Source organism: Klebsiella sp. KTE92 (assembly GCF_000398905.1).
Taxonomy (GTDB): Bacteria; Pseudomonadota; Gammaproteobacteria; order Enterobacterales; family Enterobacteriaceae; genus Klebsiella; species Klebsiella variicola.
Map to the genome: position 1 here is coordinate 1 of NZ_KB976101.1, position 55,798 is coordinate 55,798.

A 55,798-nucleotide genomic window follows, 5' to 3' on the forward strand; every position below is an offset into this window, starting at 1 on the left:
CGGCCATGGATCAGTACCGCAATAATCGCCGACCGTATGACGCCAAGACCAAACGCAGGGAACCGCTGCTGACCTTCAAGCGTGGGGCGGTGGTGCATTTCGCCATGTCCGACTCTGAAATCATGATGGCGACCAAGCTGGATGGAGAAAACACCTTTTTCCTGCCGTTCAATAAGGGGCGCAAGGACGAAAGCGGCACGGTACATGCGGGTAACCCGCCAGGTGAGATTAAGGCCGATGGTACTCAGGAATACCCTGTAGCCTACTTCTGGGAGGAGGTCTGCGAACCGGATGCCTGGCTGCGGATTTTCCATAGCTTTGTCTACGTCGAGAAAAAGGACGTGGTGGATATTCAGGGCAACTGGTCGAAGAAAGAAACCCTGATTTTCCCGCGCTTCCACCAATGGACGGCAGTGAACCAGATGCTGGCCGATGCCCGCGAAAACGGCGCAGGCATGACCTACCTGTGTGACCACAGCGCCGGTTCCGGCAAGACCAGCACCATTTCCTGGACGGCTCATGACTTGGTGAAACTGCGCGAAGATAACGGCGACGCGGTATTTAACAGCGTGATCATTGTCACCGACCGTAATGTGCTGGACGGCCAGCTTCAGGACGCGGTGAAGCAGATTGACCATCAGTTTGGGGTAATCGCCGCCATTGACCGGCAGAAGTCATCCAAGTCCAAGAGCAAGCAGCTCTCGGAGGCCTTGTTGTCTGGCACGCCGATTGTTGTGGTCACGATCCAGACCTTCCCTTACGCGATGGAAGCCATCATCACTGACAAGGCCCTGAAAGGGAAAAACTTTGCTGTGATCATTGATGAGGCGCATAACTCGCAGACAGGCTCTACCGCCGCTAAGCTGCAAGCCGCGCTGGGAATGAGCGGACAAGGCAAGATGTCCACCATGACGGTGGATGAACTGCTGGAGCAACTGCAAAAGTCCCGCGCCCGCCCGGAGAATATCAGCTACTTCGCCTTTACCGGCACGCCCAAGCACTCCACTTTGATGCTGTTCGGTCGCCCGGCAGATACAAGCCAACCGGCCTCGGACGATAACCCGCCACAAGCCTTCCACCTGTACACCATGCGCCAGGCCATTGAGGAGAAATTCATTCTCGATGTGTTGAACGGCTATGTACCCTACAAAACGGCCTTCAATCTTTCCAAGCAGCTTGAAGACAGCAAGCGGGTGAGCGGCAAGGCCGCCAAACGCGCCCTGGCACAGTGGATGTCATTGCACCCTACCAATGTGACCCAGAAGGTGCAGTTTATCGTTGAGCACTTTACCAAGAACGTCGCCCACCGGCTGGATGGCAAGGCAAAGGCGATGGTCGTGACCAGCTCCCGCGCCGCTGCCATTCGCTACAAGAAGGCGTTTGACCGCTATATCGAGCAGCACAGCGAGTACGGCTTTATTCATTCACTGGTGGCCTTCTCCGGCAAGATGACCGGTAAGCAGGTGATGCACCAGGATGACGGCGAGTTCAAGGACGATGTGTTTATCGTCGATGAGAACGAGGAGTTCACCGAGCAGAGCATGAACCCGGATGTCCACGGGCAGGATTTGCGCTTTGCCTTTGACCGCCCGGAATACCGGGTGATGTTGGTGGCCGACAAGTTCCAGACCGGCTTTGACCAGCCGAAACTGGTCGCCATGTATGTGGACAAGAAAATCGCCAACCATGTGGAGATTGTGCAGACCTTCGCCCGCCTGAACCGGACGGCACCAGGGAAGGATGAGGTCTTTATCATCGACTTCGTGAACGACCCGGAGAACGTGCGCAAGGCCTTTGCCACCTATGACAAGGGCGCTCACATCGGCGAAGTGCAAGACCTCAATGTGGTCTACGAGATCAAGGAGCGACTGGACGAGCACGGCCTTTACGACGAGAAGGATTTGGCCGCGTTCAAGGAAGCCCGCTTCAAGACCATCCGCGACATCACTCATACTAAATCGCCGCAGCACAAGGCGCTGTATGCCGCTACGGCTGGAGCGACGGCCTTGTATAACGACAAGATGAAAATGCTGCGCGATGGCATGGCAACCTGGGAAGCAGCGTTTGAGAAGGCCCGCGCCAAGGGTGACGAGGCGGGCATGAAGTCTGCCGATCACCACCAGGATGAGTATGCCGAGCAAATCAAGGCGTTGATGGGCTTCAAGTCGGACCTGGGGCGCTTCTGCCGTACCTATTCCTATATCGCCCAACTGATTGATTTTGGCGATCCGGAGTTGGAAAACTTTGCCGCTTTCGCCAAGCTGCTGCAAAAGCGCCTTCAGCACGAAGCACCGGAAACCGTGGACTTGACAGGCCTGGTGCTTACTGGCTTTGACATCAATGCTCGACCCGATGACGTAGAAGACGAAGGCAAAACCCCGGTATTGCAACCAGCAGGTGCAGGCGGTGGTGGCGCGGTAGGCGACAAGCCTAAATTCGTCAAAGAAATTATCGAGAGGCTCAACAGCCTGTTTGGTGAGGCGACGCCGATCCAGGATCAGGTGGCTTTCGTTAATCAGATTTCAGCGATTACCGGTGAAAGCGATGTCGTCATGGCTCAGGTGGAAAGCAACACCCGTGAGCAGGCTATGAAAGGCAACCTCCCCGGTGCTGTTCAGCAAGCGGTTGTTCGTGCTTTGTCCAGTCATCAGAAGCTGGCAACCCAGGTGCTCAAGTCTGACCGTCAGGGCATGACCGCATTGGTTGATATGGTGTATGACCTGCTGCGCGAAGGCAAAGACATCGACCTGGATATGGATTAAGCCTATGCTTGACCTGCTGAATCTGCCAGGCATCAAGCCGGTCGATATGCGCCACGAAAGCAAGTGCCTTGTGATAGTTGCTGAGCCGGTAACGGTCGAGGTGCCGTTATGTGGGGACTGCAACACCCCTATGCACAGACACGGTACGCGCAAAAACAAGTTCATGGACACGCCGTTGTACATGGAGCCGGTCCGCCTTGAAGTTCAGCGCCCGCGCTTTCGCTGTGAGTCGTGCGGAAAAATGTCCATGCCGGAGTTGAGTTTTCTGGATAATAAACGCCGAGCCACCAAACGGCTGATCGATGTTATTCGGCAACAGTGCCTGGGAACCACCTTCCATGCTTTAGCCGAGCAAACCGGTGTGGCGGTGAACACCGTCAAGAACATCGCTCACGATCTCATTGAGGAACTCTCCCAAACCGTTCGTTACGAAACCCCGGTCATCATGGGTATCGACGAAGTGAACCTTGCCGGCGGGTATCGCTGTGTAATCACCAATCTGGCAACCAACAACGTCTTTGATATGTTGGAGCATCGTACTCAAGAGCACCTGAAGCCCTTCTTCAAGGATTTGCCGGATGCTGACAAAGTGGAATGGGTCTGTACGGATATGTGGCGACCCTTCAAGCGTTCCTTTGCTCAGTATCTGCCCAACGCCAAACTGGTGATCGACAAGTTCCATGTCGTCAAGATGGCCTCTGAAGCCCTGGAAGAGGAGCGCAAGAACTATCAGGCACAGTTAAGCAAAGAAGATCGGATTTATGTCAAAAAGTCCATTCGCTGGCTCACCCTGAAGCGGCCCGGCAACCTGACGCCCGCGGAGCAAAAGGCGCTGGAGGTTGTAAAGCAGGCGATCCCAGAACTTGCCGTGGCCTATGACTTCAAGGAAGCCTTCTTCTGCATCTACGACGAACCCGACAAACAGAGCGCTCAGAACGCCTTTGAGGCTTGGGAGAACAGCCTGCCGCCTTATGGCATGGAGCCTTTCAAAAAACTGGTGAAAACGGTACACAACCATTACGACGACATCTTTGCCTACTGGGATGCGCCGTTCTCAATCACCAATGGCTATACCGAAGGGCTCAACGGCTTGATCAAGATGTCCAACCGGTTAGGTCGGGGTTACAGCTATGACATCATCCGTGCAAAGACGTTGTACTCCAAAGAAGCCCGCAAGGTTGGCAGTGGTATTCGAGCAGGACGAGGCAAGGTCGAGTATGGGCCGCACATTCCGACATTGTTGAAGCAGGCAGAAGGTGGAGAGTTGGATTAACGCGAGAGAGGGCGCGTCTGAGAATCCAACCAATGTTAGATTCTCGCAGGGTGGTGAAAAACAGAAAAATCCAACCAGAAGCAGCTTTTTGTCCGACTAAGAGTCTAGGGTTAGAATGGATGAATTCCAACCCTAGAATGCAAATAGCCAAAACGACTTTGTCGACGCCGAAGCTATTTGTGAAGCTGCATCGCGTCCGTCTATGCGTTTTGTGCAGCCCAGAACGGAATCTCAGCAGGCAATGCGGGCTCTGCATCGTGTCCGTGAATCCCTGGTTCAGGATAAGGTAAAAACAACCAATCAAATGCATGCTTTTCTGCTGGAATTGGGGTTCGAGGTCCAATGATGTAAAAAACCACGCTAAGAGGTTAATTCATTGTTTGTATTCAAATTTAATGGTCTTAACTCGCCCTTCAGAATATCTTCCGGTAACGAAAACGTATAATGTCCCAGCATATTTATATGGCCATGTATCAGCGGCGATAATCTTGCCAGATGCTCCTCTTCAGGTGTTTCCCCCGATTTGCGAAGATGTGACAACGCCTCCTGCATGTAAAGTGTATTCCACAGCACAACCGCATTGGTCACCAGACCCAGAGCACCGAGTTGATCTTCCTGCCCTTCACGGTAGCGTTTTCTAATCTCACCACGTTGTCCGTAGCAAATGGCTCGAGCCACTGCATGGCGTCCTTCTCCCCGGTTGAGCTGAGTGAGGATCCGACGCCGGTAATCCTCATCATCGATATAGTTGAGAAGATACAACGTCTTGTTGACCCGGCCCACTTCCATAATCGCCTGAGCCAGACCAGATGGTCGGCTACTTCTCAACAGTGAACGAATAAGCTCTGATGCATGGATGGTCCCAAGCTTCAGTGAGCCCGCCATTCGCATCATTTCATCCCATTGGGATTCTATTTTTGACAGTTCAACACATCCCCGGGCCAGCTCATTCAGGGCACCATAATGTGCCGTTTTATCTGCCCGCCAGAATATCGCCCCGCCTGCATCGGCCAGACGAGGGGAAAACTGGTAGCCCAGTAACCAGAACAGGCCAAAAATGATATCGCTGGATCCTGCCGTGTCCGTCATAATTTCTACCGGATTCAGCCCGGTCTGCTGCTCCAGAAGCCCTTCCAGTACAAAGATGGAATCACGAAGCGTCCCGGGAACTACAATGCCATGGAAACCGGAGTATTGATCGGAGACGAAGTTGTACCAGGTGATACCGCGTCCTGAACCAAAGTATTTACGATTTGGTCCGGAATTAACCGTTTTAACCGGTGTGACAAAACGCATACCATCTGCGGAGGCAACCTCACCACCTCCCCAGTACCCCGCGAGCGGCAGCGTGGACTGAAAATCAACCAGCCGTGCATTAGCGGTGACCAGCGTTTCTGCCCTGAGATAATTTTGTTTAACCCAGCTCAGACGATGGCGAGTAAGCGCGGGAATATTATGCTTTATCAGGGGTTCATGCCCTATATTGCAGGCTTCTGCCAGCAGTGTTGCGCACAGACTGACCTGGAGATCCTGCGCCCGAGCACCTGATTCACTGACGTGGCTGAATTCGCGGGTAAAACCGGTTCGGGCATCTATTTCAAGCAACAGCTCCGTCAGATCAACCGGAGGGATCAATTCTCTTACCCGACGATTCAATTGTATCAGTGCCGGTGGCTCATCCAGTTTATCCAGACTGCTAATCGTCAGTGAGGGATGCTTACCTTCATTGCTTATGCTGACCGCTGCGTTGCAGGCAAAACGTGAAGCCACTGATTTCCATGTGTCATCAAGCCGCGTAGCCAGTTGTTCTGCTGCTTTAGTTCCGTCTGATGGATGACCCAGCGCCCGACATACCGGGATGCGTTGTGCCTGCCATTCAGCTCCCTGAAGCAATTTTTGACGCGGGTCCCCCCACCGATCACTGTTCTCCAGCCAGAGATCACGACGGCGCAAAGAATCTTGAAGGCGCTCGAGAAGACACAGCGAGTAACCCGCTCGTAGAATCCTACCATCTCTGTCGTAGACCAGACGTTTCCATGGGCCGGAAATGATTTGCTCTGGTGCATCGTCGAGAATTCGCTTTTTTGAGCCACTCAGTTCGGCCAGATAATGGATTGCTGACAACGTGAGCTCCCCGGCCGGGGCGGCCTGAAAGTGTAAGTCACGCAACATCGCGGACAGGAAACGCTTCACCCGTCCATATTGTTCCACCATTTCATCCTGAAACTGAGTATCTTGCGGGCGCGCCAGCTCATTTACCTTGCCGACGGATTCAGCCAGTTTGTCCTTTGGTATGCGGCGAAAAATAGCCTGCCGCAGAGCTGCTTCATCGGTGTTCTCATCAAGTAATAACGTGCATGCCCGTGCCAGTAATAGCGCGGCACGATCAAGATCTTTCAGGGTCCTGAGCCGCTTTTTCTGCCCGATATTTTTTGCAGAACGCGTGATATCCAGAATAAGCATATCCAGCACATCCACGGCCTCGTCAAGCGCCGAAATTTCCTGTGCTTTCACAAACGCAGTAAGCACGGCCAGTCGCCGTTCGTCAGGCATTCTTGAAATGTATTTCACCGAAGCCATTCCGGCATAACGGGCCAAATTCCGCAGCTGGATGGCAGGCAGACCGGAGAAATTCAACCGGGAAAACTCCATGCTACGCAGTCGGGTATATCGCTCCAGGGCGTCTGTAAATGACGGCCCACTGATAGTGACAGGACCTTTTCGCATCTCCTCCAGCACCGATATACGCTGCCCTTCAGGTATTTCAAGTAAACCGTCCAGTTGTGTTTTCTGCCAGCTGTCAGGCAACAAAGCCAGCCTTCGCCATAATCGTCGACTTGCCCGTTCGCGTACTTCGCCAATCAGCCTTGTCAGAGTCGAGGCTGCGGGTAGCAGGATCGGCACTGTTGCAAATAGTCGGTGGTGATAAACTTATCATCCCCTTTTGCTGATGGAGCTGCACATGAACCCATTCAAAGGCCGGCATTTTCAGCGTGACATCATTCTGTGGGCCGTACGCTGGTACTGCAAATACGGCATCAGTTACCGTGAGCTGCAGGAGATGCTGGCTGAACGCGGAGTGAATGTCGATCACTCCACGATTTACCGCTGGGTTCAGCGTTATGCGCCTGAAATGGAAAAACGGCTGCGCTGGTACTGGCGTAACCCTTCCGATCTTTGCCCGTGGCACATGGATGAAACCTACGTGAAGGTCAATGGCCGCTGGGCGTATCTGTACCGGGCCGTCGACAGCCGGGGCCGCACTGTCGATTTTTATCTCTCCTCCCGTCGTAACAGCAAAGCTGCATACCGGTTTCTGGGTAAAATCCTCAACAACGTGAAGAAGTGGCAGATCCCGCGATTCATCAACACGGATAAAGCGCCCGCCTATGGTCCCGCGCTTGCTCTGCTCAAACGCGAAGGCCGGTGCCCGTCTGACGTTGAACACCGACAGATTAAGTACCGGAACAACGTGATTGAATGCGATCATGGCAAACTGAAACGGATAATCGGCGCCACGCTGGGATTTAAATCCATGAAGACGGCTTACGCCACCATCAAAGGTATTGAGGTGATGCGTGCACTACGCAAAGGCCAGGCCTCAGCATTTTATTATGGTGATCCCCTGGGCGAAATGCGCCTGGTAAGCAGAGTTTTTGAAATGTAAGGCCTTTGAATAAGACAAAAGGCTGCCTCATCGCTAACTTTGCAACAGTGCCCCATATAGGCTTCAATCAAATCCAGGCGTAGCGCTTCGTGAAGTGTCAGGAGCACTGGTTTGTTGTCGTCCATTTTTCTCTCATCTGTCGGCCATATCAGATCCGCAGGTGAGGGAAGGGCTCATCGCTTCAGGCTGGGGATATAATCCTGCGGACTGGCCAGCACCGGGTTGATCGCCCTGAGTTCTTCCAGTGCACGCTCCTGAGCGCGCCTGCGGGGCATTTTTGTACTGCGCATTCGCTTTCCTTCAGCCTCCAGCTCGTCCTGTTTCTGCTGTGCCAGCCTCAGAACGGCACCCAGTCGTTTGTTATCAACAACCGCCCCCTGATCAGTAAGCGTACAGCGAGAGCCGTATTGACGGGGAGGTGTTATTCAGTTGGCAGTGTGATGCGCCAGGGTAGCAGTTCACTGACCCGGTTGACCGGCCAGTCAGCTATGACGTCAAGCACATGGCGAAGGTAGCTTTCTGGATCCACGCCGTTCAGTTTGCACGTCCCGATCAGGCTGTACAGCAGCGCTCCCCGCTCACCACCATGGTCAGAGCCGAAGAACAGGAAGTTTTTACGACCCAGACTGACCGTCCGCAGGGCATTTTCAGCGATATTATTGTCTGCTTCTGCCCAGCCATCGTCCACATAGTACGTCAGTGCCAGCCACTGGTTAAGTGCGTACGCGAACGCTTTTGCCAGCTCTGAGTGTCGCGACAGCGTTTTCATCTTTTCACGCAGCCAGCTTTCCAGGCATTTCAACAGCGGTTTCGTTTTTCGCTGACGTTCAGCAAGCCGCTGCTCCGCCGGCATTCCCCTTATATCCGCCTCTATGGCGTACAGCTCGCCGATACGCTTCAGGGCGTCTTCCGTCAGCGCTGACGGGGTGCGGACGTGCACATCGTGGATCTTTCGGCGGGCATGAGCCCAGCAGGCTGCTTCAGTTATCCGGCCATTGCGGTACAGCTCGTTGAACCCGGCGTACGCATCCGCCTGCAGCACACCGCTGAAGCCGGCAAGATGGGTCTGCGGATGGATGCCTTTTCTGTCCGGGCTGTAGGCGAACCAGACCGCCGGTGCCAGCGCTGAACCGGCGTTGCGGTCGTCACGAACATACGTCCACAACCGTCCGGTTTTCGTCTTCTTATTGCCCGGCAACAGCACCTGGACCGGGGTGTCATCGGCATGGAGTTTGCCGTCGGTCAGGACATAGCCCTGAAGCGCCTCTTCCAGCGGGGACAGCAGCCGGCAACATGCATCCACCCAGCCCGACAGCAGTGAGCGGCTCAGCTCCACACCCTGCCGGCCGTATATCTCTGACTGCCGATATAGCGGCGTGTGCTCTGCATACTTCGAGGTCAGCACGCGGGCCAGCAGCCCCGGTCCGGCGATCCCCCGCTCGATGGGCCGCGAAGGCGCCGGGGCCTGCACGATGGCATCGCACTGAGTGCAGGCATGCTTTTCACGTACTGTCCGGATAACCCGGAAGGCGCTGCGCACCAGCTCCAGCTGTTCGGCGGTATTTTCGCCCAGATAGCTCAGTGAACCGCCGCAGTCAGGGCAGCACGACTCCGCAGGCAGCAGTCGCTTTTCGTCACGAGGAAGTGACTCCGGGAACGGTTTGCGGGTGCGGGTCTGACGCAGCGGGCGCTGCACTGCCGGGTCATCCACCCGACCGGTCAGCGTATCGCTTTCTTTCTGAAGCGCCTTCAGGTCAGCTTCCATCTGTGCGGTACGACGGGATACTTTTTCGGAACGGCTGCCGAAGTTCATCCGGCGGAGTTTATCCAGCTGCGCCTGCAGGTGGTCTATTTCGCGTTCACGACCGGCCAGTTTCTCCAGCAAGGCACGGTTCAGCGCTTCCTGTTCGGCCAGGCGCTGTTTCAGCAGAAGGATTTCGTCAGAAGAGGTGTCGTTCATAAGCCCGTATTTTACCAGGCTTATTCAGCAACAACCAGGATAAAGAGATTTACAGCATGGTCAGGGATGTCAGCAGCCGTTTAGGTTGTCGCCAGTCGATACCTTCCATCAGCATCGCCAGCTGTGCCGGGGTCAGGAACACTTTGCCATCGCGGGCCGACGGCCAGGCGAAGCGGCCGCGCTCCAGCCGTTTGGTCAGTAGACACAGTCCATCGCCGGTAGACCAGAGGAGCTTTACCTGACTGCCATTACGCCCACGGAAGATAAAAACGTGACCTGACATCGGATCGTCTTTCAGCGTCGTCTGCACCTTTGCCGCCAGGCCGTTGAAGCCGTTTCTCATATCGGTGATGCCAGCGACGAGCCAGATCTTTGTCCCTGATGGTAATGGGATCAACGTTTGAGCTCCCGTATCAGCAGGTTCAGGATATTTTCGCTGATGGCACCATTCAGACGGAGTGAGCCATGCCGGAACGTCACTTCACAGCTGATATTGAGTGATTCAGATGTCGCAGCAGCTACAGGTTGTGACCGGGAGGAGGTTGTAGGAACAAGATCTTCGGCATCAAGTGTTATGGGGAGCAGCTCAGGCACGCTGTTTTCTGTTGTTGAAGGAGGGCGTAGTTTTCCTTCGCGCCAGTACTGGCGCCACTTGAACAGCAGATTATCGTTGATCCCATGCTCACGAGCGAGTTGCGCTACGGAGATATCTGGTCGATGCGAGAGTTCAACCATTTTGATTTTGAACTCAACGGGATAATTAGGGCTTTTTTTACGCACTGTGGTTAATGATTTCATGGATAGTGTCCACCATATTTGGTGTCCACTATCCTCTCAGGAATTTCAGGATCTGCCAGACGGTGCTGAGACGACGCTTACCCTGATCAACGCAGGTCAGTTTATCGAAAATCTTATAACCCAGTGGCCGGTGCTGATGCCGGAAAGTAATGCTTCCGTCAGGGTAATCATAAACGGTAATTTTTTCACCTGCTATGCGCGTATTTTGTTCGGTGGGTTCAATGATATACATGACTTTATCATACTGAAAAGTCAGTGCTTTCGATAAGGTCCGTAGCTCCTGCCAGGCGAAGATATCATTCAGCTCCAGTGGACTCTGTGTGACCGCACGGTGCAGATCTTTAGGGTATTTTGCCGGCCGGGAGAAACGACGGTTAAAATCAGACATGAAATGTTCAATCCACTGATTGGCTTCAGCAACCGAGCTGATGTTCTGCAGGCGCATCTCTTTAATCAGGCGATCCTGGAGCGTTTTATTTACCCGTTCCACGCGACCTTTTGCCTGGCTGCTGTTGGCACAAATCAATTCGATCGCCAGTTCCCGGAGAGCCCGTCCGAACTGGGTTGTGCCAGTACGTCGACTTTCGGCTCCGCTGACCCTGAACACCGCATGCTTGTCGCTGTAAAATGCGACAGGTTTACCATGTTTATCAATGTATTGCCGGGTAGCCATCATGTAGTCAAACGCGTTTTCTGAATCACAGAATCGCAGGTGCATCAGGCGACCTGTGGCGTCATCCATGAAGACCAGAAGACAGCATTTTGGGGCTCTTCCTTCGAACCAGTCATGGTGAGAGCCATCGATCTGAACCAGTTCGCCGAGACAGTCGCGACGATAGCGCGGCTGGTAAACCCGGGTTCGCCGGCGGGAATGAGGACGCCAGAGACCGTCGGCTGTCATCCAGTTACGGATGGTTTCAACGGAGAGATATATATGATGGCGTTCAGCCAGTTTTTCGGTTGCGAGCGTTGGGCCAAAATCTGAATAGTGGCACCGGATCAAATCCAGGGCTTTACAGCGTGTTTCTTCATCGATCCGGTTGTTTGCAGGACGTCCACGGCGGGAAGATGCAAATGCGGTTGCGCCATCTGTCCGGTACAGACGCACAAGACGCTGCACCTGACGAACACTGAGCTTAAGTATGTCTGCTGCGTCGCGCTGAAGCAAAGCCCGGTCAAATACTCGCTGAATGATGCCAAGCCGGTAAAGTTCTTTGTCTGTCATAGTCACCAACATAAGATCGCGGTCCTGTGCTGAGCAAAATGAAGGCTTAGCGTACACGACGCGTGTGAATTGTGCTGAGACGACAATAACGCTTTGTGCTGACAGTATTTGTCAAGGCTCAATTGAAATGTCCGTTATCCAGCTCAATTAAAATGACCACTTTGATCTCTCATTCTCTTTACTGATAGACTTTCCTCCGACTGAAACAACAGGATGATTGAGCCCATGCTTCGATACGAGTTAACGCCGAACAATGCAGGTTTTATACTGTGGGGAGATTCAGAAGCCCTGAATGAATTACATGAACTCATTCATTACATCGTGGATGAAAGCCCACTGATTAAAGTTAAAGACGGATTTATGTTATCCCTTGCCTATGATATTCGTAAAGCACGGGAAGGTAATCGTCGTGTTGAGCAACATCAGTATGATCAACATGATACATATAAGCTTTATGGTGTTGAGCTTTTATGGCCTCTGGTCCTGGTACAGTCCTCAATACTCAGAAACTCAATGGGTTATATTCAGACAGACAAAAACCAGCTGTCTGTCATGTATGCCTTTGAATACCTGATAGAATCAGCATTAACAGAGTCTGAGAGAACAACGTCGAATGATATTATGCTAACAGTAAAATATGCATCAGACTCTGATTTTAATTTCATTGAGGATAATATTGACAGCAGGTGCTGCTATTTTATCAGCCTATCTCCGGAGCAAAGAAAAAAGCAGTTAATCAGTATTGTTCGTTCTTTTCATTCATTATGGGGTAAGTATGCCCGTGAAAAGCAGGACATAAAGATGCTGAACGAAATGAATAATACATCATGGGTCTGGCCGGACAATATCAACTGGTGAGCAACCACTGTCCGGCCAGTGAGTACCATCAGCGGGCTCTTTTACCAAAAATGTCCTCTGAACGTGACTGAAGCTGTTTGAGTGCTTCGAGCATGTCATCATTATCCAGTGAGCGCTGGGATTTCTTCCCTTCCTGCTTTGGCCGTCGTCGGGAAGGGCCATCTCCAGCGGGAATTGACTGAGAGCGCGTGTTATCCCGCTTGCTCTGCACCAGACTGATAAACTCCAGGGTTCGGCCAAGACGCTTGTTATCGACAATCGCGCCCTGGTCGATTTCTGACAGTCGGTCGTAGGTAGAGTAGGGAAGTAGCGTACCGTTCAGGCGCAGCTCTTTTCTGCCATCAGGATAGTGATACACATCGATATATTTACCTATTGCACGGCGACTCAGTTCGCTGTCTTCAATCAGGTACAACATTTTATCATATTGTATCGTCAACGATTTTGAGACTTTACGTTTTTCACGAACAGTGAAAATAAGCCCCAGGTCCTCATCATGTTCTACAGCACGGTGTACGTCAAAATCATGTCGCGGTACTTTGCCAAAACGGCGGTTATAGTCAGCCATATAGGCCTCAGCGAAGTCATTTGCAGCCTCCATTGAACAAATGCCCTGTAACCGCAGCTCTTTGACCAGACGATCCTGTAAAGTGAGGTGAGCTCGTTCTACACGCCCTTTGGCGGGACTGGTTTCTGCACAGATAGTCTGGATGTTCAGTTCATGCATGGCTCGCCCAAACTGAGTATGCCCGTCTCCGCCTGTGGCGTGTTTATTGTTAACACGAAAAACACCGGCTTTATCGCTGTACAGTGCCAGCGGTTTACCATGCTTATCGATATAGCGCCGCGTGGCTTCGAAGTAAGAAAACGTGGACTCCGATTTAACAAACAACAGTTCCATCAGTTTGCTGGTTGCATCATCAACATAGACCAGCGCGGTGCAGGCCGGGCCACGGCCTTCAAACCAGTCGTGATCACAGCCATCTATTTGTATCAGCTCACCAGTACACGGACGCCGGTACCGTGGTTGAGGGATCCTTGCGGCACGTTGTTTACGGGGAACCCATAAGCCAGCCCGCACCATGATGCGCCGGACAGTTTCTTTGCCAAGAAACAGTCCGTGGAGTTCTTCGAGCTTTTCACGCGCCAGAGTCGGACCGAAATCAGCATAACGCGTCTTGATCAGTTCCAGAGCCTGATCTGCGAGCCCGGGTGGCAACTGGCGGTTACCACGCATGCCACATCGTCTGCTGGCCATACCAAGCGGTCCGCCTTCACGGTAACGGGCAAGAAGTCTGCGGCATTGCCTGTCGCTGATACCGAGGTGCTCGGCCGCACGGCGCGTTGTGATGCGACGTTCAATGACGTCCTGTATAATCTTGATCCGGTTGATCTCTTTCAAAGTAAACACTCCTGAGCTTTCTGCGCTCATGATATGCCTCCCGGTAGTTTAAACGGACCAGTGAAGCTTACCATAGCGCGGACATCTGAATTGAGCCACAGGCGGACATTACTATTGAGCCATTACAGTATTAGTGCGCTTAATGCGTTTTATGTTAAATATCAGTCAATTACATTGAGATCGCAAAGCTTGCAGCGACATATCAGTGTCGCTGCAACAACCCGACCTTTGCGATGAAAAAACGGATTACGGATAGATCACAATAGGGCATTTCCTCAATAACCACCTCAAACTTCATTTCTATAGTCTGAAATCAAGAGCGGCATTTTTGACCCTCTGATATGTTTCGTTATCTGGTGCGGCGGGTATTTTCGCTCGTGTAATCGCTGAAATGGCTGCTTTACACAATTTTGCATCACCCTCTTTTGCTGTCGCACTGTTCACTGAACCATCAGGCTGAAGATAGATACGAATAGAGCAGGTTTTTCCTTTATACGCATCGGGTTCGTACATTTCGGCAACAATGGCATTCCGTATTTGTGCTGCATATACGACTATTTTTGAATGCTCCGGGGGAAATGTTGGAGACCCTAGGTTACCTAAAAGATCATCAACTTCCGCTGATTTATCGTTGCCGGGCATTACCCTGACGTTTGTTTTTTGAGTATGGTTTGAACAGGCTGTTATAAGTAGCACCAGGGTGAGTATGGGGGCTGAGAACGCTCTTAAATTCATGTGAAACTCCAGTTTTTATCTCCAGGTAACCATTCGCTTAGTCCTTTTACTGGAGTTCAGAGAGAATTTTATCTGGAGAAACACTACCCAGGAAAGTATGCACAGACGGCTCCAGCACTACCATAGCAGGAGTTACTGTAACGCCCAGTCTATCAGCAAGTTCAGATTGTTTAATCACCAGATTTTTACATTTTTCTGAGCTATCATTGTCTGGCAAAAAACCGGCCATCGCATTTTGAAAACTTTTCTGACGATCTGATGCACACCATACTCGTCCCATATCTTCAATGACTGAGTCTTTGATGGATGATGGAACCACCGTCAGAAATGACATAGTCAGCCCTGCATCAGTGTATTTCTTGATGTTTTTTACAACATAGCTGCAATAAACACATTGATTATCTACAAAAACTAATATTTTATATTTTTCCACTCCAGACTGAAACGTAATCGGCTGCAATTCAGTTAAGGAGCGAGAGATATCCTCATAGGCCATCTGTGGCGTTGTGTCTAAAACAGGAGCAGTTGTAGCCCCAACACTGAAGCTGGCTATCGTAAAAACACCTGCGGCTAATGATTTAAGAAAAAAACTCATAATCCCTGTTCCCTATTCAGTATTAATTTCAGGTTGTTGATGCCTGGTTCATGCCAGATTTGAATATTTTTATCATCTGTAAAAAACAATAGTTCCTGTTTATGCGACTCCATCATTGATCCGCGAGGGTGCTATAGTGTGTCCAGATACCATACGCGCTCTTTTTTCCACTGCCTATAGAGCGTAACGGTAATGAAGCGGAAAAATTTTCGGATGAATGCTGGGAGAAGGGTTTGCGGCTGGATAAAAGCCCGTCTGTGCACTATCAACTTCTGATGGAAACCATCCGCTGGACGCTTATCCCGCAGCAAAAGTAAAGTCCTCCGTCGCTCTCCCTTACGGTACTGATCTTTCCACTCATTTGGCATGTCCTGGAGAGCAGCTATCTTGCATGTCACACTATAGGGGGTTAGTTTGGATATCGAAAATTATTGTACGTCAAGGTCAATAATTGACCATCATTAACAATTTCCTTTGTGCTAATGGCAAGATTATGAAAAAGACTTTACTGATAGCCGCCATAGTGGCGGCAGGTATTACGTTCGCAATGGCCGACGATGGCCAGCCCGCTGGTCGACTGTACAAAATTGGCGAGCACACCGTAGAAATAGATGCGGATTGCATGATCCTCTCGGTTGACGGCTCCCCCGCTACGCTAAACGCGTCCGTATCCGGGCATATGGATTTTAATTTAGCCAACGGCGGCATTGCAGAATCGGAACCACGGCCAAACCGTCATACCTGCAAAGTGTATGCGGGGAGTGATGTGCGAACAATTCACATAAAAGAACAAACTCAATGAAAAAGACTTTCCTGATCGCAGTCGCTGGTAGCGGCAAATATTGCACCAGTACATGCGATTAGCGAAAGCTATCGCGACGCTTGAGTGGGCAACTGAGTCGTGCAGCGTCATGAGATGGCGGTAGCCGCCGAACAGATGTCTCAGCAACAACAGCACGAAATACACCACTACCCATACCGCTGTTTTCATCACTGCCCTCTGTTATATAATTTGTCTGTAACGAAAATGGCATTCAGGCGTTCAGGTCCGTGCCGTTCTGCTTCAGATAATCACTGATGCTCAGACCGGACAAGCGAATGTTATCCGAAATCTCCCTGAACTGCTCCTCCCAGCCGTCCTGCAGCTCCTTGATTGCCGCGATCTGGAAAGCAACACTGAAAGGCGTTCTGCCCAGTTTCTCGGAAAGCCAGAAAAGATGACTGCCAATTTCTTCGTCCGGTACCGAATCGAGCGCATCACTCAGTAAGGTTTTTTCGTCTTCCTGCCAGGGATGACCGGCTCGCGGAAAACGCGGATCAGACTGGCGGTCTTTTTTCTCCCTTTTTTCCCGTCTGGCACGGTCGGCGCATCGCCTTTTTTCAAGCCGACGCGCGCTTTCATGGCGCCGATGGCGGCGACGGCCAGTACCAGCGTTTCACGCTCCTGGCGCGTGAGCAGGCTGTCCTCGCAAATCAGGGTGTTCAGGTTATCGATCAGCTTATTCAGCCCGGGTTCAGTGACTTTCATTTTATGCTCATATTCCTTGTGTGGTGGCGATCAGTCCCGGCTCTCATTCACCTGGACGGTGACCGGCAGGCCTGCATCAAAACAGGCCTGATACCAGCTGGCCACCTGCAGGGGATCGCCCTCTTTTATCCGGCGTATGCCACCGGCATCCGTCAGCTGCAGGCAGGTGGTACCGTCCAGACGGATCACGTAGGCCGCTTCCCTGATGGTGTAATGGCCGTCATCCAGCTGCAGCTCCACCGCGTCACCGGCAGTCGTCTGGCGTAACGGCAGACGCCGGACGTCGGTCAGTCGTTGTCGTGCCTTTTCAGCCTCGCGTGCTTCCTGGTAGAGCGGTTCTGCAATGCCGCGACCGGCCTGCGTCAGCTCGACGGCCAGCTGCAGGTTCGGGGCGCGCAGGGTGCGCAGCCAGCCCGCGGCTTCCATGCGCCGGCAGGAGGCGCGCAGGTTCGGCCCGTACACCGGGGCGTCCCCGCCCTGCTCCAGCACCCGCTCAATATCCCGCGTCGCCACCGGCCCCGGACGTTTCGCACCGAGGGCGGCCAGCACAATCAGCACCCGCCGCTGCAGCGGCGACGGACGTCGGGATTTTTCCCGCATCATTGTCCCTCGTTCCTCTGAGAAATGAGCGTTTTTAACCGTTTATAGTCTGCTTCGACCCGAGTGGTGGCCAGGCCCGTGTGTCCGCGCAGCGCCAGGAGATACCAGAAGCGGAGGATGTCATGAGCCTTGTTCACTTCCCAGACATAATGGGTGCCATCCCTGCGAAAATCGCATTGCTTTATTTCCTCTTCTGCCATCTGCGTCATTTGCTCATAGCTGAGCGAAAACATCATTTCTTCATCCATCCTGCACGCTCCGTCTGATAATGTCCGGTTAAGTAGAAAATCATATCATGTATGATTTCTTGCTAATAATTCAAATATCATATCAGATATTATTATGTGTTTAATGCTAACTATCACATTCAGTATGATTTTATGTATGTGGTTTGATTATCATATCCTTTGCGCGTTTCCCTCCGCGCAGATCCGAAAAGATGCTGAGTCGGATCTTTGCCCGTGAATCTCTCAAGAGAGCAGTATGGATAACTTCAAGATTGGACTTTTAGAAGGGTTTTAGTGCAGGTTGACAGGCAGCTATGAGCGAACAGCGGACCTTTGTTTGATTGAAGTGTTTCCTCTCAGCTGAGTCAACGTGTATACCCGCAATATCACAATTAAATAAGAAAGGGTGTGTCATAATTCCTGCCATTACGGCGCAAATACAACATTCGTGGATTAGGAAGGAAACATGGCTGTTATCCGCCACATAAGCATTCAGAATTTTCGCTCAATACGGCAGGCAGAATGGTTTCCAGGTTCAGGGCTGAATTGTCTGATAGGGCCTGGAGATTCAGGGAAATCGACCTTTATTGATGCTATTGACCTAGTACTCGGAGCGCGAAGATCGTACACATTCAGTGATGCGGATTTTTATCTCATGAATTCCGCTACTCCAGTCTGCATCAGTGTAACTCTCGGACAGCTTGATGACGGGCTTCGGAACCTTGAGAACTATGGGCGTTATCTTCGTGGTTTCAATAGCGAAACAAAGGAAATCCATGATGAACCTCTGGCAGGAGATGAAACCGTACTCACACTGAGAATGGTCGTTGGTGCAGATCTCGAACCAGACTGGTGCTTATTTTCAGAACGAGCAACAGTGGAAGGGTTAGAGAAAAGGTTACTGTGGAAGCACCGGGAGCAGTTAAGCCCTACTCGCCTTGGGGCAACCTCGCATCATCATCTGGCATGGGGCAACCGCTCAGTGCTGAATAAATTATCTGCAGAAGATTTTGATATCAGTTCAACGTTGGCCGAACTGTCCCGACAGACACGACACAACTTTGCTGCCCGGCAACTACCGCAGTTGGATAACATTCTTACCGAGGTTAGAACCATTGCAAATGAGTTAGGCGTTCAGGTTGGAGAACTTAAAGCGCTTCTGGACGTGAATGGTGTCTCCCTGTCTAACAGTGCGATCAGCCTGCATAACAGTGATAACACACCACTGAGAATGCTTGGTACAGGATCAACCCGATTGCTGGTGAGCGGGTTACAAAAAGCTGTCGGGGGGCCGGGGATCATACTGGTTGATGAAGCAGAGTACGGACTGGAGCCTTACAGGATCAGTCGACTCTTGAATCAACTGGGTTCTCGTGATGATGAACCTACTTCGCAGGTATTCATCACCACCCATTCCCCATATGTTCTCAGGGAACTCAAGGCAACCCAGCTCTGTGTGTTGCGGAAACTAGAACAACCGCCCCCAGAGCCTTCACACAATTTCCTGACACTAAGTGGGGACGATAAGGAACAAGCTACCTTAAGGGCCTGCGCTGAAGCCTTTTTCAGCAAAGCCGTAATTGTGGGCGAAGGTGGAACTGAGGTTGGTTTTATCAGAGGGCTGGACTTGTCCAGACAACGCAGGGGAAGAACAGGCTTTCAGGATCAGGGGGCCTTTGCTACAGATGGCGGCGGCGGGGACAATTATTTCAAACGCGCCGAGGTTTTTGCACAACTGGGATATCGTACTGCCTTATTAAAAGATTCAGATATCACGACACCTGCACACAGGCAACAGACAGAACATTGCCGGGCAAGCGGCGTTACCATTTTTGAATGGGGGAATGGTTTTTCAACAGAGGCTGCCCTGCTAGCTTGGTGTCCTACTGAGACTATCCGTGACATCGTTCTTCTTGCTGCGGGTCTGAACAGCCAACAACAAGTGGATCAGCACATTCATAACTGCTCCCAAGGGGCTTATAACTTTGACACATGCACAGGTGAACCGACAGAAGAAATGAGAACGCCAGTGGCTCACGCTGCTGGCAAATATGGCTGGTTTAAAACGATCGGGAAGGCTGAGGATCTAGCGGAGAATATCGTGGGTCCGGTCATCAATCAGTTTTCAAGACCATTCAAAGCAATTATAAGAGATCTGCTGGCGTGGGCAGCAGAAAACGGTGACCCACGATGAGTGTGGATGCCGTTTTAAACGCCAGTAAAGGCCTGATTGTAGCGCCAGCGGGATGTGGCAAAACCCACCTGATTACTGAAGCACTTGGTTTTGCGCAAAGTAAGCCGTATCTCGTGCTGACGCACACAACCGCAGGTGTAACGGCACTCAAAAAGCGACTGAGCCGTTTTGCAATTCCTCCGCGGAACTATGTTGTGACAACAATCGATGGATGGGCTCTGAAAATAGCTGGCTGCTTTCCGGGATTGTGTCCGCTCGGTGTGGGTCCTGAAAATCCAACCGTTTTTTACCCTTCTCTTCGCCGTGCCGTACGGGATTTGGTTGTTAACGGTAATATTAGCGAAATCATCACAGCTACTTATTCGCGTTTGCTGGTCGATGAATACCAGGACTGCAATAGCGAGCAACATGAACTGACTTGTGCGCTTTCATGTTTGCTACCAACGGTAGTCTTTGGTGACCCGATGCAGTGTATTTTCAACTTTAGCGGCCCTATGCCCCACTGGAACCAAACCGTTGAAACATTTTTCCCTACTCTGGCAACCTTACAAACGCCGTGGCGTTGGAACAATGCACAAACGCCAGATTTGGGACAGTGGCTCCTTGAGCAAAGACATCGATTACTTCTCCGGGAGCGTATCGACTTGAGGTCCTGTCCTGACTATGTACGTTTTCGGCCTCTTTTACGAAATCATAATGACAATATCCAGCGCCAGCAGCGCGAATATTACTCGCTGCTGCGACAGTTTCCCAACGACTCGGTTCTAGTTATAGGTGATTCACGAAGAGCGTCATCCAGGCATCAATTTGCACAACGAATCAATGGCATTGATGTTGTCGAACCGGTAGATCTGAGTGACGTGATAAAAATGGCTGCATCCCTTGACGATGCTAATGCTGCCAACGTGATGCCAAGGCTTTTACAGGCAGCAGCTGAGCTGATGACAAACGTTGGCGTTAGTACAACCTTACGAAGAATTAGTTCTATTCAGGCTGGACGAAACAGAACAGCCCCTTCTTCGCTTGAGAATGCATTGGTAGCACTTGCTCTGGCCCCAACCCGACAAAATATTCGAACGACACTCCTTTTGCTCGAAGAGAAGGAAGAGACACGCGTATTCAGGGCCGGAGCTCTGCACGTTCTAAAAGATGCGATAAATCTGTCCATCAGTTCACCTGACAAAAGCATTAGAGAGTCAGCATCAGTTATTCGTGAACAACGTAGATACCAAGGTGAAGGACGCGTATCGCACCGTTCAATAGGCTCAACTCTTCTTCTAAAAGGTCTGGAATGCGACCACTCGGTGATACTAGATGCGGGAAATATGGGGGCAACTGATTTGTATGTTGCGCTCTCAAGGGGAGCTAAATCTGTTACGATCTTCTCAGGTCGTGATGAGTTCACACCCTAATAGCCCACCATAGACTGCCCCCTAGACGATCGTACCTTAATGTTTATAAGGTCTGCTCTTGGTACAAAGCGGCCTTCAACAGCGTCCACACTGTCAGAGGTCTGGACGGACGCTCTGGCAGAAAAATGATGCGTGCCGCTTCGTGGCTGATTCGCCGTCAGGATGATTTGTTCACTCAGGGTAATAATCATCGCCCTTTCCTTCCTGGATAACAATAATCCCCCATTCACAACAATCCGCCACCTTTTGTGCTCTTCATGCAATAATCCTTCTTCTCTTATCCGCAGCTCCGAAAAAAGGTTAATTAGGATCTCTGGGGGAGCCGATATGGTGAAAATAAGTTTGCTGTAGTGGGTAAGAATTTCCGTGAGAAGGGGAAAGGGTCTCAGTCCCGTCAGCATAGTTCCGTATGCCACCAGAACCGCAATGGCAGAAAGCATCTGATAGGCACGTTCGTATATAGAGAAGCTGGATGCAAGTGGTCACGTTTATGCGCTTGTAAAGGCTTGCGGTAACTATTAGGTTATGTTCTGTACTGACATCCCGGGTGCGTAAACGCAGATATCAATTTTTGATAGACATGTTAGAAGGAGGTAACAGTGAAGCTATTCCCGAATGGCTCTGAATGGCGTAAATGGGATCTGCATGTTCATACCCCTTCGTCATCACTTGAGAATCAGTATCGGAATGACTGGGAAGCTTATCTTTCTGCAATTGAAGCGTTTGGCGACGAGGTCGCTGTCATGGGGGCGACCGACTACTGCACTATCTCCGGGTATGAGAAGCTGCTCGCATACCGTGCACAGGGCCGGATAGCCAACATTGAGGCCGTTTTTCCTAATATAGAATTTCGCATCACACCTGAAACGCAAAAAGATAAGGGTGTGAATATTCATCTTATTGTCAATCCGGCGGATGCCGGTCACGTTGACAAAATAAAACACGCGCTGGGCCGGCTTCACTTCCGTTACTGCGGGCAGAACTATTCCTGCAGCGATCAGCAGCTGACTGAACTGGGGATTGCGGTAGCAGGGTTGTCCTCTCCCGAGAAAAATCTGCGCGACGGCATTAACCAGTTCAAACCTTCTTTTGACGTCTTTGAAGACTGGCTGAGGAGTGAAACCTGGCTGCGGAACAACGTTATTGTCATTGCATCTAACAGCTCAGGAGACGGAATCTCCGGGCTCCGCGACAATGGTCTTCTTGCTGTCCGGCAGAACATCTATCACCTGGTTGATGCGATTTTTTCTGGTAACCCGCAGGATTGTGAGTACTTTCAGGGACGCGGCAGCGACAGCAGGGCTGACGTCATCAGTAAATACGGCAAGCTACTCCCCTGCCTTCACGGTTCGGATGCACATGGACTGACTAAAATTTTTCGTCCCGACGGGGATCGTTTTTGCTGGATTAAAGCCGATCCTACTTTTGCGGGATTAAAACAGGTACTGTACGATCACACTCGCGTCAGGATCCAGAAAACGTCCCCCCATACAAAAACGCCTTATCAATATATTAAACACGTCTGCTTTACGGATCGCAGTGGCCATGCACTTTTTTCAGACCAGCCTGTAAACTTCAGTCCCGACCTGAATGCAATCATAGGCGGGAAGTCTTCAGGCAAATCTCTGCTGCTTTACCACATGGCATGCGCCATTAACGCTGATGAGGTTAGCGAGAAAATCAGGATCTCAGGACAAGCCGCCTATGACGACTTTAGCAATCTCGATGTTGAAGTCACATGGGGAAACGGTGAAGTTAGTTCATTACATGGTGACGACTGTCGGCCTGTGACCTACATTCCGCAGCTCTATATCAATCACCTTGCCGAACGTAGCGGTCAGCTTCAGCTAAATCAGCTGGTCGAGGAAATTCTTTATCAGAATAATAATTTCAAGGCTTTCGCGGTTGAGAATACCGCACAGCGGGAAGCGACTATTCGGGTCATAAAAACCAGGATTGATTATCTTACCGAGCTGCGCAAAAAATACAGCGAATGCGGTAAGGAAATGGAGAAGTACGGCACGGAAAAGGCGGTAAGTGATGAAATCCGGCGGCAGGAGGAGAAGATAGCTCAACTGAGGAAGCAGGCATCGTTTACACCGGATGAAGAAAAGCAGTATATGGCACTCAGACTGCGCACGGACAACCTTCAATCCCGTCGGCGCGCGATAGAAGATCTTACTGATGCCAGCAGAAGCCTTAAAGAAAGCCTTTATCGGCATGCCGGTAGCACGATACAAAGCCTTACCGACCAACTCAGGCTGGATATTCCGCTCTCTGAGAATTCCTCTTTTTTGGAGAAAAGCCTTCGTCAGCTGGAGGCCAGTCTTTCAGCTGCTGTCAGTGACTTCATTGGTCGCCACGAGGCCCGTTTTGGCTGCATCCCCGCAAGGCTGAGGCGGATTGATACCGAAAGCGCAGCCAAAAAGGAAACGCTGCTTCCCCTGTCAGTAAAAATTACCGATCAGGAAACGCTCAAAGCATCCATGGCTGCGCTTGAAAAGGAAAGAGAAAAACTCAGACAGCTACAACAGCTCTCTGAACGCCGTCGGTCCATTTTACAGGAAGGTAATGATACAAAAAACCAGCTCCAGACCGAGTATGCGCGCCTTACTGACCTTTACCAGGCTTACGTGGACGAGCTAAGCAAGCCTGAATACCACCCTGAAGGCGAAATTAGCGTAATTGCTCGCATATCCTTCAATGCTGAGAAGTTTGATCGCTTCACCGGCTGCTTTGACCGGCGAGGGAACATAAACCTCCTGCTCGGCGATCTGGCCAGCCCGAAAGGCGGCTACACATTTTCCGCTGATAGCCATGCGGATACGATCGCAGGCATCTATGACCGCTACAGAAGCGGCGGGGTTGCTCCCGCTCTTCGTAAGGGCATTGAGGATTCCGATATTCTGAGTTATCTCTATGATGACTGCTACCTGATTGATTTTTCTGTCCGTTACCGCAACGACGATATCGTGCAGATGTCGCCAGGCAAACGGGGTCTGGTGCTGCTTAACCTGATCCTTCACCTGAGCAATTCGCGACACCCTATCCTTATTGATCAGCCTGAAGACAATCTCGATAACCGGACGATTTATTCCCAGCTCAATGATTTCGTCAGGCTGCGCAAGGCGGACCGGCAGATCATTATGGTGACGCACAATGCCAACCTCGTCGTGGGAACGGATGCTGAATGCGTGATCGTATCTAACCAGAGTGGGCAGCGCTCGGGCATTGAGAACAGTGAATTCCGGTTTGAATATTATACCGGCTCACTGGAATGCTCGTTCACTTCACAGGACGATTCCGGCCGTCTGCATACCCGGGGTATCAGAGAACACGTTTGTGAAATTCTGGAAGGCGGGATCCAGGCCTTTAAGGAAAGGGAACGCAAGTACGGCCTTTAGACTAAAACAACGCTTCAGTTCTTGCCGTACGCTGGGCATCGGCAAGAACTGACCATATTTCTGCTCTTCTATTATCATCCTGATCCGAACCTCAATAACCCGGAAGGTATCCGGGTCAAAAAGGGCCAGTAAAGATATGGGAACCTAGAGAATGGCGATGGAATTATCATTGCCGATGGTAAGTACCGTCTGACCCTCCTTCACAATCCGGATGAACTCATTTTTTTCGAGGATCCTGATTAACCTGCTGATACCTTTACCACCCCGTGAAACCTTAATCTGCGCCTTAATTTTTTCCGGGGCGATGTAGCTGTTCAGTCCGTCCACCGAGCACAGGGCATAGAAACGCAGATTTCCTGAATGACTCAGGAAATTAGCCTTCCGGTCGGGACTCATCCAGCCTATCATTTCCAGAATGTCATCATAGTGTTTCCTCAGAAGACTGCAGCTGGCTTGCGTACCGTATACTGGTTTGGAGTAATCCGTTTTCCCGGTAACGGGATCGCGTTGGTGAAATTTCCACACAGCTTCATGGTGCGACAGCCGGTTTCTCAGTTCTTTTATTTGAAAGAACGCTTTACAAATATCTGTCCGAGTAAAACCTGCGGGGGCGTTCGGGAACACATGCGAAGTCAGGGCCGGCCAGAGTAATCGATCGCTCTGGTTATCTTCATACATGTCTGTCAGCAACGTGGTCCAGAACCCAAACGTAAGACCTGAGATAATCCGGTCTGGCGTTGGTTTTTTACCTTCCTTACTAATCTGGGACTTAGCCATGGCTACCTGGTTTTCTTCTGACAATGTTCGCGCCAGGAGCCTGTTACCCCATCTGTCCACTTTATAGCCTGCCGCATCCTGGCGATCTCTTGGCGTCCTGGCTCGCTGGTAACGTTCAGCCGGATTAATACGGGTATCCCCCATGTATTTAGGGAGACTGGTAACCCAGTTTGCGTTTGTGTCCCACAGGCCTTTCGCCCCGGCAGGCGGGAAAGACTGTATAGCGGTATTCAACGCATTACGGAGCGTGACTTCAAGGCACTGCATGGCAGGGAGTAGAGCCCCTGCCAACGCCTTATTCCAGTGATATGCAGCCATGACCTGAGAGGGTTTAACCTTCAGATTCTTTTTATATATATCCAGCCTCTCTGTCGTTATGTAGCGTTGTGCTGTCATTGTTCTTTCCCAGAAAACGTTTGACATACGTGGTATATGTCTGGCCTAATAGTCACATCAAGGCGGAGTCGCCTCCTCTGGAGGTCTCTCGCGGAAAAAGTAGTCTGGAAAAGCCATCCTTCGGGGTGGCTTTTCTCGTTTCAGAGTCCGGTTATTGGCAACAGGGATTTCGCGATTCTGATCTCATTAATCTCCTTGTAATACTCCTCCTGCCCGATAACAAACCAGAGAGAAGTATAGAACTGGGCGATGGTCAGTCCGTCCCGTCCGGCCACTTCACAGAACAGAGCCATTATCATCGAAATTCCTTTAGGCAGAAAAGGGATCATACCGTAACGAAGCTGTCGTGCACGAAGCTCGAGATAAGGAATATTATTCATCATTATACGCTTGAGATCGTCTTCATTATTAAGTTCGAGGATACGACAGTATTCCCGGTTATAGATCGGGACAAGATCGCTTTCAAAGCTCTGAGAAGTGATCTCCCGTTCAGTCAGTCGGGCAACCTCCTTGTCCATCAAGGCAACCAGTTCGCTGGTACGCACAAAATTTCCCAACAGATCGCCGAATGTGGCTGTCAGTAGCTCAAGCACAAGATCGTTCTTGGATTTACCTGTCAGTCGGGCCTGCTCTGTAATAGCAGCATCGACATCAGAAGGTATTTTTCGCAGCGTCATCACCCGATTTGTTTCTTCCTGGCATTTATTCATTACCTCCCCCATCATTGCAACCATAACTAACATTAGAAATGAACTGGCATCATTTATCTCATGCAAAGCCAGTTGAAGTCAATTAATGTGATTTGTAATCAATTTATAATTATGATGCAAAATATCAGTATGTGACATTTCATGATTTGTTCTATTTTCACCTCAGATCCGATTTCTGGTGGTTCCGGATCTCCGTCAGACCCACCGGCGCTCTGCGGCCCCCTGACACAATATGTAGCGGTGTTATCAGCTGCTGGTTACGCTATATGTTGTGTTAACCCCCTGCCCCGTGACCGGCCGCTCACCACCCTAAAAGGGCGGTATGGTTATTCCCTGACCGTGGTACACTTCCGGAAAGTTGTTATACGCAAGAAAATCGGATCTGCCGGAAACGGTCATCCGGTAATTTAGCTGCGTAGCTATAAGGCTGCGTATTATCAGGACGGAAATGATTACGATATGGGAAAATCATTCTTGTGACAGAAGCAGGGTTGTGCTGCGCGTCATCATTACTCTGCGTGACTATTGAACCGGATACTATTTTTGAGGCGAGGGATGGGTAAACCAACATTTAGATCATTTTACGATGTGGTCCGGGAGCTTGAGGATGTATATGGCCATAAAGAGCTATGGCTGTATTCAGGAACGGCATACGCAACGCCAACAGAAATGATTAACGCCAGACATAACTGGAAATCGCCAAAAATCCTGAAACGTAACGGAAGAATGGTTGCAGAACGAATGGATAACTCGGACTCATGGCAACTGGTTGGTGACTACAAAAAACCATTGTTCCAACATTGTGCTCCGCCCTGGCAATCCTGTCAGATAGATGACTATTTTAAAGGCTATTACATTATCGCCCCCTGAAGGTCAGAGGAGTAATTGATGGCGGGATTTCACAGTAAAGGATGGATTATGTGTGATTTATGCAGGGCGGATGAGAATTACTTCCATACGGCAGAATGCGTGTATGACCAGCTGGTCAGTGAATACCCCGTGATGTGGCTGCGGGACTCGACCCGGATCGGGGCCTGCTACACCCTTCGTGAACTGCTGTCGCCGGAAGGGATGGTGCTGGCCATACAGAACTCTCTCCCGATTAAGGGGTGGCGGCTTCGCATGCTTTACAACGAAGCCATTGACGAAGAAATTAACCCACAGCACGGGGACTGTATTGAACTGCCCTCCAGAGCGGATGCCCTGCAGGCTTTCGTGGGGTCAGCTTAAACGAACGGTTCACACAAAAACCCTTAAGCCAGTAACATTTACGCAACGGGACAAAAAGGCCGGTATGGAAGGGAAAACGGAAACCTTCATAAAAACGTCTGTTGATGATAACGGCATGTGGCTGCTGACCGTCCCGGCGGGGAGTACGGGCGACGAAACGGTGGTTGTGGTCGTCAGACGGGTGGAGGAATGTCGTTACGGGTCAGAGGACTCGCCAGGGGCATATCTGTCGATCACCTCCAGCCTGACGCTGTACGGTGACGGACAAGGAACACCGCAGACCATTGTCGCGAAGTTCGTGCCCGGCACGGTGGAACTGTTCAGTGTCGAATTTATGCTGAAAGAATTTTTACCCCGTGGTCGCGGGGTGGGCAGCTGGATCATGCAGCAGATGGTGCTCTGGACCCGCTCCCTGCCGCCGGAAACGCTGGTCGGAAGAATCGACATCTCGTCCGTGGATGAGAAAAACATTCACAATCTGATCCGCCGGAGCAGACTGTGGCGCGGGCTGGGGTTCCGGTTCCCGCCGGGGGAAACCAGCTCAATGCCGCTGCGGGCAGACGAACTGCAGTTGCCGCGGGGCAGGTGTTCAACGCTCCGGGTGGAGCCCCTGGTATCCGCGGTACGCCAGCTGGAAGACTGTTATCGCGGGCTGCAGGAAAAGATCGTGCAGCTCGAAGGCAAAAAACGGTCGCAAAAACAGTTAATTACTTCACTTCAGAATCGTCCATTTTATCATCTGTTGCACAGGAAAGGGGGCCAGCTCCCGGACGAGAAATGTGACGCCCTGCCGCTGCGGGCAGAAAAACTGTCTCTGCCGCAGAGCGGGGATTCTGACCTGGAGGTGGCGCAACGGGCAACCGGGGTCATCCGGCTGGCTACCCTGTGTGCTCAGTCGCAGAAAAGAATCCTGGAGCTGGAAAGGGAGCTTGCCTCGCAAAGTGAGGAGCTCGTTGACCTGCAGGCAAATCTCCTTTCTATCCTGCGTGAGAAAGTCGGCAACGAGGCCTTATTCTGGGGGGGCGTGGTGAGTATTATTGGATTTATCTACTGGATGTTGGGGTCATGAATGTTCCCGTTCCATAGCCACCCACTGAAGAGGAGTGAAACCTGTGGCCGAAAATATCGTGTCTACCGTCATTGACGGGGTAGTTTTGTTTGCGACTTCGTCTGTTTTCTGGCTGGCCGTCGCTGGCTGGTTAGTCATCCTGACTCCGGTAATATTACGAAGAAAATTCTCTGCAAAGAAAAAAGTTAACATAAATTATGAATAACCTGGTTCCAGTTGGATCTCCGGCATCTCCCGGAACATTGCTCCCGGTGGCCATCGATTACCCTGCCGCCCTCGCCCTGCGCCAGATGGCGCTCGTACAGGATGAACTCCCGAAATACCTGCTGGCGCCGGAAGTCAGCGCCCTGCTCCATTACGTGCCGGATCTTCACCGCAAGATGCTGCTGGCGACGCTGTGGAACACCGGCGCGCGCATTAATGAAGCGCTCGCGCTGACCCGGGGGGATTTTTCGCTGGCGCCGCCGTATCCGTTCGTGCAGCTGGCCACGCTCAAGCAGCGCACCGAGAAAGCGGCCAGGACGGCAGGTCGTGCCCCCGCAGGCAGTCAGGTCCATCGTCTGGTTCCCCTTTCCGATCACCACTACGTCAGTCAGCTGCAGATGATGGTGGCCACCCTGAAAATTCCGCTGGAAAGACGAAACAAGCGCACCGGCAGAATGGAGAAGGCGCGTATCTGGGAGATCACAGACCGTACCGTGCGCACCTGGCTTAGCGAAGCGGTGGAGGCCGCAGCGGCCGACGGGGTGACGTTCTCAGTACCGGTTACCCCCCATACGTTCCGTCACTCCTACGCGATGCATATGCTGTATGCCGGCATACCACTGAAGGTTTTGCAGAGCCTGATGGGCCACAAATCGATCAGTTCCACGGAGGTCTATACGAAGGTGTTTGCGCTCGATGTCGCGGCACGGCACCGGGTGCAGTTTGCTATGCCGGAAGCTGAAGCTGTTGCGTTGATAAAAAAGTTAACCCCAAACCAATCTACATAGGTCAACTATGGGTAATACCCCAGGTTTCGACCTAAAGTAGTTCTTGTGTGGGAAACAGTCCAAGCTTAATGGGGGCTTATCCAGCCTCACTTTTTACAGCTTTCAATCACATTAATTATGTTCAGAAAGGCCCTCATTGCCCTAAAGAAAAAAAATGCAGCCATGAAAATAAGGAATAATTGAGATACAACTCCTGCTAAATCATGGTTGCTACCAGCCACTGATAGCAACGTAAATAGTAATGCAAGCGAAAAATGTAAGGCGATTGTAGTATTTGAATTCATGTATATCCCCTTATGTATAGGACTGAGGCCATCCGCAAATTTTCACTATCGCGAAGTTGTTGCCTCGATATAAAAGGTGTTACCACCCTGAACAAGATAACAAGATAACAAGATAACAAGATAACAAGATAACAAGATAACAAGATAACAAGATAACAAGATAACAAGATATTATCGTTGTTTCGCTTCTGCGATTAATCTGGATATCTCTGTTTTTGATAAACTTTTTAGTGCCTCTACAGCTGCCCTGACTACGTCAGAACGATTCACTCTGCTTTTACCTGAAATCATTTCACCCGTTATAAGATCATCAATGTCTTTTAAGTTTTCTTCAAAAAAGGAAATGCTCACTGGTTTTGCTTTACTTACAGCCAATGGTCTCTCTGAAGTCACTTTGGTATTATCAATACCAGCAGTACCACCGTTAATAAACGCTGCCTCATCACGAGATGGAGTATTTGCTCTATTTCTCACAGAATAACCTCTTTAACTAACGATTCGATTTCTTGTTGTGCTTTGTCATTTTGCGTTTCAAAAATTGTCATTGATTCTGCCCAGGCATCTCGATGCGCTTTTCGATCACAAACTCGGGAACTAGCCAGACGCATTTCAGGATAATCCTTGAGTACGTCAGCTGCCTGATTTGCTTCATTGACAAACATGTTCGTGGGCGTCATGTTTAAAACGAGATATCCCCGGACGTCCTCATTAAAATCTTTTGCTGCTGTAAAAACAGAGCATGTATGAGGCACTACATCCAAGTCCATTTGAGAAGGCCGCAACGGAGAAATGAATACGTCAGCGGCCATCAACCCACTACGCATTTCTGCACTGTCGCGGCCAGCACAGTCTGCGATGACAAAGTCATAAGATTTCTCGTGTTCCTTTAGCATGGCTTTGATGTTGCCTGTTGCGCCAGTAACCGGAATATGGGGAAGATCTTCAGGACGATTGTTGTACCAGGTCAATACAGATTTCTGGTCATCTGCGTCGACAATGATCACTCTATTGCCCAGTGACATCAGATACGCAGCTATAGATACCGCCAGTGTACTTTTACCAACCCCACCCTTTTGACTACCCAATACTATTATCATCATAGCCTCATATTAAGTTGTTAAGTTAACAACTTAATATTGCCAAACAGGCGACAATATTGCAATGCCTTTATTAAGTTAATATCTTGTTAAGTTGTTAACTACATGATTTATAACTGAATTATTTTTATATCTTAACAAATTAGCAAGATGTTAGGATAACAAGATAACAAGATAACAAGATAACAGGATAACAAGATGGCAAAGTGGTGCCTTTATCCGAAATCCCCATGGAACCACATAATGCGGCTTTCAACTCCAGGCTACCTTTAGGGAGGGTAGTATCAACCAGTTATGACCGCGTGAAGCAAAAAGTGGGGCGTAGTGGGAAGCCTTTGAATCTTCGGTGTGTCGAAGTGGGGAGTTGGTGAGACAAATTTGGTAAAAGGTGGTGAGAAGCGGGATAGCTTCTCACTTCTATCCAAAAAGGTGTGTTGAAGTGGGATGGTGCGTAAGTATATACAGATAAAAACACACATTTAACAGGTTCTCATCCCGCTACAACACACCTATTAAGACGTTTAAGGCGAGGCTTCCCCCTACAACACACCTATCAAGATGTTTAAGAAGAGACCTCCCGTTTCAACACACCTTAATCGCGTTGCTTCCCCGTTTTGACACACCTTATACAGCTGTTCCTGGTTTCAGGTTTGCTGAGCGACGGTGGATCAGAATGAAAGTCTCTTTACCTTTTTTGGTGATGCTGTGGTCAAGGTACCCAATATCCTGCAACTGCTTGAGGGCCAGTTTAATGATACGGTTCTGTTCCTTTACCGGAGAGAGCAATGAGAGCCTGTCTCGTATTCGTTTGAAAGATATGGGGACTGGGTTCGTAGGCAGGCTTTCGATGAAAGTATACAGGGCCTGAGCTGCTTCCTTTCGGGTTAAAGCGTTTATCGGTTTATGTCGTAGCAGAACAGTGTAATCAGTTTGGTAGAGTTCCCATAGTCGCTGATCAGCTTCAAGTTCCACCTGGTCGTTTGCAAAATCCAGTTCACCTGTCTTAAGCAAACCTGTTACGGAAACTTTTTGAAGGCCCTCTGAGTCGCTACGGGTAAAGGTAATGGTCTTGCCACGTATCCTGGTCAAAGCTTCTGAAATACTTTTTCTAAGACGGGAATCGAATCTCTTAGACTCAAAGCGGCACATTCCAGCAAACTCATGAAAAGTAAGCTTAATGCTGTTGGTTTTTAAACCGTACTTACTGAAAGCTTCTATGATACCGACCCATACCTTGAAGTCGATGGCCATACTCAACCGTTCACCGGTTATACGAATATCGTCGTACCCCTCCCGCCTTGAGAATTCCAGATCCTTGAGAACAGAGGTCGCATCGATTGATGTTCTGGTGCCCTTTGCAGGCCTGCTTGAAGGAACAAAAACATTTAATCTCATCAGGGCTACAGGCTGAACTGTGGCCTTACTTGTGACGGTGAGTTTATTGTTAACACTTTCACAATCTGGACCTATAACCTCGCCGATATAAACATTCTCATTCATATAGTTATATCCATTCATAGCATATGATCGATATGTGCCTAAATATTAACTCTTTCCCGTTTCGACACACCTTTCTTCCCGATTCTACCCACCCTTACCCCGTTTTGACACACCTTTTTCCCGCTTCAGAACACCTTTTTCCCACTACGACACACCTGAAATCGCTACGAAGCCCGTAAACAAAGGTTTTGCCGCTAAAGGGATCAGTTTGGATCTACTTGGATAACTAAGGGTAAGTTATTGGATCTACTCAAAGGATATGTGGATAACTCATTATGGAATCTATAGAACTTAAGTGCGTAAGGTGCTTTAAAAGGCTTCAGCTCCCCTGGTGCTTCCTCGCTCACTCGCGGGCTTCGCCCTGTCGTTCGGCTGCGGCGAGCACTGCTGGCTCTCTCTGAAAGGCAAAATTTAACCGATCCTCGCAACGGGGATATCTCTCCAGCGAGTGGTGTACGCAGGGGAGAGCATATCGCGTTTCATTTGCCAGGATGGCGCAATTCCTCTACCGGCAAACCATACTTTACCCAGCCCTGAGTTGTTGATCCCGTCCAGAACCCTCATCAGCTCAGCACTGTGAGGGCGTGGCGGGCGTTCGTCAAACAGCTGCAGCTGCGAAACGCCAGAGCCGGTGAAGTCATTCAGCATAACTCCGGCTTTGGCATACCGGTGCCCGTCCTTCCAGATACGCTCCAGAGCCATTGTGGCGGCCGCAATAATGTCCCGGGTGTCCTGAGTGGGTGTAAGCAGTTTCTCCGTGGCCACGTTGCCGTAGTAAGGCTCTTTGACGGCGAACGGAGACGTTTTGATGAATACGGAAATATGCCGGCAATACTGGCGCTCTTTACGCAGCTTTTCAGAGGCCCGCTCTGCGTACTGACAAACAGCCTGGCGGAGCGAATCGTACTCCGTGATTTTCTCTCCAAAACTGCGGCTGCAGACAATCTGCTGTTTCGTTGGTGGGGCTTCCTCAAGCGACATGCAGCTTTCCCCGTTCAGTTCGCGTACTGTTCGCTCGAGAACGACGGAGAAATTTTTCCGGATGAAGGCCGGGTTCGTCAGGGCCAGATCGAGCGCGGTCCTGATACCCAGTACATGGAGCTTGCGTGCAATACGGTTTCCCACGCCCCAGATCTCTTCGACCGGCTGCAGTGAAAGCAGTTTCCGCGTTCGCTGAGGATTCCCCCGGGTCAGTGCGAGCACACCACGGAACTGTTTCCACTCTTTTGAGGCCCACTGGGCTGATTTTGCGAGGGTTTTCGTTGGCCCGGCGCCCACGCCAATGGTCAGGCGGGTACAGTCATACACGTGCTGACGCAGCTGCCGGCCGAAGTCCTCAAGCTCCATACAGTGCTCCACGCCGGTCAGGTCGAGGAACATCTCATCAATTGAATACTGTTCCACCCTGGGGGCCAGTTCCTCCAGGCAGTTCATCACGCGCGCCGACATCGAGGCGTAAAGTTCATAATTACTTGAAAACGCATATATTTTTTCCGGGTATCTTTCGTTTTTTATCTGAAACCACGGAGTTCCCATTTTGATCCAGGGCTTCGCCTCGGCACTGCGAGCGATTACGTTCCCGTCGTTGTTGCTCAGGACGACTATCGGCTTTCCTTTCAAATCCGGGCGGAAAACACGTTCACAGCTGGCATAGAAGCTGTTCACATCGGCCAGGGCAAACATCAGTACATCTCCCTCGGGCGGTGGATGATATGCGTGACGACGCCAAAGATATCCAGCTCGTCGGGATCAGGATAAATCGGCGACCAGGAGGCATTCATGGGCTGCAGCGTCAGTCGCGGCGTCAGCAGAAGCCGTTTCACCGTAAACTCCCCCTGTACGCTGGCGACAACGATATCGCCGTGCCGCGGCTTTTCAGCACTGTCCACAACCAGCAGATCGCCATTGTACAGACTGCCGTCGGCCATGCTGTCTCCGCTGGCACGCAGGTAGTACGTCGCGCTCGGATGCCGTATGCAGTAATCATGGAGATCCAGATCGGACTCGACATAGTCAGCAGCAGGGCTGGGAAAACCGCAGCTGGCCAGATCGGCAAACAATGGAAGGGCCTGTGGCGGGAGTTCTTTCCCGGTGCTGAAAAGTTGTAGCTTCATCTTTCCTCCTGACACTCTAATTTTACTGGTTATGCATACAGTGTGCGCCGGGAGACCGGTAGAGATCAAGGGGTGAAAGTCCCCGACCATTGAAGGACCAGCAATCCACAAGGTCCCCGAGTCATGCGTTGCATACCGCGAGGTATGGGGCGAAGCGTTGATTTCGCCAGATACGACGGCGTTCTTTGCCGTGTTTTTTGACTTTCCACTCGCCTTCACCGAAGACCTTCAGCCCGGTGGAATCAATTACCAGGTGTGCGATTTCACCCCGGGTGGGCGTTTTGAAACTGACATTAACCGACTTTGCCCGCCTGCTGACACAGCTGTAATCCGGGCAGCGTAGCGGAACGTTCATCAGAGAAAAAATGGAATCAATAAAGCCCTGCGCAGCGCGCAGGGTCAGCCTGAATACGCGTTTAATGACCAGCACAGTCGTGATGGCAAGGTCAGAACAGCGCTGAGGTCTGCCTCGTGAAGAAGGTGTTGCTGACTCATACCAGGCCTGAATAGCTTCATCATCCAGCCAGAAAGTTATGGAGCCACGGTTGATGAGGGCTTTATTGTAGGTGGGCCAGTTGGTGATTCTGAACTTTTGCTTTGCCACGGAACGGTCTGCGTTGTCGGGAAGATACGTGATCTGATCCTTCAACTCAGCAAAAGTTCGATTTATTCATAGATGGTCGCCTCCTGTTTGCCAAGCTAAATATGTTGTGGTGGCTTTACTGGTCATCGATTGCAGCCATAGATCCGGACTTTGCCGAGGTGATGTAAAATACCTCTGTCCCTGATGGAATACGCTGATGGAGGCCTCTATCAACAAAGCGCTCTTTCAGGAGCCTTGAATAAACCGGGTTTTCCCCATCGCGGTCTGACCTGTCTTGCCATCACTTCATGCTTGCCTGGGCAATCGGTGGTGTTGTTTCTGTCTTACTGATTAAGCAACTTAAGCGCTTATTATTGGTGCACAATACTCCCGCTCTTTGGCCAGTAGCGCCCACACAGTCCGCGCATTCTTGTTAGCCAATGCTACCGAGGCAATGTTGTTATTCCGGCGCGCCATTAGCTGGTTAGCCCAGCTCGATACGGCATCCTGTTTATGTTTGGCCGACTGCAATACCGCCCTGGCACCATGGATAAGCAAGGTCCTCAAATAGGTATCACCTCGCTTGCTTATCCCGAGCAGGACTTGTTTACCCCCACTGGAGTGCTGACGTGGAACCAATCCGAGCCAGGCAGCCAGTTGTCGGCCATTCTCGAAATTGTTGGCTTTACCAATGGTCGCAATCAGCGCGCTGGAGGTAACAGGGCCAATACCAGGGATCTTGCCGATACGCTGGCAGAGAGCATTTTGCCGATAGCACTGCTCAATCTGCTTGTCGAGTGTAGCGATGACATCGAACAGGTACGCCATGTGGTGCTGTAGTAGACTCAGCTGTGTACGAAACAGGACGGGTAACGGGTTATCCGCATCTTCCACGAGCTCAGGTAATCGTCGCTGTAGCTGCTGGATACCTCGGGGGACGACAATGCCAAATTCGGCCAATAACCCCCTGATTTGATTGGCTTGTGCGGTTCGCTGTTTGATGAAGCTCTGACGACTCCGGTGAAGTGCCAATACGGCTTGCTGCTCAGCGGTTTTGACCGGCACGAACCGCATGTTAGGTCGAGTGACGGCTTCACAAATAGCTTCAGCGTCTGCAGCATCATGCTTATTGGTTTTAACATAGGGTTTGACGAACTGAGGGGCCATCAGTTTGACATTATGGCCCATCGATATCAGTTTATTGGCCCAGAAATGAGCAGATGCACAGGCCTCCATGCCGATCAAACAGGGTGGGATGTTGGCAAAAAAGGAGGCCATTTGTGCCCGTCTGAGTTGTTTGTTGAACAACCGTTTTCCGTGCTCGTCAACCCCATGGATCTGGAAAACGTTTTTTGCCAAATCGATTCCAATAGTTTTAACGTTCATGATAGCAGCGCTCCGTTCAATGAGTGACGATTTATCGTCCCACTGTGGCACAAGAGATGGGAGGCGACCATTCCATTAACAAAGCCGTTTAGATAGTTAGACAGGGAGTGTCAGGGCAGATCGATTACTTAAGTGGAATACTAATGGTATATACTCGTAGTATTCAAGTAACGAGGAGATACCCGATGAAACACAGAGCCAGCGTCACAGTAGACAAGGAACATTATCTGGAATTACTCGCGGCAGGCGTGAATATTTCGGGACTGGTGAATGAGGCTATCGGACGGGAAGCCCGGCGCATCCAGGCTGAACGCTGGAAAGCAGAGAACCGGGAAGGGATGGAAGAGGTAGCGAATTTCATCGCGCAGCACGGCTCTTTTGCCGACGAAAACCGGAGCTGGTGATGCAGTTCACCGTCTACGAATACACACGCGAGAGCCATTATCGTCTTTTTGTGGATGTGCAGAGCGACATTGTCGAGACGCCTGGGCGACGCATAGTGATCCCGTTGCTGGAATCGCACCACTTATCAGAAAAGGTTAATCAGCAGCTTTTCCCGGTGGTTAGCGTCAATGGGAAAGAATACCGTGCCGTGACTTCCGAATTATCCGGAGTCTCTGTCAGTGTCATCGGCGACGCTGTGGCCGATCTCAGCCATGAGGCAAATGCCATTAAAAATGCCCTGAACCTGATGTTCTGGGGCATTTAAAGCATCAGCCCTTCTCAGTGGAACGAAACATGTGCTTTGCAGGGGCGGCTTGACGATCAGTATGCAGAGAACCGCCCGCGCGCTGATTACTCAATAAAAGGAAATAATTAAGTGACGAATTTACGCGCCTTACCTGCTTTATGTATGTTCCTCACCGGTTGTGATATGGCCAGTTATTTTCCTGACGGGCCTCAGCCAGTGCCCGTCATCTCGCCTGGCTATCAGGTATCTATTGATGGGCACACGGTAACAATCTCGGGATTTGATAACTGCCCGCAGAAGAACGTTGACGGGAATCTGTCGGCTGATACGGACAGAAAGAGCTGTATTGCTCTGGAAAAGGCTCGTACCGAAGTGAAGGTGATAGTCGCATGGCCAGACAATGTTGTTATAGAGACATGGCGGATCATCCGTGAGAAAGATACTCATGATAATGAAGCCATTCGTCTGCAACGCCCGAACGGTGAATTCGTAAAATCATTCAACTAAATTCTCCCTGTAACTGGAGATGAAAGCACAGTTTTGAACAGATGGATGAAGAAATCCGGCGTCATATAATATCCCTTTACTACCAGTACACTTCCGTTCGGGAAATAGCCCGGGTGACCGGTATTACGGTGAAACAGGTCACCAGAATTGTTGCGCCCTTCATGGACGAACGGCCACCGGAAACAGGGCCGGTCTGCCCGGCCTGTGGCGATACCCGCAAAAAACACAGAATTGGCCAGGTAAATGATCGTCAGCGCCTGAAATGCCTCTCCTGCGGTCGTCGGTTCAGTCCTTCTGCAACTTCCGGGACGAATACGGCGCTACCGCCCGAAACCGTTTCCTCTGTTGTGGCGAAATATCATGCCTTTATGCCACGTAAGGAGATCGCGGTGCGCTGTGGGCTGACGGTGAAAGCGGTATCGGAAATTTTGAAGCCCTATCGGCATACCCGGATCCACGTTATGTGCCCCCGCTGCTCTGGGTTGAAGATATACCGGTGGGGAAAAGTGAGTGGCGGCTTGCAGAAGTATCGTTGCAGGGAATGCGGCCGCGTTTTCAGCCAGAACCCGGATCGCCTTACGTCAGGATTCACAGTAAGTGAATCCTGACCACAGTGAACATTAATGTCGGCGGAAAAAAACCGGTAGAGCGGATAAAGGCTCTACCGGGTCCCCTGGTGAGGGCAATTCTCTGGTGTCGCAATGCCGGACCTGTACTGTGAACCGGCTATTGTTCCCTTTGGGGGGCCTGTAAATCCTGAATCGCATCACGCTGCTTAGGTTCGGCTCGTTGAAGTGGGAATCCCCGTCCTTCAGGCAAGGCATGGATTGTCCGTGTTGAGCAGCGTCTGCAGGCGCTGCAGGATCTGTTCTTTGGTCAGAGACTCAAACTCCCGGAGCATGAGGCGCAGCTGCAGCTCCCGCGTGGCACGTTCGGCCAGCAGGGGAATATCCCTTTGGTTTTTTTCATACATTTGGTAGGTGCGCAGCGACACGTCAAACTCCTCGGCCGCGCGTTCCTGCGTCCAGCCACATCCTTTACGCCACAGGCGAAGCTCGTAACCCAACATTATTATGCTCCCGGATTTGTTATAAAAAGCGCAGATTCTGCGTGTTTTCAATCCTATCGCAAAATGTGCAGAATCTGCATATTTTAATGACTTTATTTTTCCTAAAATCATCAAGGAAGGAAGCGTTAGAGAAGAGGCAACGGCAGCGGGCTCAGACACTACATTTTGTGCCGTGAGCAGCTGATTGATATACCACATATAGTATTATCCACAGAATCTGTGGGTAACTTCGCCGGTTGTTGAGTGTTCCGATAATCCGCATTATCCGGAAAATTTGAGAAAAGCAGGTTATCTGGTTCTGATCGCTAGAAGCCGTGCAACAGTAAGCTCGAATGTCGCAGGCAGATCATCAAGCGGCCTACTGACTTGTGCGACGCAGCTGCTCCGGGGGAAGATGTTAACAAATACGATACACGCCAGGAGACGCTCATGTTTACCGACATCCGAACACCAGAAGAACTGGCAGCGGCCATCCAGGCGGCGCTTGAGACTGCGGCCCGATACGGCGGCAGGGAAACCGCGCACCATAAAGCGTGGGTTATCGATCAGATGTGCCGCGCGCTCGCCGGCGATGGCTATGCAGAGTATGTGGCCGGTGTCTGTGCCGGCGAAGACGGCCCAGACACCTACGCCTGGGACGAGGGTATAGCACCTTGAGAAGGAAAAATTTATGGATAAAGAACTTTTTGATGTCCTAATCAACAGCATGGAAGAAATGGTTGCTATTGAGAATGGCCAGAGCCAGCCAGCAGCAGAAAATGTTCATCGCCAGAGTACTTTCCATACACTGCCATTGGAGGGGAAAATGGATAAGTCGCAATTAACCGACCAACTTTGCGACGATAAACGAGACAGATTGATGTATGGGTCAGGAAGGACGTTGTATCTCCCCGCGTAAAGGTGAAGAAACCCAACGAGCGATTCCGCTGACCGATCCTCTTTACGCTGTGGGTGAAACACTAAAAGTGACGCAGTCACTTTTAGTGACTGCCCATCACTCATGTGTTTTTTTGCGTCAGCTCATGACGGGCTGCCTGTGCAAGGAAATGGCTTCTGTCCCTGTATACGGCTTTGTTTCCCTGAATAAAGCCATCAATGCGCTTCACCAGAACGTCAGGGAGTGTGATATTGAGCCTCTGCTGCTTCCCTTCGAACTGGCTCAGGTCTACATCAATCATGACCCAGTAATCACAATGCGCGTAGTCAGCGTTAGCGCTGTAAACCATGAACCCGGCGTCTGTAATATCCTCGACAGAGTGCTTTCCACTGAGCAGCATTTCCTCAACGACCATCAGGATCGCCTCTCTCGCCATGACAGGAATATCTGATTGTTCATCGGCGGCTGACACGCACCCATAATCAAAACGGTCAAAAGCAGGTACAGAAATACCGTAAGCAGTGTCTGAGTTTACTGGTGATTCAATACCGACTGAAAAAAACATAGATTTTCCTCCAGGTTGGCGGGGATTAAATCCCCGCCAGTTTTCTGATTGATCTGACAGTCCCAAGCGGCAAATCCTTCTTCGGATGCGGAACAGGAAAAGTTTTTCCTGTTATGGGAGACCACCAAATCTGGTGACTCCCTCCGTTGTGCCGTTTCAGTTCGCAACCTGCGGCCATCAGCTCTTTCAACAGGTCAGCAGATTTCATGATTCCTCCCTAACCTGAATTCCATTATACACACATATGCACACAATTAAAGAAGCTCAGATAACATCACGCTCTTTTTGTCCAAAATGCGCTCGACTTTATAAAAAACATTAAAACTCATACGTGCTACTTACATGCTATTTAAGTGTATTTAACTGATCTGTTTGTAGCGACCTGTGCATAAAATGATGTGTATATGACTCTTTAAAATCTATTTGGTGACATATAAATGATTTGAAGTTGGGTTTACATGTCCTCGCTTGTCTAATAAAGTTATTTATGTGTTATATATATTTCATGATGATGATGTCTGTGCAGGTCACGATGTGACCTTTTTTATACACCTGTGAGGGGTTTGCGATGCGTATTTATGTTGATGACGGCTCTACTAACATTAAGCTGGCCTGGAAAGATGAAAACGGTGAAGTGAAAACCTTCATCAGTCCGAACAGCTTCAAGCCAGAGTGGTCACTGAATCTTTTCGGGGACGGCCAGTCCTCAAACTATGTTATCGAGGGTGAAAAGTTTTCTTTCGATCCGGGCAGTGCCGATGCGATTGTGACGACTGAAACGCGCTATCAGTACAGCCAGGTGAATACTGTTGCCATTCATCATGCGCTGCTGCACTCCGGTATCAAGCCCGGCGAGGTGGATGTGGTGGTAACGCTGCCTCTCTCAGAGTATCTGGACGCGGATTTTCAGCCGAATACAGTGAATATTTCGCGCAAGAAAAACAGCGTGAAACGTGAAGTCACCTTACAGGGTAAGAAGCCGGGCTTTACGATTGGAAAAGTCTCTGTGCTGCCTGAAAGTATTCCGGCCGGTTTTAATATTCTCACCAGCCTGAAGGATGACGATTCACTGCTGATTGTTGACCTCGGAGGCACGACGCTTGATGTGTCACACGTCCGTAGCAAAATGTCCGGCATCACCAATACCTGGTGTGATCCAAAAATTGGGGTTTCTATCGTGACCAATGGCATCAAAAATGCAATGGCGTCAGATACCCGAATCAGCTCCCTGCAGGCGGATAACATGATTATCCACCGTCAGGATAAAGACTGGATCGAGCACCGCCTCCCGGATGACAAACTGCGTAAGGCATTCTCTGAGGCATTCGCCGAAAAGGAACGTATCCTGATAAACCGCGTTATTGATGCCCTCGATCGCTTCACTGGTTTCACGCATGTGATGTGTGTGGGCGGCGGCGCTAAACTCATTTCTGAGGCCGTAAAAAAGGCGACCAACGTGCCGTCAGACCGGTTCTATACGAGCAAGGAACCTCAGTTTGACCTCGTGCTTGGCATGCTCGAAATGAAAGAAGGCAGCGCTAATGAGTGATGAAACAAAGCCCCGTAAGATCGCGTTTAATCTATACCCGGAGGAACACGCCGGGGACAGGTTAGCGAGTGATCTGCTGGATAACATACGCCTCAAGGAGCGGGGCCGTGCGATGCGTGCGTTTCTGCTGACTGGAGCGGCGCTGGCCGCGATTGACCCCAGACTCCCTAATCTGATTGCTGAGCTGGCCAATGAGGATGTGACCCTGAAAGACATTCAGCGCATCATCAGCAGTGTGATCCCGGATGCCTTTGCCCCTGACGATGCGATGGTTCGTGCGTTACTGTCCCGGCTGATGGCTCCCGGTGTAGAGGGAGAAACGCCGCCGGTGAAAGCGCCCGACGCCACACCGGAGAACAAAGATCTGGTTGAAACCCGTAATAACGCGCTGAAGATGTTTCAGAGCGACGACGATGACTGAGCCGGACAGCGCGACTGGCCGTTGTATTGCTGAACGGGGGTTGCCTGTCAGCTCCCCTTCAGACGTAAAAAAAACGTGTTAAAGTATGTCTTTTGTCGTATCATGAGAACACCTTTAACGGAATCGCCCCGACAGGCGACGGAGTCATAACCATGAATACTAACCTTCTGCTCACCGCAGACGATGTCCACATATCAATGCCCGCCGGCGCTTATCTGCCCGTCACATGCCGTTTTTACTCGCATATTCCGCACCGCCGCCATGCGGTCAGACCGGTAACAGAGCGACAGCGCACAGGCACATCTCTTTTCAGACTGACGCAATGCTGCCACCGGCGGCCCGCCGTCCACAGGACCTATTTTATGACAGAGACTGCCCCGCTTTATTACGACGAAGGCGTTAACGGAAGTACCAAATTTACCTTTGAAGTTTACCGGGACAGCGCGCAATACGTCGTGTACGTTCGCCGCTGGAACGCGAAGAAGAACACCATACTTGAAGAAACGCGTTATACCTCCCCTGACAAAGCTGGCCTGCGGGAAATTAAATACACTAATTCCCGCCAGGCAAAAGCGTTTTTCTCCTCTGATTTCTGGAGCCAGTCGGTATGAAGGACGGAACTGTTAAAACACCTCTGGAACCTGCACAGGTTGCAGCGATCCGCCAACGTATGGGGCTGACACAGACCGAACTGGCAGACTTGATGGGTGTGGATCTGCGAACATGGATGCGTAAAGAGGCAGATCCCGAAAAGGTAGGCAGCAAATATGATTCAAGCCTGCTTAATATCGGCGAAACCAATTTTTTGCTGTTGATTGCTGATGAACATCCGGCATGGCGGATTAAAAATTACCGCCTGGACAGGCTGTTTTCTGAAGTTATCCGGTCCCAGCCTTCAGCCGAAGAGGTTAAGGAGCTGCGCGTTGCGCTCGGCATGAAGCAACAGGAAATCGCGGATTTGTTGGGCTATACACTTGCCGCGTGGAAATCCAAACAGTCAAAAGCGAACGCCGGTACGCTCAAGCCCGGTGAGTATAATTTTCTGATGCTGCTTGCAGACGAACATCCGGGACTCAACCTGATACGCCGATCCTGAGAGGAAGACTAACAAAAAAATGTGCAATGGTATGTCTTTTGTCGTATAATGGGTTTACCGAAACGGCATAACGCCGGAGTAGCGGAATCGCCCCGCAGGCGACGGAGTCACCCCATGAAGTTTACCGATGAAGAACAGCAAATCATCCGCCGGGCAGAGGCTATCATCTCAGCCAAACTCCCAGGCACTGATTACCTCACCAGTCCGGATATGGTCCGTTCCTTCCTGCGTCTGCACTTTGCCAGTGCCGATCGAGAATTGTTTTGGGGTGCTGTTTCTGGACAGCCAGAATGGTGTAATTGCTTTTGAAGAACTGTTCCAGGGGAGCATTAATACCTGCTCAATATACGTCCGCATCATTGTCCAAAAAGCGATGCAGTATAACGCCAGCAGTGTCATTCTGGCCCATAATCATCCTTCATCTAATCCTGTGCCGAGCGCTGCTGATAAGGCGCTGACACTACGCATAAAGGCGGCGTTATTGCTCGTAGAAGTTAATACGCACGATCATATGATCGTAACGGGCAATACGTTAACCTCCTTTGCAGAAAGCGGTCTGCTGTAGCCCCGTGCGGAGACGCTTACGCGCCCCGCCACCTCCTTTTTTTCGTTCCAGTGCTGTACTGATAGCCATGATTTGCGCCCGTAAAATCGCATGAGACGGGATGTGGCTTTTTTTTCTCATGACGCCATATATTTCCGTGCCTTTTCCATTTAAGGCGCTTAAAACGCCTTACAGGGCGCCAGGTTCATGGTGTCCTTTTTCCCTTTTGCTATGAATTAAAGTCAAAGGCCACTGCTGGGGACACCTTCGGCTCACCGGCAATGCCGGTTCGTCGTGACCACTCCGCCTGGCAGCTGCTTCGCACCAGCCAGGCTCCGCCGAACCCGCAAGCGGTTTCGGGCTGCCGCTAGGCCACGATGTCTGAAAATCCCGCCTATCTGCACCGTCGCACTGTGGCTTATCTCCCCTTCAGCACGCCTTAATCCTGCCGTAACCGCGGGAAAGGTAAAGCGCCCCGACTGCACCCGTTCTCGTTCGCAGGCTCACTGCGCTGCGGCTTTGCCGTGTCGCTTTACCTTTCCCTTATGCGGTTACGGCCGGAACGTGGCGCTGCTGAGGCAGCGATAACCCACAAACCGACAGGAGCAAAAAAGATGGCGTCAGAAAAAGGCATTAAAAACCCACAGAGCGACCTATGCGACAAGGCTGAGGGAATCGCAACCTATACCGACCTTGTATTTCTGGACGCGGAGCAGTTCCGGAATTGCGGTGATGATTTGTTCGTCAGCAACGCTGAACGCGCACAAATGGCAGCCACCGGGCTGATTGAATTCGCGAAAATCAGCGGGCAGCATCAGCACGGTACTGAGCCAGTCAGAGGGATTGTGATCAGCATGCTGGCCAGTACTATGCACGCCTGCCATTTGTTGGGCGTGACAGAAGCTGAGCCGTTTCTTTCCCTTGTTAATATTGCCGCAGGGCATTTTGAGGCAGAGATCCGGGATGAATATTAACCATATGATTTAAAATATAAAAAATACCATTCAGAGTAAGAAATAGCTTTGAATGGTATGTCTTTTGTCGTATAATGGTTACATCGAAACGGCAATAGTGCCGGAGTAGCGGAATCGCCCCGACAGGCGACGGAGTTTACATGATGTCAAAAGCATTAACCCCTTCCCAGCTCAAGGCAGAATTTGCCGCAGAGAAAGATTTCCTTCTGAAAGCGTGTCTTTCAGCGCTGAATCAAATCCCCAACCAGCGGATCAGCGGTCCCTTCCCGTCAACTTATGCGCTTGCTGCTCAGATCAGTAAGTTACTCCCGAGCCGCAGATAGCCATTCCCAGGCTGGCAGCGTGCCAGCCTTCGTTAACCCTAACTTAACGCCAGGAATGGCACAGGAGTTTTAAATGTCGGAGTCAAAAAATGTTCCATCTGTTGAAATCATTCTGGGCCAACAGAGTGCTGAGGTTGTTCCCTCAGTCGCTATTGAGCGCATCATCTCGCTTCGTGATGAAGGTATACGGCTTTACCTAGATGCTATCGGGCAGATACGCAAGGCGCGCGATTTGATGCAAGAGGCAGGCGGCTGCCAATACCTTTACGATTTTGACAAGGCTGTAGAAAACGCCATCAGATGGAAAGACACCCCGTCAGACCGAGCCGTAACCGCTATTGCACGCGTCATTGATGGAAAAATCTGGGATCGTCTGATGTCTGAAACGGGCATGTATACGCTGATGAGTAACAAACAGCGTCAGGAATGGGATCGGCAGGTGGCAGGCAGTGAAATGCCTCCGATAACGCTGGATAACGTTATGAGCACCTTCAGGCACCTGAACGCAAGCAAGGCTGATACCTTCACGCAAGGGCTGATTGATATATTTAAATCCCTGTCGTGGGACTATAAAACCAATAACCCCTGCATGTTTGGTAAGCGTATCATCATCGCGCCGTTGCTCGATGTCTGGCGGAGTGGCTGGGTTCGCTTCAGCTCAGACGGGCACACCAAGATTGACGATCTGGCGCGACCGTTCTACGTGCTGGACGGGCGGAACGTGCCAGATCACCGCGTTTCTGACGGCGCCAAACTGGATGCCTTTTTCAGTGAAAACCAGTTCAACGGTAAGGTGTTCGAGTGTGATTACTTCAGCGTGCGATATTATAAAAAAGGCAGTGCGCATATTACGTTTAAACGCCTCGATTTGGTTGAAAAAATCAACGACATGGTAGCCAGCCATTACCCTGATATGTTACCTCCCCGACAGTAAGCATTATCCAGTAAGGTCGCTTCGGCGGCCTTTAAAAAAATCATGTATTTCATCATGAAAGGGATAATACTAGTTGATAAAGGTATGTCTTTTGTCGTATAATAATTACATCGAAACGGCAATAGTGCCGAAGTAGCGGAATCGCCCCGACAGGCGACGGAGTAGCATTATGATTCACGAACCTACCGCAGTTATCTCCTCACAAATTGTTCCTAATAACGAGCGTGCATTATTTTTGTGCCGCTTATTTGGCTCATTAACCCCCTACGGGGAAAACAATATTTTTAATCAGGCTCGCCGCTTATGTAAGGAATACGATGGCGGAAGCTGGAAGTATATAAAGCTGTCAATTGGTGGAGGTTACTTGGTGCCGGAGTGTGCGGAATATTTCAATGTTTCTGTGCCTGGTAATTATTTTGAGGGAGAACTTTCGGCAGATGCAACCGGTATTGTTCTTACCCTGTTTACCCTTAATGCTCTTATTTTTCTTGCGTGGGATAAAAAATGGCATAACGCGCAGGAAGAACTGATTAAGCAGAGTGAGAGGCTAAAAGGGTATGCGTCCCAGCATAAAGAAAAAGTGAAAATATTTGCCGCTATAGACTGACGAGAACGCCCCCGAAAGGGGGCGTACAAATGATCCGTTAGCGAGCATCTAACGGCAGCGGGATGCATTGAACACACCTCCGATACCCGATTATCAGTTCAGGCAACTGCATGACAGCGGAAAAAACACGTCAATACATAACACAGGCAAGCGGTGAAAAAGCGACAGCGTTTACGTGGTCAGCGGAACGTTCTTACTGCTTCGTTTTAGTAAAAGGGTGTCAGAGAAAATTAATGAAGATGTAAAATAGTGATGGAGTCAGAGCAATGACTAACTCAAATAAAATGACGAAAGATTACCGCGCTAGTGTAACGATTATTGTTTGCCCTGTGCGGGGCAATACTGCCATCCACTTTTGCGCTATACCCTCATTACAGGGGTCAGATTGTGAACTTTGGTGGCCTGTGGTCGCCGGAACAAGCCTGCATGAAGCTGTAGAAGCAATCATGGTGACAAACGGGATAGCAATTAACGTGACGAGAGTTGATAAAGTCAGAATGCAGGGAAGAAGCACTGACTATCAGGTAACGTATAACCGGATGCAGTGATACATATAAAAAAGGTTCGAGGCATCGGCCTTTTTTTTGTTTTTTAGTTGATAAAGGTATGTCTTTTGTCGTATAATAATCACATCGAAACGGCAACTGCGCCGGAGTAGCGGAATCGCCCCGACAGGCGACGAGGTTAAAAAATGGAACTCAATGATACCGCAATATTGCCTGAATCTGATGCACGGAAAATTAACGCCGTAGCGTCTCAGGCATACCCTCTTGGTCTTCTGCCTAACCTGAAAATTAACTTCTACTCGATTGACGCCATTCAGCTTGAGCTGCGTGATAACAGTGGTGATCTTATCTGGCGAGATTTCACGTTCTCCCGCGATTTTATCAAAGGTTTTATGCCTTATATCAGAACAAGAAATTAGCACTGATTATCAACCGGAGCGGGGGATAAACTCCCCCGAAAGGAGATTAAGCAATGGTATTAACCGGTATTGAAACAGTAAAGGTTGCAGTGATCTGTACAGGCCACGTCAGCCATAAGGATTCAGAAATTATCCCTGAATTTCTCTGGAACAACTGGAAAGAATCCGGAGAGTTCTGGATAAGCAGCACTGCTCACGGTTGGTTATTTCGGTTATGTGCATTGCCCTATGAATGGGAAGAACGTCTGAAAAATTTTGGGGTAAGTGATGGCTGCATATCAAATCTTAGAATGCTGGAATGTGAAGGATATGACTGGGTTCATTTCCAGGCTGATGCGCCCATCATCGAGGAGCTTAAGCACTGGGACTGGTAAAAAACTGGAACACTAATGGAGGTTTAAGAAGTAGAGAAAAAAGGGGGCCGGATTGCGACAACAATCCGGCAGGTTGACAAAAGAAAATGTGAGGTTTGCTTATGTCGTTATCCATTCTACAGCTTGCCGAGGATCTTGCAAAGGGTAAGCGAATGAGAGTACCGCCGATGAACGGGCCGGAGTGGCGGTACTTTTGTTTCTGGCTTGAATATTACATGGGGTACAGTATGTAAATTAACGAACGGCGCTCATAGCAGCGCCGTTTTTTTTTCAACTTTCAGCAGGCGAATTTGCCGCATGAACTGGCGTTTTATCCTCAGTCGATGAAGAGACCCGCTTTCTCTGACGAGTTCTTTTTCCTTCAGTAATCTCTTTTAAATCTTTAAGAGTCACGTCATGAAAACCAAAGTTCTTGAGATGCTCAAGGATCTCACTGAGTGTATAGCCTTTGTTTCTAATCAGAGTCTCAATGTCACTTTTCAGGGAATCAAGTACATCACGTTTCTGTAATCTTTCTTGCGTCACATCTGGAAGTTTAGCCAACTGACCTCGAATAGATTCGATGTCAGTTGCGCTGTACAGGTTAGATTTCTTTGCAACCATTCTGGATTCTCCACCGGAAAAATGTTCATTGTAACCACCGATAAAATCATTACAAGCAGAGCAGACTTTTCTGCGTAAGAAGACGGATAACCAGCTCTGGAAATCTTAATCACTGAGAGCTACAGGAAACGTACCCTATCCGTTCTCTTTTAAAAACCGGCGATGATACGCCAACCATGTCTATCAATATACCCGAAATAATTCAGCGTACTCCTCTTGTCATCTGGCAGACAGATTGCAGATTTGGTAAACTTACTCACGAAGTTCAAAAGCGGGACAGGATATGTTTTGTATTACCGCCACCACGGTGGCAGCAATCCAAAACTCCTGGTCAGGGCGAAGCCCCGACACCCCAGACTGTGCTAACTGTTGGACCGAAAGGAAGATTTAACGTCATGAGCAAGAGTGAGCGTCGTAACAGAACAGCCACTCTTCCGCCGGTAAGGTGTCTTCCGGAAGAGCGGGATGAGATACGTCAAAAGGCGGAGGATGCCGGTCTCAGCATTGGCGCATTCATGCTGAGGGCTGCGTTAGGAAGGAAGATTGCTCCGCAGACAGATCACAAGCTCATTAACGAACTCTCACGTCTTGGCGGTTTACAGAAGCACCTCTTTAAAGAAGGGAACGGGGTCGGCAGTAAGGAGTACGCAGAGATACTGCAGGCCATCAAGGCAGCCATTTTCAGGATAGAGCAAAAGAACGACTAAACATGAACGCCATCATTCCACCCAAACGTCGCGACAGGAAGTCCAGCTTTGTTCAGCTGGTCGCGTACGTTTCCGTGCGTGATGATGTTCCGTTAAAAGACGAGCTGAAAGAAGACCAGCGTTTCCGGCGTCCGTCGCGTTCCCGCCAGGCCATTTTTGATCGCCTTGTTGACTACATGAACCGTAGTGAAGGTACGATCATTGAACAGATTTCTGATATGACTCCGGAAGGTGATATCCGTTGTTCTGTTGACGGAGTTACCTGTCAGCATAACCTGATGTCAGTTGAAACAGCCGCAATGGAGATGAACAGCATTGCCATGCAGAACCTGCATGTTAAGGATGCCGTTTATCATTACATTCTGAGCTGGCAGGAAGATGAAAATCCATCTGACGATCAGGTTTTTGACAGCGTTAAACACTCACTCAAGCGCCTGGGGATGGAAGAGCACCAGTACGTAGCGGCAATTCACCGTGACACGGATAATCTTCATGTTCATATTGCCGCTAACCGCGTTCACCCGGTTTCTTATCGGGCGGCTAATGTCTGGAATGACGCGGATAAACTTCAGCGTACCTGCCGCGAACTGGAACTGAAGCACGGATTTAAAGTGGATAACGGAAGCTGGGTTCGTGATGCTGACAACAACCTTGTACGGGCCAGAAAAGGGTATCGCAATGCACCACGTTCAGCGCGACAGCTTGAACACTTCTCTGATAAAGAGTCCCTTCATCATTTTGCTGTCCAGCATGTTCGTAAGCCTGTTAACACCATGTTCCGTGAGAAGAATGCTTCATGGGAAAAACTGCATCAGGTCATGAACGACGCCGGTTTAATGTTAGAGCCTTCCGGCAAAGGACTTGTCGTGCGTGATGTGTGTGGCGACGAGAAGCTGGCCGTGAAATCTTCGCGTGTTCATCCCGGTATGACGCTTTCCCGTCTTGAGCCTGCGCTGGGAACCTTTGTTCCGTCATCACGTTCTGCGGAAATGGTTAAGCAAAGTGTTCAGACGCCGTACAGTGACAGACTACATGTCCGCGATCGTGGTGCCCGTGCGGAACGCCGGCAGGCACGCGCTGAGGCCCGTATCGATTTGCGTGAACGCTACGAGAAGTACCGCAACGCCTGGAAAAAGCCTGACCTTCATGCTGCCGAACGATTCCGGGCTGTGTCCGCGGCATTCAAAGAGCAGAAGACACATATCCGGGATAACGAGAAAGACGCGCATATGCGTAAGCTCATGTACCACATCGTGGAGTTTGAACGTGAGAAGTCGATGGCGGCCCTGCGTATTGAGCTGAAGGCAGAACGCCGGAAATTATATGATGAGGGCAGGATGCGGCCGCTGACTTACCGTGCCTGGACCGAACAGCAGGCGCTGCACGGCGATCAGGCTGCGCTCAGCCAGCTGCGTGGCTGGGCTTACCGGCAGAACCGTAAAAACCGGACGCCGCAGGCTTCAGACAGCATTATTTTCTGTGCTCCAGCTGATGATACGTCTTTGATTAAAGCGGATGGTTACGATGCCCGGTTATATCGTGATGGCGCGGTTGTCTATTCGCGTCACGGGCAGGATGCGATCATTGATCGAGGGGACAGGGTTGAAGTCATTAACCCGTATGATAACGGTGACCTCAATACGCGCATAGCTGTTGACATGGTGGCCTGGAAATCAGGCGAGCGCATCGAGTTCAGCCGGGATGGTAGCTTCGCTTATGCTGCCGGCGATGCGGTGGCAGCACACAACCTTCATCATCGTGACAGTATCCTTGTGCCGAGTAACCGGGAACAATACGACTATACGCGGGAGAAGTTTAACCAGCTGAAAGGCCGGTATACGGATCGTGAACGGGAAGCAGTTCGTCAGCAGTATGACAATCGGTATTACGACGATGTTCGTCATAATGATGACAACAGTTATAAGCCATAAAAAAAAGGCCGGCTGAATTATCAGGCGGCCTTTTTAATAGTTATTTATTTTTTGCAGATGCTCCTTTTAACTGTTCGGCGAAATCCAGACAGTCAGTCAGCCAGAACTGCCTTGTCTTTCCCTTTAACAGACTCACCGGGGCGGGCAATGTCATTCCGCGCAATATATTTGTGGTGGCTGCTGCGACGCCGAGTTCATGCTCTGGTATGCCCAGCATGAGCGCAAACTCGCGCGTTGTGATTTGTATATCGTTATTGCGCCGGGCTTTTTTTCTTTGTGTGTTTTCAGACATAACAACTCTTTTTAATATGTCGATTTCCAGTCTCTTCCTGTTTCCCAGCGGGACTGCCAGTGTTCCAGATAGACGCTGGCCACCTGTGGCATATCATTCAGGACCAGCGCATTTTCTGAATTAGAATATTCCGCTGCTTTGGTGAAATTAAATGATCCGGTTTCAACCGTGCTCCGGTCGATGATGATGACTTTGTCATGGTGGATTTTATAGGCATCCGTCAGACGGACTTTCACGCCGGCATTCACCAGTATATTGGTAAGCGTCATCTCAGTACCGTCTGTTGAAATTTCCGGTGATTGACGATGATAGAGTCCTCTTATAAACGTTAATGGACTCTATCAATGTCAGATTCTCTTCGTCCCCGCAGGGTTCGTGCGTCTTACTCCATGGACTTTAAACTGGAACTTGTCGAAAAATCTTATCAGCCTGGAGCCTGCGTGGGGCTTTGTTGAATAAATCGAACTTTTGCTGAGTTGAAGGATCAGATCACGCATCCTCCCGACAACACAGACCATTCCGTGGCAAAGCAAAAGTTCAGAATCACCAACTGGTCCACCTACAACAAAGCTCTCATCAACCGTGGCTCCCTCACTTTCTGGCTGGATGATGAGGCGATTCAGGCCTGGTATGAGTCGGCAACGCCTTCATCACGAGGAAGGCCCCAGCGCTATTCTGATCTCGCCATCACCACCGTTCTGGTGATTAAACGCGTATTCCGGCTGACCCTGCGGGCTGCGCAGGGTTTTATTGATTCCATTTTTGCCCTGATGAACGTTCCGTTGCGCTGCCCGGATTACACCAGTGTCAGTAAGCGGGCAAAGTCGGTTAATGTCAGTTTCAAAACGTCCACCCGGGGTGAAATCGCACACCTGGTGATTGATTCCACCGGGCTGAAGGTCTTTGGTGAAGGCGAATGGAAAGTCAGAAAGCACGGCAAAGAGCGCCGTCGTATCTGGCGAAAGTTGCATCTTGCTGTTGACAGCAACACACATGAAGTTGTCTGTGCAGACCTGTCGCTGAATAACGTCACGGACTCAGAAGCCTTCCCGGGCCTTATCCGGCAGACTCACAGAAAAATCAGGGCAGCCGCGGCAGACGGGGCTTACGATACCCGGCTCTGTCACGATGAACTGCGCCGCAAAAAAATCAGCGCGCTTATTCCTCCCCGAAAAGGAGCAGGTTACTGGCCCGGTGAGTACGCAGACCGCAACCGTGCCGTTGCTAATCAGCGGCTGAGCGGAAGCAATGCACGGTGGAAATGGACAACGGAATATAACCGTCGCTCGATAGCGGAAACGGCAATGTACAGAATGAAGCAGTTGTTGGGAGATTCACTGACGCTGCGTGACTACGATGGTCAGGTAGCGGAAGCTATGGCCATGGTGCGTGCGTTGAACAGGATGACAAAGGCTGGGATGCCAGAAAGCGTGCGTATTGCCTGAAAATCCAGCCAGCTACAGGGTCGTTCGCAAGAAATCTTATTTATTCAACAAAGCCCCAATTCGCCCCTCAGGGAAGGTTATGAAACACTCCTGAAATACAAAACAGCAGGCCTGTCCGTTGAGCACTGGATAAACGATGCCCTGATGGCCGTATTCTTTATGATGGTCGGGCTGGAAATCAAGCGTGAGCTTGTCACCGGCCAGTTAGCCACCTGGAGCCAGCGTGCGTTGCCGGGCTTTGCCGCACTGGGTGGTCTGGCCGTACCTGCCCTGATTTACGTGGGGTTTAATGCCGGTCATGACGAAACCCTTTCCGGCTGGGCCATCCCGGCGGCCACGGATATTGCTTTTGCGCTCGGTGTACTCGCCTTACTGGGCAGTCGTGTGCCAGTCTCGCTAAAAATTTTCCTGTCGGCGCTGGCTATTCTGGATGACATGGGGGCGGTGGCTATCATCGCGCTCTTCTATACCAGCAACATTTCGCTTCTGATGCTGGGTGGTGCAGCGGCAATGGTTGCTCTGCTGTTTAGCCTGAACCGTGCCGGCGTGACGCGCCTGCTGCCCTATCTGCTGACGGGGGGAGTACTGTGGTTTTTCATGCTTCAGTCAGGCGTGCATGCCACCGTCGCGGGTATCCTGCTGGCGTTCTTTATCCCGCTGCGAACCAGGAATGCGGCTGATGAAGTGCCTCTGGACAGGCTTGAGCATGCCATCAACCCCTGGGTCACGTTTATGATACTGCCGCTGTTTGGCTTCGCCAATGCGGGCGTCGCGTTGTCGGGCATGACGATGAATGACCTGTTGTCGCCGGTTCCGGTAGGCGTGGCGCTGGGCCTGTTTTTGGGTAAACAGGCAGGTATCTTTGGCCTGTCGCTACTGGCCGTCAGCCTGGGCCTGGCGAAACGACCAGAGAAAAGTACCTGGTTACAGGTTTATGGTGTCTCGGTACTGTGTGGGATTGGTTTTACCATGAGCCTGTTTATCGGCAATCTGGCCTTTACAGGCAGCCCTCTGCTCGTTGATGAGGTCAAGGTGGGGGTTCTGGCAGGGTCCATACTGGCCGCTCTGGCCGGTATTTTGATACTGCGCTTTGCGCCTTCTAAGCAAGTCAGGTAACGTATTATCTACAGGAAAATCCCCGTGATAACGGGGGTTTTTTCACACTGTCAGTGTATATTCTGAAGAGAAAATTGAAATTATTTAATTTTATTATAAATAATTACCTTTCTATCTTTCACATTTTACAGGCGGAGCCCTGTTCAGATAAGTCAGGATGAACGCTGGCATATCAGTTAAAATATTATGTTATTCAAATAAATAGTCGGCTAACGTGGTTTTTTACACGACTGGCCCTCTAACCCCGCTACTGAATACTGACCGCCAAAAGGCGGTTTTTTTGTTCAAAGAAACTGATCTCAGTATCGCGCCCGGGGCAGCTGGCCAACGTCGCCGGCATCGCGCCGGCAAAAATCGAAAAACAGAAATATCAGCAAGATAGCTTAAACAGGTGTCGGGAAATTTCGTTGAGATATTTTGAAGGAATCACAGTGTAAGCAGGCGCTTTTTCAGGGAGGCGCGTTCTTGCGGGTTGCGTCCCTTGTGATTGGCGATGCGATCCGCCGTGGCGGCCTGGCGCTTGACGGGCCAGTAGGAGCGGCCATCCTTGCCCATCGACCAGACGCTGCTGGCCTGGTTTTCCAGCAGGGGCAGATGGGCGCTCAGGGCTTCGGGCGACGCGCTGGTCAGCGCCGTGCGCTCACGGGTGCGCCAGCGCTGATGCCAGAGCTTCTTGTCCTCGCGCTCGCTGCCGCAGGTCGTGTGCCCGACGATGGGTGTTTTGCGGCGGCTGCGGCTCATAACGTAGTGGTCTCCAAGAACATTCAGGACTGATCCCAGGCGTCGATGGTCAAGACCTGATCGGCAGGACAGGCGGCTACGCGGTCGGGAACTGGATGGTGTTCAGTCTCATGCCGACCCCATTCGATTGATCGCGTCGCTTGCGGCACGCTGCGACGCAAGGAGGTTTGCGACCTGGTTTAGCAGCCGTGTCCGCTGCATGTCTGTTACCTATCTCCCCGACCGCTCATTGGACCAACTCCAGAGATTGGGCTCTATCGCTCAGCCAATACGAAACCGGCATTGGCTGATGCCACAACCGAGACTAACACAAATGGCTCGGTACCTGTATTTCGCGCCCCGTGCACTTGGCCCGGTCTTGCCACGGCTATCTCACCTTCCCTGAGGGCACGAACAATCCCATTGCCCTGAAAGTAATCAGCCATTCCCGACAAAACAGTCCACGTGTCTTGGCCGTGAGGATGAATGTGAGCCGCAATTTCCTGCCCGGGATGGACATGCCAAACCACGATAATTGAGTCTCGGGTTTCAAGCACAACGGAACGAATAGGCTCGCCTTCGGACGGCTGAACATACTCGGCTACAGAAAATATTCTCGATTCAACAGTCATCGGAGATCCCTCTTTCACAGTTGTCGTTACGGTCTTCATCGTCGGCATCCTGACGCACGGCGGGCAATTGCTGGAGCAACGCCGGCAGCCATTCCTGTACCGTCTCCCACACCACATC

General features: G+C 50.6%; 58 protein-coding genes and 7 pseudogenes (1 of these 65 cut by a window edge). 35 read left to right on the forward strand and 30 right to left on the reverse strand.

The genetic code is table 11. From position 1 onward, the window contains the following. From A1WC_RS00300 to A1WC_RS26940, 3 genes and pseudogenes are all read left to right on the forward strand, one after another. Nucleotides 1-2,762: type I restriction enzyme subunit R domain-containing protein (locus A1WC_RS00300; RefSeq protein ID WP_016162060.1), on the forward strand; the 2,762-nt coding region annotated here is incomplete at its 5' end. Between the two features lie 4 nt (nt 2,763-2,766). Further along, complete coding sequence (locus tag A1WC_RS00295; protein WP_016162061.1) at nt 2,767-4,035, forward strand: ISL3 family transposase; 1,269 nt, start codon at nt 2,767-2,769, stop codon at nt 4,033-4,035. Nucleotides 4,036-4,177: 142 nt separating this feature from the next. Further along, nucleotides 4,178-4,375, forward strand: a pseudogene (locus A1WC_RS26940) (IS110 family transposase); the annotation flags it as partial. Between the two features lie 20 nt (nt 4,376-4,395). Here A1WC_RS26940 and A1WC_RS00290 read toward each other — a convergent pair. Beyond that, nucleotides 4,396-6,933 (reverse strand): annotated as a pseudogene (locus tag A1WC_RS00290) (Tn3 family transposase); the annotation flags it as partial. Nucleotides 6,934-6,997: 64 nt separating this feature from the next. On the opposite strand from A1WC_RS00290, the gene A1WC_RS00285 reads away from it, so the two are divergent. Further along, nucleotides 6,998-7,702, forward strand: a complete 705-nt coding sequence (locus A1WC_RS00285; protein WP_016162063.1) for an IS6-like element IS26 family transposase — start codon at nt 6,998-7,000, stop codon at nt 7,700-7,702. A 173-nt stretch (nt 7,703-7,875) separates the two neighbouring features. Here A1WC_RS00285 and A1WC_RS28355 read toward each other — a convergent pair. From A1WC_RS28355 to A1WC_RS00270, 5 genes and pseudogenes are all read right to left on the reverse strand, one after another. After that, nucleotides 7,876-8,085, reverse strand: a pseudogene (locus tag A1WC_RS28355) (ISNCY family transposase); the annotation flags it as partial. 38 nt (nt 8,086-8,123) lie between these two features. After that, the gene (gene tnpC, locus A1WC_RS00280; protein ID WP_014386538.1) at nt 8,124-9,662 is read right to left on the reverse strand and encodes an IS66 family transposase; all 1,539 of its coding nucleotides are present in this window, start codon (nt 9,660-9,662) and stop codon (nt 8,124-8,126) included. Nucleotides 9,663-9,711: 49 nt separating this feature from the next. Next, on the reverse strand, nt 9,712-10,059 hold the full coding sequence (gene tnpB / locus A1WC_RS00275) for an IS66 family insertion sequence element accessory protein TnpB (protein ID WP_001567372.1): 348 nt from the start codon (nt 10,057-10,059) through the stop codon (nt 9,712-9,714). After that, nucleotides 10,056-10,460, reverse strand: a complete 405-nt coding sequence (tnpA, locus tag A1WC_RS26950; protein WP_001567371.1) for an IS66-like element accessory protein TnpA — start codon at nt 10,458-10,460, stop codon at nt 10,056-10,058. Before tnpA ends, tnpB begins: the two co-directional genes overlap by 4 nt. 49 nt (nt 10,461-10,509) lie before the next feature. Beyond that, nucleotides 10,510-11,685, reverse strand: a pseudogene (locus A1WC_RS00270) (ISNCY family transposase); the annotation flags it as partial. Nucleotides 11,686-11,910: 225 nt separating this feature from the next. Here A1WC_RS00270 and A1WC_RS00265 point away from each other — a divergent pair. Then, a complete protein-coding gene (locus tag A1WC_RS00265) occupies nt 11,911-12,543 on the forward strand; it encodes a DUF6904 family protein (RefSeq protein ID WP_001567369.1) in 633 nt (210 codons plus the stop codon). Between the two features lie 28 nt (nt 12,544-12,571). On the opposite strand, the gene A1WC_RS00260 is transcribed toward A1WC_RS00265, so the two are convergent. The 3 genes from A1WC_RS00260 to A1WC_RS26960 all read right to left on the reverse strand — a co-directional run bounded on the left by A1WC_RS00260 (nt 12,572) and on the right by A1WC_RS26960 (nt 15,275). Beyond that, nucleotides 12,572-13,975, reverse strand: coding sequence for an ISNCY-like element ISKpn21 family transposase (locus A1WC_RS00260; protein WP_001567368.1), 1,404 nt, complete (start codon nt 13,973-13,975; stop codon nt 12,572-12,574). 270 nt (nt 13,976-14,245) lie between these two features. Then, nucleotides 14,246-14,680, reverse strand: a complete 435-nt coding sequence (gene tolA / locus A1WC_RS26955) for a cell envelope integrity protein TolA (RefSeq protein WP_001567367.1) — start codon at nt 14,678-14,680, stop codon at nt 14,246-14,248. Nucleotides 14,681-14,726: 46 nt separating this feature from the next. Beyond that, a complete protein-coding gene (locus tag A1WC_RS26960) occupies nt 14,727-15,275 on the reverse strand; it encodes a thioredoxin fold domain-containing protein (RefSeq protein WP_001567366.1) in 549 nt (182 codons plus the stop codon). 451 nt (nt 15,276-15,726) lie between these two features. On the opposite strand from A1WC_RS26960, the gene A1WC_RS0125450 reads away from it, so the two are divergent. Further along, on the forward strand, nt 15,727-16,077 hold the full coding sequence (locus A1WC_RS0125450) for a hypothetical protein (RefSeq protein ID WP_167878626.1): 351 nt from the start codon (nt 15,727-15,729) through the stop codon (nt 16,075-16,077). 232 nt (nt 16,078-16,309) lie between these two features. Here A1WC_RS0125450 and A1WC_RS26970 read toward each other — a convergent pair. From A1WC_RS26970 to A1WC_RS00245, 3 genes and pseudogenes are all read right to left on the reverse strand, one after another. Then, a pseudogene (locus tag A1WC_RS26970) lies at nt 16,310-16,803 on the reverse strand (DNA-binding protein). A 30-nt stretch (nt 16,804-16,833) separates the two neighbouring features. After that, nucleotides 16,834-17,406 (reverse strand): hypothetical protein, encoded by a 573-nt coding sequence (locus A1WC_RS00250; protein ID WP_001568017.1) that lies wholly within the window; start codon nt 17,404-17,406, stop codon nt 16,834-16,836. Then, a complete protein-coding gene (locus A1WC_RS00245; protein WP_001568018.1) occupies nt 17,403-17,651 on the reverse strand; it encodes a hypothetical protein in 249 nt (82 codons plus the stop codon). Before A1WC_RS00245 ends, A1WC_RS00250 begins: the two co-directional genes overlap by 4 nt. Nucleotides 17,652-18,096: 445 nt before the next feature. On the opposite strand from A1WC_RS00245, the gene A1WC_RS00240 reads away from it, so the two are divergent. The 3 genes from A1WC_RS00240 to A1WC_RS00230 all read left to right on the forward strand — a co-directional run bounded on the left by A1WC_RS00240 (nt 18,097) and on the right by A1WC_RS00230 (nt 24,640). After that, entirely contained in the window at nt 18,097-19,824 is a 1,728-nt protein-coding gene (locus A1WC_RS00240; protein WP_001568019.1) for an ATP-dependent nuclease, read from the forward strand. Next, nucleotides 19,821-21,236 (forward strand): UvrD-helicase domain-containing protein, encoded by a 1,416-nt coding sequence (locus A1WC_RS26975; RefSeq protein ID WP_001568020.1) that lies wholly within the window; start codon nt 19,821-19,823, stop codon nt 21,234-21,236. Before A1WC_RS00240 ends, A1WC_RS26975 begins: the two co-directional genes overlap by 4 nt. A gap of 599 nt (nt 21,237-21,835) precedes the next feature. Then, nucleotides 21,836-24,640 carry a TrlF family AAA-like ATPase gene (locus A1WC_RS00230; protein WP_001568022.1) on the forward strand — a complete coding sequence of 935 codons (2,805 nt, stop codon included), beginning with the start codon at nt 21,836-21,838 and terminating at the stop codon, nt 24,638-24,640. A gap of 144 nt (nt 24,641-24,784) precedes the next feature. Here A1WC_RS00230 and A1WC_RS00225 read toward each other — a convergent pair whose 3' ends face one another. After that, entirely contained in the window at nt 24,785-25,813 is a 1,029-nt protein-coding gene (locus A1WC_RS00225) for an Abi family protein (RefSeq protein WP_001568023.1), read from the reverse strand. A 140-nt stretch (nt 25,814-25,953) separates the two neighbouring features. Further along, nucleotides 25,954-26,523: a hypothetical protein gene (locus A1WC_RS00220; RefSeq protein WP_016162066.1), complete on the reverse strand. Its 570-nt coding sequence runs from the start codon at nt 26,521-26,523 to the stop codon at nt 25,954-25,956. 555 nt (nt 26,524-27,078) lie between these two features. Here A1WC_RS00220 and A1WC_RS26985 point away from each other — a divergent pair. The 5 genes from A1WC_RS26985 to A1WC_RS00205 all read left to right on the forward strand — a co-directional run bounded on the left by A1WC_RS26985 (nt 27,079) and on the right by A1WC_RS00205 (nt 29,814). Continuing rightward, nucleotides 27,079-27,393, forward strand: a complete 315-nt coding sequence (locus A1WC_RS26985; protein ID WP_015632378.1) for a hypothetical protein — start codon at nt 27,079-27,081, stop codon at nt 27,391-27,393. A 48-nt stretch (nt 27,394-27,441) separates the two neighbouring features. Further along, nucleotides 27,442-27,753 (forward strand): hypothetical protein, encoded by a 312-nt coding sequence (locus A1WC_RS00215; RefSeq protein ID WP_024191724.1) that lies wholly within the window; start codon nt 27,442-27,444, stop codon nt 27,751-27,753. Between the two features lie 64 nt (nt 27,754-27,817). Beyond that, nucleotides 27,818-28,822 (forward strand): hypothetical protein, encoded by a 1,005-nt coding sequence (locus A1WC_RS00210; protein WP_016162067.1) that lies wholly within the window; start codon nt 27,818-27,820, stop codon nt 28,820-28,822. A gap of 43 nt (nt 28,823-28,865) precedes the next feature. Beyond that, complete coding sequence (locus A1WC_RS28140; RefSeq protein WP_032495756.1) at nt 28,866-29,027, forward strand: hypothetical protein; 162 nt, start codon at nt 28,866-28,868, stop codon at nt 29,025-29,027. After that, nucleotides 29,020-29,814, forward strand: coding sequence for a site-specific integrase (locus tag A1WC_RS00205; protein WP_015632375.1), 795 nt, complete (start codon nt 29,020-29,022; stop codon nt 29,812-29,814). The genes A1WC_RS28140 and A1WC_RS00205 overlap by 8 nt, the downstream gene beginning before the upstream one ends. Before the next feature lie 455 nt (nt 29,815-30,269). Here A1WC_RS00205 and A1WC_RS28360 read toward each other — a convergent pair whose 3' ends face one another. From A1WC_RS28360 to A1WC_RS00180, 7 genes and pseudogenes are all read right to left on the reverse strand, one after another. After that, nucleotides 30,270-30,572, reverse strand: a complete 303-nt coding sequence (locus tag A1WC_RS28360) for a hypothetical protein (RefSeq protein ID WP_004197636.1) — start codon at nt 30,570-30,572, stop codon at nt 30,270-30,272. Next, a complete protein-coding gene (locus A1WC_RS00200) occupies nt 30,569-31,195 on the reverse strand; it encodes a ParA family plasmid-partitioning AAA ATPase (protein WP_004197649.1) in 627 nt (208 codons plus the stop codon). Before A1WC_RS00200 ends, A1WC_RS28360 begins: the two co-directional genes overlap by 4 nt. Nucleotides 31,196-31,819: 624 nt before the next feature. Further along, nucleotides 31,820-32,695: a RepB family plasmid replication initiator protein gene (locus A1WC_RS00195; RefSeq protein WP_004098982.1), complete on the reverse strand. Its 876-nt coding sequence runs from the start codon at nt 32,693-32,695 to the stop codon at nt 31,820-31,822. Between the two features lie 411 nt (nt 32,696-33,106). Beyond that, complete coding sequence (locus tag A1WC_RS00190) at nt 33,107-34,378, reverse strand: Y-family DNA polymerase (RefSeq protein ID WP_016162068.1); 1,272 nt, start codon at nt 34,376-34,378, stop codon at nt 33,107-33,109. Continuing rightward, a complete protein-coding gene (gene umuD / locus A1WC_RS00185; RefSeq protein ID WP_015632467.1) occupies nt 34,378-34,809 on the reverse strand; it encodes a translesion error-prone DNA polymerase V autoproteolytic subunit in 432 nt (143 codons plus the stop codon). The genes A1WC_RS00190 and umuD overlap by 1 nt, the downstream gene beginning before the upstream one ends. A 148-nt stretch (nt 34,810-34,957) precedes the next feature. After that, nucleotides 34,958-35,458 (reverse strand): annotated as a pseudogene (locus A1WC_RS0125465) (IS5 family transposase); the annotation flags it as partial. A 294-nt stretch (nt 35,459-35,752) separates the two neighbouring features. Continuing rightward, nucleotides 35,753-36,778: an IS110 family transposase gene (locus tag A1WC_RS00180; RefSeq protein ID WP_015632466.1), complete on the reverse strand. Its 1,026-nt coding sequence runs from the start codon at nt 36,776-36,778 to the stop codon at nt 35,753-35,755. A gap of 185 nt (nt 36,779-36,963) precedes the next feature. On the opposite strand from A1WC_RS00180, the gene ccdA reads away from it, so the two are divergent. The 4 genes from ccdA (at nt 36,964) to A1WC_RS28575 (ending at nt 38,584) form a co-directional block, all read left to right on the forward strand. Beyond that, on the forward strand, nt 36,964-37,182 hold the full coding sequence (gene ccdA / locus A1WC_RS00175; protein ID WP_015632465.1) for a type II toxin-antitoxin system antitoxin CcdA: 219 nt from the start codon (nt 36,964-36,966) through the stop codon (nt 37,180-37,182). Then, the gene (ccdB, locus tag A1WC_RS00170) at nt 37,182-37,487 is read left to right on the forward strand and encodes a type II toxin-antitoxin system toxin CcdB (protein ID WP_015632464.1); all 306 of its coding nucleotides are present in this window, start codon (nt 37,182-37,184) and stop codon (nt 37,485-37,487) included. Before ccdA ends, ccdB begins: the two co-directional genes overlap by 1 nt. Nucleotides 37,488-37,598: 111 nt before the next feature. Further along, nucleotides 37,599-37,976 carry a hypothetical protein gene (locus A1WC_RS00165; protein WP_016162069.1) on the forward strand — a complete coding sequence of 126 codons (378 nt, stop codon included), beginning with the start codon at nt 37,599-37,601 and terminating at the stop codon, nt 37,974-37,976. Nucleotides 37,977-38,089: 113 nt separating this feature from the next. Beyond that, on the forward strand, nt 38,090-38,584 hold the full coding sequence (locus tag A1WC_RS28575; protein WP_222609896.1) for a transposase-like zinc-binding domain-containing protein: 495 nt from the start codon (nt 38,090-38,092) through the stop codon (nt 38,582-38,584). Between the two features lie 203 nt (nt 38,585-38,787). Here the strand turns inward: A1WC_RS28575 and A1WC_RS28370 are convergent, their stop codons facing one another. Continuing rightward, a complete protein-coding gene (locus A1WC_RS28370; RefSeq protein WP_015632461.1) occupies nt 38,788-39,243 on the reverse strand; it encodes a helix-turn-helix domain-containing protein in 456 nt (151 codons plus the stop codon). A 231-nt stretch (nt 39,244-39,474) separates the two neighbouring features. On the opposite strand from A1WC_RS28370, the gene A1WC_RS00155 reads away from it, so the two are divergent. Together A1WC_RS00155 and A1WC_RS28460 are read left to right on the forward strand one after the other, a co-directional pair. Then, complete coding sequence (locus A1WC_RS00155; protein WP_016162072.1) at nt 39,475-39,702, forward strand: hypothetical protein; 228 nt, start codon at nt 39,475-39,477, stop codon at nt 39,700-39,702. A gap of 13 nt (nt 39,703-39,715) precedes the next feature. Beyond that, nucleotides 39,716-39,943, forward strand: coding sequence for a hypothetical protein (locus A1WC_RS28460; protein WP_016162073.1), 228 nt, complete (start codon nt 39,716-39,718; stop codon nt 39,941-39,943). Between the two features lie 100 nt (nt 39,944-40,043). On the opposite strand, the gene A1WC_RS00150 is transcribed toward A1WC_RS28460, so the two are convergent. Together A1WC_RS00150 and A1WC_RS27000 are read right to left on the reverse strand one after the other, a co-directional pair. Next, nucleotides 40,044-40,487, reverse strand: a complete 444-nt coding sequence (locus tag A1WC_RS00150; protein ID WP_015632459.1) for a type II toxin-antitoxin system HicB family antitoxin — start codon at nt 40,485-40,487, stop codon at nt 40,044-40,046. A 25-nt stretch (nt 40,488-40,512) separates the two neighbouring features. Beyond that, nucleotides 40,513-40,695: a type II toxin-antitoxin system HicA family toxin gene (locus tag A1WC_RS27000; RefSeq protein ID WP_015632458.1), complete on the reverse strand. Its 183-nt coding sequence runs from the start codon at nt 40,693-40,695 to the stop codon at nt 40,513-40,515. A 360-nt stretch (nt 40,696-41,055) separates the two neighbouring features. Here A1WC_RS27000 and parM point away from each other — a divergent pair, with 360 nt between their 5' ends. The 11 genes from parM (at nt 41,056) to A1WC_RS00110 (ending at nt 48,234) form a co-directional block, all read left to right on the forward strand. Continuing rightward, entirely contained in the window at nt 41,056-42,036 is a 981-nt protein-coding gene (gene parM, locus A1WC_RS00145) for a plasmid segregation protein ParM domain-containing protein (RefSeq protein ID WP_015632457.1), read from the forward strand. Beyond that, entirely contained in the window at nt 42,029-42,457 is a 429-nt protein-coding gene (locus tag A1WC_RS00140; protein WP_015632456.1) for a plasmid partitioning/stability family protein, read from the forward strand. Before parM ends, A1WC_RS00140 begins: the two co-directional genes overlap by 8 nt. A 152-nt stretch (nt 42,458-42,609) precedes the next feature. Then, entirely contained in the window at nt 42,610-43,068 is a 459-nt protein-coding gene (locus A1WC_RS27735) for a hypothetical protein (protein WP_015632455.1), read from the forward strand. Next, nucleotides 43,065-43,553, forward strand: a complete 489-nt coding sequence (locus tag A1WC_RS25515) for a transcriptional regulator (RefSeq protein WP_015632454.1) — start codon at nt 43,065-43,067, stop codon at nt 43,551-43,553. Before A1WC_RS27735 ends, A1WC_RS25515 begins: the two co-directional genes overlap by 4 nt. 127 nt (nt 43,554-43,680) lie before the next feature. Beyond that, the gene (locus tag A1WC_RS0125480) at nt 43,681-44,118 is read left to right on the forward strand and encodes a JAB domain-containing protein (protein ID WP_015632453.1); all 438 of its coding nucleotides are present in this window, start codon (nt 43,681-43,683) and stop codon (nt 44,116-44,118) included. Between the two features lie 593 nt (nt 44,119-44,711). Further along, nucleotides 44,712-45,071, forward strand: a complete 360-nt coding sequence (locus A1WC_RS00130; RefSeq protein ID WP_016162075.1) for a hypothetical protein — start codon at nt 44,712-44,714, stop codon at nt 45,069-45,071. 140 nt (nt 45,072-45,211) lie between these two features. Continuing rightward, on the forward strand, nt 45,212-45,394 hold the full coding sequence (locus tag A1WC_RS0125485) for a cobalamin biosynthesis protein CbiX (protein ID WP_223351475.1): 183 nt from the start codon (nt 45,212-45,214) through the stop codon (nt 45,392-45,394). Nucleotides 45,395-45,467: 73 nt separating this feature from the next. Continuing rightward, entirely contained in the window at nt 45,468-46,328 is an 861-nt protein-coding gene (locus A1WC_RS00125) for a DUF4942 domain-containing protein (protein ID WP_015632451.1), read from the forward strand. Between the two features lie 169 nt (nt 46,329-46,497). After that, on the forward strand, nt 46,498-46,935 hold the full coding sequence (locus A1WC_RS00120) for an antirestriction protein (RefSeq protein ID WP_015632450.1): 438 nt from the start codon (nt 46,498-46,500) through the stop codon (nt 46,933-46,935). A gap of 691 nt (nt 46,936-47,626) precedes the next feature. Then, on the forward strand, nt 47,627-47,860 hold the full coding sequence (locus A1WC_RS00115; RefSeq protein ID WP_016162076.1) for a hypothetical protein: 234 nt from the start codon (nt 47,627-47,629) through the stop codon (nt 47,858-47,860). 53 nt (nt 47,861-47,913) lie between these two features. After that, nucleotides 47,914-48,234 carry a hypothetical protein gene (locus A1WC_RS00110; protein WP_015632449.1) on the forward strand — a complete coding sequence of 107 codons (321 nt, stop codon included), beginning with the start codon at nt 47,914-47,916 and terminating at the stop codon, nt 48,232-48,234. Nucleotides 48,235-48,504: 270 nt separating this feature from the next. Here the strand turns inward: A1WC_RS00110 and A1WC_RS0125490 are convergent, their stop codons facing one another. Then, nucleotides 48,505-48,837 (reverse strand): hypothetical protein, encoded by a 333-nt coding sequence (locus tag A1WC_RS0125490; protein WP_015632448.1) that lies wholly within the window; start codon nt 48,835-48,837, stop codon nt 48,505-48,507. A gap of 395 nt (nt 48,838-49,232) precedes the next feature. Between A1WC_RS0125490 and mobA the strand changes: the two genes are divergently transcribed. Further along, complete coding sequence (gene mobA / locus A1WC_RS00105) at nt 49,233-49,544, forward strand: plasmid mobilization protein MobA (RefSeq protein ID WP_016162079.1); 312 nt, start codon at nt 49,233-49,235, stop codon at nt 49,542-49,544. A gap of 2 nt (nt 49,545-49,546) precedes the next feature. Beyond that, nucleotides 49,547-51,475: a TraI/MobA(P) family conjugative relaxase gene (gene traI, locus A1WC_RS00100; protein WP_015632446.1), complete on the forward strand. Its 1,929-nt coding sequence runs from the start codon at nt 49,547-49,549 to the stop codon at nt 51,473-51,475. A gap of 40 nt (nt 51,476-51,515) precedes the next feature. Here the strand turns inward: traI and A1WC_RS00095 are convergent, their stop codons facing one another. Together A1WC_RS00095 and A1WC_RS00090 are read right to left on the reverse strand one after the other, a co-directional pair. Continuing rightward, on the reverse strand, nt 51,516-51,767 hold the full coding sequence (locus A1WC_RS00095) for a hypothetical protein (protein WP_016162080.1): 252 nt from the start codon (nt 51,765-51,767) through the stop codon (nt 51,516-51,518). 11 nt (nt 51,768-51,778) lie between these two features. Further along, nucleotides 51,779-52,036, reverse strand: coding sequence for a phospholipase D-like domain-containing protein (locus A1WC_RS00090; RefSeq protein WP_016162081.1), 258 nt, complete (start codon nt 52,034-52,036; stop codon nt 51,779-51,781). Between the two features lie 207 nt (nt 52,037-52,243). Between A1WC_RS00090 and A1WC_RS00085 the strand changes: the two genes are divergently transcribed. Continuing rightward, nucleotides 52,244-53,212 carry an IS5 family transposase gene (locus A1WC_RS00085; protein WP_000654811.1) on the forward strand — a complete coding sequence of 323 codons (969 nt, stop codon included), beginning with the start codon at nt 52,244-52,246 and terminating at the stop codon, nt 53,210-53,212. A gap of 57 nt (nt 53,213-53,269) precedes the next feature. Then, nucleotides 53,270-54,328 (forward strand): annotated as a pseudogene (nhaA, locus tag A1WC_RS00080) (Na+/H+ antiporter NhaA); the annotation flags it as partial. A gap of 426 nt (nt 54,329-54,754) precedes the next feature. Here nhaA and A1WC_RS00075 read toward each other — a convergent pair. From A1WC_RS00075 to A1WC_RS00065, 3 genes are all read right to left on the reverse strand, one after another. Beyond that, nucleotides 54,755-55,069: a hypothetical protein gene (locus A1WC_RS00075; RefSeq protein ID WP_000091613.1), complete on the reverse strand. Its 315-nt coding sequence runs from the start codon at nt 55,067-55,069 to the stop codon at nt 54,755-54,757. Nucleotides 55,070-55,323: 254 nt separating this feature from the next. After that, nucleotides 55,324-55,680: a cupin domain-containing protein gene (locus A1WC_RS00070; protein ID WP_000215515.1), complete on the reverse strand. Its 357-nt coding sequence runs from the start codon at nt 55,678-55,680 to the stop codon at nt 55,324-55,326. Further along, nucleotides 55,670-55,798, reverse strand: partial view of a DUF86 domain-containing protein gene (locus A1WC_RS00065; protein ID WP_001293886.1) — the 3' portion only. Its footprint extends 273 nt past the window's final position; the window shows 129 of its 402 coding nt (coding positions 274-402); its start codon lies beyond the right edge, outside the window; the stop codon is at nt 55,670-55,672. Before A1WC_RS00065 ends, A1WC_RS00070 begins: the two co-directional genes overlap by 11 nt.

What these genes read in the sequence shown, in the direction of transcription:
- A1WC_RS00295 (WP_016162061.1), top strand. Translation starts at nt 2,767, where the DNA reads ATGCTTGACCTGCTGAATCTGCCAGGCATCAAGCCGGTCGATATGCGC.
- A1WC_RS00285 (WP_016162063.1), top strand. Translation starts at nt 6,998, where the DNA reads ATGAACCCATTCAAAGGCCGGCATTTTCAGCGTGACATCATTCTGTGG.
- tnpC (WP_014386538.1), bottom strand. Translation starts at nt 9,662, where the DNA reads ATGAACGACACCTCTTCTGACGAAATCCTTCTGCTGAAACAGCGCCTG.
- tnpA (WP_001567371.1), bottom strand. Translation starts at nt 10,460, where the DNA reads ATGAAATCATTAACCACAGTGCGTAAAAAAAGCCCTAATTATCCCGTT.
- A1WC_RS00265 (WP_001567369.1), top strand. Translation starts at nt 11,911, where the DNA reads ATGCTTCGATACGAGTTAACGCCGAACAATGCAGGTTTTATACTGTGG.
- A1WC_RS00260 (WP_001567368.1), bottom strand. Translation starts at nt 13,975, where the DNA reads ATGAGCGCAGAAAGCTCAGGAGTGTTTACTTTGAAAGAGATCAACCGG.
- tolA (WP_001567367.1), bottom strand. Translation starts at nt 14,680, where the DNA reads ATGAATTTAAGAGCGTTCTCAGCCCCCATACTCACCCTGGTGCTACTT.
- A1WC_RS26960 (WP_001567366.1), bottom strand. Translation starts at nt 15,275, where the DNA reads ATGAGTTTTTTTCTTAAATCATTAGCCGCAGGTGTTTTTACGATAGCC.
- A1WC_RS00250 (WP_001568017.1), bottom strand. Translation starts at nt 17,406, where the DNA reads ATGATGCGGGAAAAATCCCGACGTCCGTCGCCGCTGCAGCGGCGGGTG.
- A1WC_RS00245 (WP_001568018.1), bottom strand. Translation starts at nt 17,651, where the DNA reads ATGGATGAAGAAATGATGTTTTCGCTCAGCTATGAGCAAATGACGCAG.
- A1WC_RS00240 (WP_001568019.1), top strand. Translation starts at nt 18,097, where the DNA reads ATGGCTGTTATCCGCCACATAAGCATTCAGAATTTTCGCTCAATACGG.
- A1WC_RS26975 (WP_001568020.1), top strand. Translation starts at nt 19,821, where the DNA reads ATGAGTGTGGATGCCGTTTTAAACGCCAGTAAAGGCCTGATTGTAGCG.
- A1WC_RS00225 (WP_001568023.1), bottom strand. Translation starts at nt 25,813, where the DNA reads ATGACAGCACAACGCTACATAACGACAGAGAGGCTGGATATATATAAA.
- A1WC_RS00220 (WP_016162066.1), bottom strand. Translation starts at nt 26,523, where the DNA reads ATGAATAAATGCCAGGAAGAAACAAATCGGGTGATGACGCTGCGAAAA.
- A1WC_RS26985 (WP_015632378.1), top strand. Translation starts at nt 27,079, where the DNA reads ATGGGTAAACCAACATTTAGATCATTTTACGATGTGGTCCGGGAGCTT.
- A1WC_RS00215 (WP_024191724.1), top strand. Translation starts at nt 27,442, where the DNA reads ATGTGTGATTTATGCAGGGCGGATGAGAATTACTTCCATACGGCAGAA.
- A1WC_RS00210 (WP_016162067.1), top strand. Translation starts at nt 27,818, where the DNA reads ATGGAAGGGAAAACGGAAACCTTCATAAAAACGTCTGTTGATGATAAC.
- A1WC_RS00205 (WP_015632375.1), top strand. Translation starts at nt 29,020, where the DNA reads ATGAATAACCTGGTTCCAGTTGGATCTCCGGCATCTCCCGGAACATTG.
- A1WC_RS00200 (WP_004197649.1), bottom strand. Translation starts at nt 31,195, where the DNA reads ATGATAATAGTATTGGGTAGTCAAAAGGGTGGGGTTGGTAAAAGTACA.
- A1WC_RS00195 (WP_004098982.1), bottom strand. Translation starts at nt 32,695, where the DNA reads ATGAATGAGAATGTTTATATCGGCGAGGTTATAGGTCCAGATTGTGAA.
- A1WC_RS00190 (WP_016162068.1), bottom strand. Translation starts at nt 34,378, where the DNA reads ATGTTTGCCCTGGCCGATGTGAACAGCTTCTATGCCAGCTGTGAACGT.
- umuD (WP_015632467.1), bottom strand. Translation starts at nt 34,809, where the DNA reads ATGAAGCTACAACTTTTCAGCACCGGGAAAGAACTCCCGCCACAGGCC.
- A1WC_RS00180 (WP_015632466.1), bottom strand. Translation starts at nt 36,778, where the DNA reads ATGAACGTTAAAACTATTGGAATCGATTTGGCAAAAAACGTTTTCCAG.
- ccdA (WP_015632465.1), top strand. Translation starts at nt 36,964, where the DNA reads ATGAAACACAGAGCCAGCGTCACAGTAGACAAGGAACATTATCTGGAA.
- ccdB (WP_015632464.1), top strand. Translation starts at nt 37,182, where the DNA reads ATGCAGTTCACCGTCTACGAATACACACGCGAGAGCCATTATCGTCTT.
- A1WC_RS28370 (WP_015632461.1), bottom strand. Translation starts at nt 39,243, where the DNA reads ATGTGGTATATCAATCAGCTGCTCACGGCACAAAATGTAGTGTCTGAG.
- A1WC_RS00155 (WP_016162072.1), top strand. Translation starts at nt 39,475, where the DNA reads ATGTTTACCGACATCCGAACACCAGAAGAACTGGCAGCGGCCATCCAG.
- A1WC_RS28460 (WP_016162073.1), top strand. Translation starts at nt 39,716, where the DNA reads ATGGATAAAGAACTTTTTGATGTCCTAATCAACAGCATGGAAGAAATG.
- A1WC_RS00150 (WP_015632459.1), bottom strand. Translation starts at nt 40,487, where the DNA reads ATGTTTTTTTCAGTCGGTATTGAATCACCAGTAAACTCAGACACTGCT.
- A1WC_RS27000 (WP_015632458.1), bottom strand. Translation starts at nt 40,695, where the DNA reads ATGAAATCTGCTGACCTGTTGAAAGAGCTGATGGCCGCAGGTTGCGAA.
- parM (WP_015632457.1), top strand. Translation starts at nt 41,056, where the DNA reads ATGCGTATTTATGTTGATGACGGCTCTACTAACATTAAGCTGGCCTGG.
- A1WC_RS00140 (WP_015632456.1), top strand. Translation starts at nt 42,029, where the DNA reads ATGAGTGATGAAACAAAGCCCCGTAAGATCGCGTTTAATCTATACCCG.
- A1WC_RS27735 (WP_015632455.1), top strand. Translation starts at nt 42,610, where the DNA reads ATGAATACTAACCTTCTGCTCACCGCAGACGATGTCCACATATCAATG.
- A1WC_RS25515 (WP_015632454.1), top strand. Translation starts at nt 43,065, where the DNA reads ATGAAGGACGGAACTGTTAAAACACCTCTGGAACCTGCACAGGTTGCA.
- A1WC_RS0125480 (WP_015632453.1), top strand. Translation starts at nt 43,681, where the DNA reads ATGAAGAACAGCAAATCATCCGCCGGGCAGAGGCTATCATCTCAGCCA.
- A1WC_RS00130 (WP_016162075.1), top strand. Translation starts at nt 44,712, where the DNA reads ATGGCGTCAGAAAAAGGCATTAAAAACCCACAGAGCGACCTATGCGAC.
- A1WC_RS0125485 (WP_223351475.1), top strand. Translation starts at nt 45,212, where the DNA reads ATGATGTCAAAAGCATTAACCCCTTCCCAGCTCAAGGCAGAATTTGCC.
- A1WC_RS00125 (WP_015632451.1), top strand. Translation starts at nt 45,468, where the DNA reads ATGTCGGAGTCAAAAAATGTTCCATCTGTTGAAATCATTCTGGGCCAA.
- A1WC_RS00120 (WP_015632450.1), top strand. Translation starts at nt 46,498, where the DNA reads ATGATTCACGAACCTACCGCAGTTATCTCCTCACAAATTGTTCCTAAT.
- A1WC_RS00115 (WP_016162076.1), top strand. Translation starts at nt 47,627, where the DNA reads ATGGAACTCAATGATACCGCAATATTGCCTGAATCTGATGCACGGAAA.
- A1WC_RS00110 (WP_015632449.1), top strand. Translation starts at nt 47,914, where the DNA reads ATGGTATTAACCGGTATTGAAACAGTAAAGGTTGCAGTGATCTGTACA.
- A1WC_RS0125490 (WP_015632448.1), bottom strand. Translation starts at nt 48,837, where the DNA reads ATGGTTGCAAAGAAATCTAACCTGTACAGCGCAACTGACATCGAATCT.
- mobA (WP_016162079.1), top strand. Translation starts at nt 49,233, where the DNA reads ATGAGCAAGAGTGAGCGTCGTAACAGAACAGCCACTCTTCCGCCGGTA.
- traI (WP_015632446.1), top strand. Translation starts at nt 49,547, where the DNA reads ATGAACGCCATCATTCCACCCAAACGTCGCGACAGGAAGTCCAGCTTT.
- A1WC_RS00095 (WP_016162080.1), bottom strand. Translation starts at nt 51,767, where the DNA reads ATGTCTGAAAACACACAAAGAAAAAAAGCCCGGCGCAATAACGATATA.
- A1WC_RS00090 (WP_016162081.1), bottom strand. Translation starts at nt 52,036, where the DNA reads ATGACGCTTACCAATATACTGGTGAATGCCGGCGTGAAAGTCCGTCTG.
- A1WC_RS00075 (WP_000091613.1), bottom strand. Translation starts at nt 55,069, where the DNA reads ATGAGCCGCAGCCGCCGCAAAACACCCATCGTCGGGCACACGACCTGC.
- A1WC_RS00070 (WP_000215515.1), bottom strand. Translation starts at nt 55,680, where the DNA reads ATGACTGTTGAATCGAGAATATTTTCTGTAGCCGAGTATGTTCAGCCG.